71 protein-coding genes, 1 pseudogene and 1 riboswitch (1 of these 73 only partly in view) are annotated in these 56666 nt (G+C 37.2%); of the genes and pseudogenes, 10 read left to right on the forward strand and 62 right to left on the reverse strand.

Annotated elements, in window-relative coordinates; translation table 11 throughout:
• The 22 genes from RK01_RS05505 to RK01_RS05600 all read right to left on the reverse strand — a co-directional run.
• A protein-coding gene (locus RK01_RS05505) for a hypothetical protein (RefSeq protein ID WP_016172294.1) crosses the window boundary here: on the reverse strand, positions 1-190 show its 5' portion. It extends 131 nt beyond the left edge of the window; 190 of the gene's 321 nt are visible here — the first part of the coding sequence; the start codon lies at positions 188-190; the stop codon falls past the left edge of the window.
• A 17-nt stretch (positions 191-207) separates the two neighbouring features.
• Positions 208-2031, reverse strand: coding sequence for a BppU family phage baseplate upper protein (locus RK01_RS05510; protein ID WP_016172295.1), 1824 nt, complete (start codon positions 2029-2031; stop codon positions 208-210).
• 10 nt (positions 2032-2041) lie between these two features.
• On the reverse strand, positions 2042-3409 hold the full coding sequence (locus RK01_RS05515) for a terminase TerL endonuclease subunit (RefSeq protein WP_016172296.1): 1368 nt from the start codon (positions 3407-3409) through the stop codon (positions 2042-2044).
• Between the two features lie 112 nt (positions 3410-3521).
• Positions 3522-3755 carry a hypothetical protein gene (locus RK01_RS13910; protein WP_016172297.1) on the reverse strand — a complete coding sequence of 78 codons (234 nt, stop codon included), beginning with the start codon at positions 3753-3755 and terminating at the stop codon, positions 3522-3524.
• 61 nt (positions 3756-3816) lie between these two features.
• Positions 3817-4311: a hypothetical protein gene (locus RK01_RS05525; protein ID WP_016172298.1), complete on the reverse strand. Its 495-nt coding sequence runs from the start codon at positions 4309-4311 to the stop codon at positions 3817-3819.
• Positions 4312-4449: 138 nt separating this feature from the next.
• Positions 4450-4773: an HNH endonuclease gene (locus RK01_RS14045; RefSeq protein ID WP_034864481.1), complete on the reverse strand. Its 324-nt coding sequence runs from the start codon at positions 4771-4773 to the stop codon at positions 4450-4452.
• Positions 4766-5212, reverse strand: coding sequence for a hypothetical protein (locus RK01_RS05535; protein ID WP_016172299.1), 447 nt, complete (start codon positions 5210-5212; stop codon positions 4766-4768). Before RK01_RS05535 ends, RK01_RS14045 begins: the two co-directional genes overlap by 8 nt.
• A 257-nt stretch (positions 5213-5469) precedes the next feature.
• The gene (locus RK01_RS05540) at positions 5470-5979 is read right to left on the reverse strand and encodes a hypothetical protein (protein ID WP_016172300.1); all 510 of its coding nucleotides are present in this window, start codon (positions 5977-5979) and stop codon (positions 5470-5472) included.
• A 204-nt stretch (positions 5980-6183) separates the two neighbouring features.
• Positions 6184-6495 carry a hypothetical protein gene (locus tag RK01_RS05545; protein WP_016172302.1) on the reverse strand — a complete coding sequence of 104 codons (312 nt, stop codon included), beginning with the start codon at positions 6493-6495 and terminating at the stop codon, positions 6184-6186.
• Positions 6496-6665: 170 nt separating this feature from the next.
• Positions 6666-6869, reverse strand: a complete 204-nt coding sequence (locus RK01_RS05550; protein WP_016172304.1) for a DUF6980 family protein — start codon at positions 6867-6869, stop codon at positions 6666-6668.
• Positions 6866-7102 (reverse strand): hypothetical protein, encoded by a 237-nt coding sequence (locus tag RK01_RS05555; protein WP_016172305.1) that lies wholly within the window; start codon positions 7100-7102, stop codon positions 6866-6868. The genes RK01_RS05550 and RK01_RS05555 overlap by 4 nt, the downstream gene beginning before the upstream one ends.
• Entirely contained in the window at positions 7099-7662 is a 564-nt protein-coding gene (locus tag RK01_RS05560) for a hypothetical protein (RefSeq protein ID WP_016172306.1), read from the reverse strand. Before RK01_RS05560 ends, RK01_RS05555 begins: the two co-directional genes overlap by 4 nt.
• A complete protein-coding gene (locus RK01_RS13705) occupies positions 7659-7880 on the reverse strand; it encodes a hypothetical protein (protein WP_034864478.1) in 222 nt (73 codons plus the stop codon). Before RK01_RS13705 ends, RK01_RS05560 begins: the two co-directional genes overlap by 4 nt.
• 32 nt (positions 7881-7912) lie before the next feature.
• Complete coding sequence (locus tag RK01_RS05565; RefSeq protein ID WP_016172308.1) at positions 7913-8401, reverse strand: hypothetical protein; 489 nt, start codon at positions 8399-8401, stop codon at positions 7913-7915.
• Positions 8402-8412: 11 nt separating this feature from the next.
• Positions 8413-8898: a single-stranded DNA-binding protein gene (ssb, locus tag RK01_RS05570; RefSeq protein ID WP_016172309.1), complete on the reverse strand. Its 486-nt coding sequence runs from the start codon at positions 8896-8898 to the stop codon at positions 8413-8415.
• A complete protein-coding gene (locus RK01_RS05575; protein WP_034864476.1) occupies positions 8895-9716 on the reverse strand; it encodes a hypothetical protein in 822 nt (273 codons plus the stop codon). Before RK01_RS05575 ends, ssb begins: the two co-directional genes overlap by 4 nt.
• Position 9717: 1 nt before the next feature.
• On the reverse strand, positions 9718-9951 hold the full coding sequence (locus RK01_RS05580; RefSeq protein ID WP_016172311.1) for a hypothetical protein: 234 nt from the start codon (positions 9949-9951) through the stop codon (positions 9718-9720).
• Between the two features lie 11 nt (positions 9952-9962).
• Positions 9963-10631: a putative HNHc nuclease gene (locus RK01_RS05585; protein WP_016172312.1), complete on the reverse strand. Its 669-nt coding sequence runs from the start codon at positions 10629-10631 to the stop codon at positions 9963-9965.
• Between the two features lie 5 nt (positions 10632-10636).
• Complete coding sequence (locus tag RK01_RS05590) at positions 10637-11323, reverse strand: ERF family protein (RefSeq protein WP_016172313.1); 687 nt, start codon at positions 11321-11323, stop codon at positions 10637-10639.
• Positions 11320-11631: a hypothetical protein gene (locus RK01_RS05595; RefSeq protein ID WP_016172314.1), complete on the reverse strand. Its 312-nt coding sequence runs from the start codon at positions 11629-11631 to the stop codon at positions 11320-11322. The genes RK01_RS05590 and RK01_RS05595 overlap by 4 nt, the downstream gene beginning before the upstream one ends.
• Positions 11628-11798: a hypothetical protein gene (locus RK01_RS13710; protein ID WP_016172315.1), complete on the reverse strand. Its 171-nt coding sequence runs from the start codon at positions 11796-11798 to the stop codon at positions 11628-11630. Before RK01_RS13710 ends, RK01_RS05595 begins: the two co-directional genes overlap by 4 nt.
• Entirely contained in the window at positions 11791-12498 is a 708-nt protein-coding gene (locus RK01_RS05600; protein ID WP_016172316.1) for a Rha family transcriptional regulator, read from the reverse strand. Before RK01_RS05600 ends, RK01_RS13710 begins: the two co-directional genes overlap by 8 nt.
• A 53-nt stretch (positions 12499-12551) precedes the next feature.
• Between RK01_RS05600 and RK01_RS05605 the strand changes: the two genes are divergently transcribed.
• Positions 12552-12890 carry a hypothetical protein gene (locus tag RK01_RS05605; protein WP_016172317.1) on the forward strand — a complete coding sequence of 113 codons (339 nt, stop codon included), beginning with the start codon at positions 12552-12554 and terminating at the stop codon, positions 12888-12890.
• A 118-nt stretch (positions 12891-13008) separates the two neighbouring features.
• On the opposite strand, the gene RK01_RS05610 is transcribed toward RK01_RS05605, so the two are convergent.
• Complete coding sequence (locus RK01_RS05610) at positions 13009-13203, reverse strand: hypothetical protein (protein WP_016172318.1); 195 nt, start codon at positions 13201-13203, stop codon at positions 13009-13011.
• Positions 13204-13276: 73 nt separating this feature from the next.
• Here RK01_RS05610 and RK01_RS05615 point away from each other — a divergent pair, with 73 nt between their 5' ends.
• Entirely contained in the window at positions 13277-13459 is a 183-nt protein-coding gene (locus tag RK01_RS05615; protein WP_016172319.1) for a hypothetical protein, read from the forward strand.
• 21 nt (positions 13460-13480) lie between these two features.
• Here RK01_RS05615 and RK01_RS05620 read toward each other — a convergent pair whose 3' ends face one another.
• The 5 genes from RK01_RS05620 to RK01_RS05635 are packed head-to-tail and all read right to left on the reverse strand — an operon-like array spanning position 13481 to position 15058.
• Entirely contained in the window at positions 13481-13693 is a 213-nt protein-coding gene (locus RK01_RS05620; protein WP_016172320.1) for a hypothetical protein, read from the reverse strand.
• A complete protein-coding gene (locus RK01_RS14055) occupies positions 13690-13770 on the reverse strand; it encodes a hypothetical protein (RefSeq protein ID WP_420864521.1) in 81 nt (26 codons plus the stop codon). The genes RK01_RS05620 and RK01_RS14055 overlap by 4 nt, the downstream gene beginning before the upstream one ends.
• Complete coding sequence (locus tag RK01_RS13920; RefSeq protein ID WP_016172321.1) at positions 13758-14048, reverse strand: hypothetical protein; 291 nt, start codon at positions 14046-14048, stop codon at positions 13758-13760. Before RK01_RS13920 ends, RK01_RS14055 begins: the two co-directional genes overlap by 13 nt.
• Before the next feature lie 2 nt (positions 14049-14050).
• Positions 14051-14812, reverse strand: a complete 762-nt coding sequence (locus tag RK01_RS05630) for a BRO family protein (protein WP_016172322.1) — start codon at positions 14810-14812, stop codon at positions 14051-14053.
• Positions 14813-14824: 12 nt separating this feature from the next.
• Positions 14825-15058 (reverse strand): helix-turn-helix domain-containing protein, encoded by a 234-nt coding sequence (locus tag RK01_RS05635; RefSeq protein WP_016172323.1) that lies wholly within the window; start codon positions 15056-15058, stop codon positions 14825-14827.
• 158 nt (positions 15059-15216) lie between these two features.
• Between RK01_RS05635 and RK01_RS05640 the strand changes: the two genes are divergently transcribed.
• From RK01_RS05640 to RK01_RS05650, 4 genes and pseudogenes are all read left to right on the forward strand, one after another.
• Complete coding sequence (locus RK01_RS05640; protein WP_338041893.1) at positions 15217-15852, forward strand: LexA family protein; 636 nt, start codon at positions 15217-15219, stop codon at positions 15850-15852.
• Between the two features lie 93 nt (positions 15853-15945).
• Positions 15946-16119 (forward strand): annotated as a pseudogene (locus RK01_RS14070) (TM2 domain-containing protein); the annotation flags it as partial.
• A 93-nt stretch (positions 16120-16212) separates the two neighbouring features.
• Positions 16213-16422, forward strand: coding sequence for an NINE protein (locus RK01_RS14050; RefSeq protein WP_338041894.1), 210 nt, complete (start codon positions 16213-16215; stop codon positions 16420-16422).
• Between the two features lie 100 nt (positions 16423-16522).
• Positions 16523-17674 carry a tyrosine-type recombinase/integrase gene (locus RK01_RS05650; protein ID WP_016172326.1) on the forward strand — a complete coding sequence of 384 codons (1152 nt, stop codon included), beginning with the start codon at positions 16523-16525 and terminating at the stop codon, positions 17672-17674.
• A gap of 88 nt (positions 17675-17762) precedes the next feature.
• Here the strand turns inward: RK01_RS05650 and RK01_RS05655 are convergent, their stop codons facing one another.
• From RK01_RS05655 to RK01_RS05685, 7 genes are all read right to left on the reverse strand, one after another.
• The gene (locus RK01_RS05655) at positions 17763-18038 is read right to left on the reverse strand and encodes an HU family DNA-binding protein (RefSeq protein WP_016172327.1); all 276 of its coding nucleotides are present in this window, start codon (positions 18036-18038) and stop codon (positions 17763-17765) included.
• A 238-nt stretch (positions 18039-18276) separates the two neighbouring features.
• Positions 18277-19587, reverse strand: coding sequence for a ribosome biogenesis GTPase Der (der, locus tag RK01_RS05660; RefSeq protein WP_016172328.1), 1311 nt, complete (start codon positions 19585-19587; stop codon positions 18277-18279).
• A 291-nt stretch (positions 19588-19878) separates the two neighbouring features.
• Entirely contained in the window at positions 19879-21141 is a 1263-nt protein-coding gene (gene rpsA, locus RK01_RS05665) for a 30S ribosomal protein S1 (RefSeq protein ID WP_016172329.1), read from the reverse strand.
• Positions 21142-21431: 290 nt separating this feature from the next.
• On the reverse strand, positions 21432-22106 hold the full coding sequence (gene cmk / locus RK01_RS05670) for a (d)CMP kinase (protein WP_016172330.1): 675 nt from the start codon (positions 22104-22106) through the stop codon (positions 21432-21434).
• Between the two features lie 72 nt (positions 22107-22178).
• Positions 22179-22784, reverse strand: coding sequence for an SAG1386/EF1546 family surface-associated protein (locus RK01_RS05675; protein ID WP_016172331.1), 606 nt, complete (start codon positions 22782-22784; stop codon positions 22179-22181).
• 74 nt (positions 22785-22858) lie between these two features.
• Entirely contained in the window at positions 22859-24247 is a 1389-nt protein-coding gene (locus tag RK01_RS05680) for a RecQ family ATP-dependent DNA helicase (protein ID WP_016172332.1), read from the reverse strand.
• Positions 24231-25259: a helix-turn-helix domain-containing protein gene (locus RK01_RS05685; protein WP_016172333.1), complete on the reverse strand. Its 1029-nt coding sequence runs from the start codon at positions 25257-25259 to the stop codon at positions 24231-24233. The genes RK01_RS05680 and RK01_RS05685 overlap by 17 nt, the downstream gene beginning before the upstream one ends.
• Before the next feature lie 30 nt (positions 25260-25289).
• Here RK01_RS05685 and RK01_RS05690 point away from each other — a divergent pair, with 30 nt between their 5' ends.
• Positions 25290-25517, forward strand: coding sequence for a ferredoxin (locus tag RK01_RS05690; RefSeq protein ID WP_016172334.1), 228 nt, complete (start codon positions 25290-25292; stop codon positions 25515-25517).
• A 167-nt stretch (positions 25518-25684) separates the two neighbouring features.
• Here the strand turns inward: RK01_RS05690 and RK01_RS05695 are convergent, their stop codons facing one another.
• The 16 genes from RK01_RS05695 to RK01_RS05770 form a co-directional block, all read right to left on the reverse strand.
• Complete coding sequence (locus RK01_RS05695) at positions 25685-27025, reverse strand: M20 family metallopeptidase (protein WP_016172335.1); 1341 nt, start codon at positions 27023-27025, stop codon at positions 25685-25687.
• Between the two features lie 179 nt (positions 27026-27204).
• Positions 27205-28707, reverse strand: coding sequence for a YfcC family protein (locus tag RK01_RS05700; protein ID WP_016172336.1), 1503 nt, complete (start codon positions 28705-28707; stop codon positions 27205-27207).
• Positions 28708-29141: 434 nt separating this feature from the next.
• Complete coding sequence (locus RK01_RS05705; protein ID WP_016172337.1) at positions 29142-29735, reverse strand: ECF transporter S component; 594 nt, start codon at positions 29733-29735, stop codon at positions 29142-29144.
• A 130-nt stretch (positions 29736-29865) separates the two neighbouring features.
• Positions 29866-29988, reverse strand: a riboswitch (FMN riboswitch).
• Between the two features lie 52 nt (positions 29989-30040).
• Positions 30041-30760, reverse strand: coding sequence for a pseudouridine synthase (locus RK01_RS05710; RefSeq protein WP_016172338.1), 720 nt, complete (start codon positions 30758-30760; stop codon positions 30041-30043).
• Positions 30760-31344, reverse strand: a complete 585-nt coding sequence (gene scpB, locus RK01_RS05715) for an SMC-Scp complex subunit ScpB (RefSeq protein WP_016172339.1) — start codon at positions 31342-31344, stop codon at positions 30760-30762. Before scpB ends, RK01_RS05710 begins: the two co-directional genes overlap by 1 nt.
• The gene (locus RK01_RS05720) at positions 31334-32086 is read right to left on the reverse strand and encodes a segregation/condensation protein A (RefSeq protein WP_016172340.1); all 753 of its coding nucleotides are present in this window, start codon (positions 32084-32086) and stop codon (positions 31334-31336) included. The genes scpB and RK01_RS05720 overlap by 11 nt, the downstream gene beginning before the upstream one ends.
• A gap of 13 nt (positions 32087-32099) precedes the next feature.
• Positions 32100-32990, reverse strand: coding sequence for a site-specific tyrosine recombinase XerD (xerD, locus tag RK01_RS05725; protein ID WP_016172341.1), 891 nt, complete (start codon positions 32988-32990; stop codon positions 32100-32102).
• Positions 32991-33100: 110 nt separating this feature from the next.
• Positions 33101-33547, reverse strand: coding sequence for a ferric iron uptake transcriptional regulator (fur, locus tag RK01_RS05730; RefSeq protein ID WP_016172342.1), 447 nt, complete (start codon positions 33545-33547; stop codon positions 33101-33103).
• A gap of 89 nt (positions 33548-33636) precedes the next feature.
• Positions 33637-34506, reverse strand: coding sequence for a CvfB family protein (locus tag RK01_RS05735; RefSeq protein ID WP_016172343.1), 870 nt, complete (start codon positions 34504-34506; stop codon positions 33637-33639).
• Between the two features lie 32 nt (positions 34507-34538).
• The gene (locus tag RK01_RS05740; RefSeq protein ID WP_016172344.1) at positions 34539-34859 is read right to left on the reverse strand and encodes an AzlD domain-containing protein; all 321 of its coding nucleotides are present in this window, start codon (positions 34857-34859) and stop codon (positions 34539-34541) included.
• Positions 34852-35499, reverse strand: coding sequence for an AzlC family ABC transporter permease (locus RK01_RS05745; RefSeq protein WP_417033786.1), 648 nt, complete (start codon positions 35497-35499; stop codon positions 34852-34854). Before RK01_RS05745 ends, RK01_RS05740 begins: the two co-directional genes overlap by 8 nt.
• Before the next feature lie 153 nt (positions 35500-35652).
• Complete coding sequence (locus tag RK01_RS05750) at positions 35653-37542, reverse strand: cell division site-positioning protein MapZ family protein (protein WP_016172346.1); 1890 nt, start codon at positions 37540-37542, stop codon at positions 35653-35655.
• Between the two features lie 361 nt (positions 37543-37903).
• The gene (gene rpoD / locus RK01_RS05755) at positions 37904-39010 is read right to left on the reverse strand and encodes an RNA polymerase sigma factor RpoD (RefSeq protein ID WP_016172347.1); all 1107 of its coding nucleotides are present in this window, start codon (positions 39008-39010) and stop codon (positions 37904-37906) included.
• A gap of 24 nt (positions 39011-39034) precedes the next feature.
• A complete protein-coding gene (dnaG, locus tag RK01_RS05760) occupies positions 39035-40900 on the reverse strand; it encodes a DNA primase (protein ID WP_016172348.1) in 1866 nt (621 codons plus the stop codon).
• A 255-nt stretch (positions 40901-41155) separates the two neighbouring features.
• Positions 41156-41998 carry a DUF368 domain-containing protein gene (locus tag RK01_RS05765; RefSeq protein WP_016172349.1) on the reverse strand — a complete coding sequence of 281 codons (843 nt, stop codon included), beginning with the start codon at positions 41996-41998 and terminating at the stop codon, positions 41156-41158.
• 94 nt (positions 41999-42092) lie between these two features.
• Positions 42093-42713: a lysozyme family protein gene (locus tag RK01_RS05770; protein ID WP_016172350.1), complete on the reverse strand. Its 621-nt coding sequence runs from the start codon at positions 42711-42713 to the stop codon at positions 42093-42095.
• Positions 42714-42913: 200 nt separating this feature from the next.
• Here RK01_RS05770 and RK01_RS05775 point away from each other — a divergent pair, with 200 nt between their 5' ends.
• Both RK01_RS05775 and mprF read left to right on the forward strand, forming a co-directional pair.
• The gene (locus tag RK01_RS05775; RefSeq protein WP_016172351.1) at positions 42914-43627 is read left to right on the forward strand and encodes an alpha/beta fold hydrolase; all 714 of its coding nucleotides are present in this window, start codon (positions 42914-42916) and stop codon (positions 43625-43627) included.
• Between the two features lie 8 nt (positions 43628-43635).
• Positions 43636-46212 (forward strand): bifunctional lysylphosphatidylglycerol flippase/synthetase MprF, encoded by a 2577-nt coding sequence (gene mprF, locus RK01_RS05780; protein WP_016172352.1) that lies wholly within the window; start codon positions 43636-43638, stop codon positions 46210-46212.
• A gap of 61 nt (positions 46213-46273) precedes the next feature.
• On the opposite strand, the gene lepB is transcribed toward mprF, so the two are convergent.
• The 7 genes from lepB to RK01_RS05815 form a co-directional block, all read right to left on the reverse strand.
• Positions 46274-46813, reverse strand: a complete 540-nt coding sequence (gene lepB / locus RK01_RS05785) for a signal peptidase I (protein ID WP_016172353.1) — start codon at positions 46811-46813, stop codon at positions 46274-46276.
• Between the two features lie 15 nt (positions 46814-46828).
• Positions 46829-48259, reverse strand: coding sequence for a S41 family peptidase (locus RK01_RS05790; RefSeq protein ID WP_016172354.1), 1431 nt, complete (start codon positions 48257-48259; stop codon positions 46829-46831).
• Positions 48260-48274: 15 nt separating this feature from the next.
• A complete protein-coding gene (locus RK01_RS05795; protein WP_016172355.1) occupies positions 48275-48496 on the reverse strand; it encodes a YozE family protein in 222 nt (73 codons plus the stop codon).
• A complete protein-coding gene (gene msrA, locus RK01_RS05800; RefSeq protein ID WP_016172356.1) occupies positions 48489-49010 on the reverse strand; it encodes a peptide-methionine (S)-S-oxide reductase MsrA in 522 nt (173 codons plus the stop codon). The genes RK01_RS05795 and msrA overlap by 8 nt, the downstream gene beginning before the upstream one ends.
• 4 nt (positions 49011-49014) lie before the next feature.
• Positions 49015-49668, reverse strand: a complete 654-nt coding sequence (locus RK01_RS05805; RefSeq protein ID WP_016172357.1) for a YpmS family protein — start codon at positions 49666-49668, stop codon at positions 49015-49017.
• A 35-nt stretch (positions 49669-49703) separates the two neighbouring features.
• Positions 49704-50549, reverse strand: coding sequence for an SGNH/GDSL hydrolase family protein (locus tag RK01_RS05810; RefSeq protein WP_195515626.1), 846 nt, complete (start codon positions 50547-50549; stop codon positions 49704-49706).
• 340 nt (positions 50550-50889) lie between these two features.
• Positions 50890-51735, reverse strand: a complete 846-nt coding sequence (locus tag RK01_RS05815) for a DegV family protein (RefSeq protein ID WP_016172359.1) — start codon at positions 51733-51735, stop codon at positions 50890-50892.
• A gap of 137 nt (positions 51736-51872) precedes the next feature.
• Here RK01_RS05815 and trhA point away from each other — a divergent pair, with 137 nt between their 5' ends.
• Entirely contained in the window at positions 51873-52526 is a 654-nt protein-coding gene (trhA, locus tag RK01_RS05820) for a PAQR family membrane homeostasis protein TrhA (protein ID WP_016172360.1), read from the forward strand.
• A gap of 109 nt (positions 52527-52635) precedes the next feature.
• Here trhA and RK01_RS05825 read toward each other — a convergent pair whose 3' ends face one another.
• The 4 genes from RK01_RS05825 to RK01_RS05840 all read right to left on the reverse strand — a co-directional run bounded on the left by RK01_RS05825 (position 52636) and on the right by RK01_RS05840 (position 56658).
• Complete coding sequence (locus tag RK01_RS05825; RefSeq protein ID WP_016172361.1) at positions 52636-53136, reverse strand: dihydrofolate reductase; 501 nt, start codon at positions 53134-53136, stop codon at positions 52636-52638.
• Between the two features lie 46 nt (positions 53137-53182).
• Positions 53183-54130 (reverse strand): thymidylate synthase, encoded by a 948-nt coding sequence (locus RK01_RS05830; RefSeq protein ID WP_016172362.1) that lies wholly within the window; start codon positions 54128-54130, stop codon positions 53183-53185.
• Between the two features lie 33 nt (positions 54131-54163).
• Positions 54164-55981 carry an ABC-F family ATP-binding cassette domain-containing protein gene (locus RK01_RS05835; RefSeq protein ID WP_425592504.1) on the reverse strand — a complete coding sequence of 606 codons (1818 nt, stop codon included), beginning with the start codon at positions 55979-55981 and terminating at the stop codon, positions 54164-54166.
• Between the two features lie 329 nt (positions 55982-56310).
• Positions 56311-56658, reverse strand: a complete 348-nt coding sequence (locus RK01_RS05840; protein ID WP_244874980.1) for a hypothetical protein — start codon at positions 56656-56658, stop codon at positions 56311-56313.
• Positions 56659-56666 lie beyond the last annotated feature (8 nt).

Genomic DNA, 56666 nt, shown 5'->3' on the forward strand with positions numbered 1-56666 from the left:
TAAGCTGACCGTCAACGTTAGCGCCTGCATCATACCAACTACGGGTCTTGTTATCCCAAGCTAAAATAAGGTAATTAGCTGGTGGTTCGACTTCCGTTTCGTAAAGCGTGTTAATTTTGTAGTTTGCTGCTACGGTTTTCTTTTGACCCAGTGTAGCGGGGTCAATACTATAAACGTTTTTTTCTTCCATTTGAGTTCCCTCCGTTATTATGAGTGTGCTTGAATCCATTCTTTTATTTCTCCGAGATCTTTAGCGTATTGATCTTTACTAATATCAAAATCTGATTTTTTGAATGACAAAGTGTATTCCAGTGAAGCGTAGTCAATGTTAACTGTGCTCGCTGTGGTTCCATCTGATGGTTCAGCGTAGGCTAAGGCGTAGACAAAGCCATCATTTTGGATACGTATTCCGATATTGGTAGTTAACTCATTTGTTAATTGCTGAATATCACTAGCTGTGTGAGACTTAGCTGAATACCAACCATTATCGGACCATAATGCTAAAGTTAACTTATTGCCGCTCGGACTTACTCCATATCCCCATATATTAGATTTTAAACACGTAATATTAGCTTTCAAAAAAGCAATCTGCTTAACCAACGTATCAGCTCCAACAGATTCAAACAACCCAGGGCGATCACGGTTAATTTGTTCAACAAGATTAAAAGAGAATATGGCGTTAATTCTTTTTTGATCATCAGCTATTGCTATCCTCCATGCGTTACCGTCAAGAGTTGCTATATTGCTATAATTAGACTGGATTACTTCCCATCCGCTAGTATTACTTGGTGTCAAGGTAGTTGAATATTTAACTATATTACAGTTTTCTACTGTACTCCTTAACACCTTGCCTTTAAAATCAATCAAATGTCTTTTAGTAATCTGTTGACCCGTATGCCAAGAAAGCATCAAATCTTCACTATTAATCTGTGCTTTATAGCGTGTATACTCTGGTGACTCCACCCATACATAGTCTGCTGGGTCATTGCTGTCTGTCAGAGCTAGGCCGTGGTATTTTGAAAATTCATTTTCTAGTGTGCTGTCAGAAGGTGCAGAAGCCCAAGGGGTCGCTGTGCTACGTGGTTTAGTTCTACTAAAATCCACAGTCCCATCAGGGCTATTGCTCCACGCCTCGGACAGCTTCATGCCGTTTCTCAGTTCGGTGAGATTCTGATCTAGCGTCTGCATCTCCGTGTCCAACCGCTGATTCTTTTGCGATAACTCACTCGTTTTAGTGATCGCCGCGGCTGTGTCTGTTTCTAGTTTCGATACGCGACCTTCAACGTTCCCCGATCGAGTTTCTAAGCTAGTAACACTCTTTGCCAAAGATTCTGTTTTGGTTTCTAAGTTTCCTGTTTCCGTTTCGAGATCACTAGCGCGTTTATCTAGCCCGTCCAGACTCGTCTTTAAACCGCCAGTGCGCCCCTCTAAACCCGAAACATCGCTATCCAATGTTCCTACCCTGTTTTCGAGATCTGTGACATCTTGATCTAATGCCTGCATTTTCGCAGTCGAACCAGCTTCAAACGCATTCCATTCTCGCAAGAAATTTTCAGTAATCTCCGTCGCTTGTTCGGTAATTTCCCGTTTCGCCGTTTCCATGTCCTTGATGTAGACTAACTCGACTTGACCGGCAACTCTGTCGATTGCCGATACCCGTTGTTCGTATATAATGCGATTTGAGCTGTCAGCCGCGTCTTCGTTGACATAATAGATATAGACTTCAAACGCCATCAATCCGCTGTAATTTAACAGCTCATCTGGAAGAACGTATGAAAAAAGACCATTTTCTTCAATGGTCATATCATCGTTGAAAATAACCTTTCCAGTTGGCGTATAGGATATATCAACACTTTCAAAGAGAATCTCAACCCGTGAAATGGAATCTTTCGGAATAGATACTTTGTCTTTTTCGGCTTGAATTAGAAATTTCGCCGTTCGATGATCCTTGCTGAAAAATCTGACTGAACTATTGAATATCCGCTTTGTTTCAGCGGAAACATCGATGATAAATTTTGCTGATTTTTCCATAACGTCCTCCTTAATCAAAATAATATTGCAGATCATCTTTTTTCATTTCAAAAACGATATACGCATCTAATTGACTTGCAAATACGTCAATTTTATTCTTCGCTTTTTCTTTATTCGGGAAAATATTCCCGTTTCCATCGACCTTAACCACTACGTTCATGTGGTTCCATGTCGATACGGGATCATCGAAAATGATTTTTCCAACTTTTGCTTTCGATTTATAAACTTTCAAGTGATTGCTCAGATTTTTAACTGTCTGTTCTACAATCACGCAAATGTCGCCGTAGTAGTCATTAAACAGACGAACGATCTCACGCGCGTTCCATTTATCATAACCGACCGCCAAAGGCAGGATATTCCGTTCTGTCATAAATTGATGCAAATCATTAAAAATATACTCTTGATCGTTGTAGTCCAATTCATGGATTATCAAATGTCCTTGCTGTTCCCAAGCTAGGTATTTTTCACGCTGTTCGCGCGGCAAGTTTTCGATTCGATTCCGTGGCATGTATTTTCGGTTCATGAACATCCGTTTGTCGCCGTCCACAGTCATGAATGATGCGGAACAAATATCGTTCACGTCCGATAAATCAAGACCAAGGACGCAACGTGCATTTCGTTCTTCATTGCCGACAAATCGGTCTGCTTCAAATTCTTCGATATTCCCTTTACATTCCTCGTTCGTGAAGAACGACAGATAGTTATTGACGGGCAAATTAAACGTCTTAGCCATCAATTCCGCTTGTTTAGATGGATCGCCTTTCGCATCCTCAATTTCTGCCATGATCGTTTCTTTTTCAGTTGTGATCCCTAAAAGCGGCATGGCTTTCATCCACATATTGGGTTGCTGGACTTCATCGACACTATCCAATTTATAAAGCCACGGCATGATATGGTCATTCTCACGTTTACCTTCGAGGATCTCCACCCACTGAGAATAATATTTATCAAAGACACGCTCGCGCTTGGTTCCGTTAGTCGAGATATACCAAGTGATCCAATTTTTTCGTTTTTTTCTGGATCCATCATTAACTACTTTGATGAAATCTTCGTCATAGGTGTGGACCTCATCGAAAATGTTGTAATGCGAGTTCGTACCGTCCAGCGACTCATAGTCGGAAGTTTTGATACTCATCAGGGAATTTGTGGACTCATAAAGAATGCCTTGTTTAGTGGACCGCAGAATATCCGCCTCTCGCATCAAATGTAGCAAGCTATTCTCGTTGGCCAACATCGCACGACTAGCGTTGAACAGATAGCCTGCTTGTTCCCGACTATAGGCTAATAGTTGGATATCCGCACCGTATTCGCCATCAATAATTTGCCCAACCTCACCGATGGCAGAACCTAACGTTGTTTTTCCAGTCCCGCGAGGCACAATAATAGGCACCTCATTAATGAGACGCCTTTCTTCAGTCGTTTGGTATTCTTCTAATGTTTCTGGATTGGTTTTTGTTACTTCGGCATCATAGTAAAAGCCCCAGGCGACTTCAAAGCCACACCTTTTGCGGTAAGGCTAATTTCAGATTACCAGACTGCCCTTTTGTCTGGGAGCATTCACTTTCAATAAAATTGATACGTTTATCAGCTTCATTTTGCTTAAAGGTATATTCTTCCTTGAATCGTTGCACTCGGTTGATTGCTAGCCCTACTTCATAGCAAATGGGAACTTTCCCAGCTTCAATCAATTTCACGTAACGATCAAAATACTTCATTTTTTGCATAGGTGTTTTTCACCTGCCTTTTGGAGTCTCCAATTGTCAAATCCTTCAATACTTTTCCAGATCATTGGACACCTCCATATTGAGACAACTTCTCTTTGATTGCAGCTGCTAAACTATCACCGGCTGGGTTATTCAATTCGATAGTTTTTGCAAGCGACATATTGAGTTTTTGGTACTTCTCCATCATGTCGGTTTCGAGCTTAGTAGGCGTTTCGCCGCTTAAGATATCTTTGTTAATCGCTTTTGTTAAATGGTTGATTAACACTTGGTTGGAGTTATATTGGCTTTTCAGATTCTTTAGTTGAGCAGAATCGCCATCCAGAATATCGATGAAACCAGTAGAATCATTGATTTCACGCGCTTTCTTAATGACATCAGTTTTCTTTTTGCCACCATTATTCGACTTTACTTTCGCGGCTGCCATTTTTTTAAACTTTTCTACTAGCTTATCACTTACTTCTTCGCTAGTTTCTTCGAGTATACCAAGGCTTTTTCGATAGTTATAGATCGTGATTCGAGACAATCCAACGGCTTCCGGCACGTCTTTCAATTTCACCTGATTTCACCGTCCTTTCTGTAAAGTAGTTTTTAAAAATAGGAGAGAGTCGCGCGAAGGTGATGCCTCCGTTATTTCCGCACCCCTGAAAATCGTTAAATAGGGGGGAGTTAACAATCGTTTTGTGTTAATTTAACATCAAAACAGATTAACATTTCTTTCTTTGTTTGGTTCAAAGGTTTGTTCTTGATAAAACGTTTTGGTGTTATGGCATTCGATACACAGCAGTTGCAAGTTTCTTTTGTTCAATGTAATTGATTCATCCGTATAGTTATCTGGTGTGATCTCCTTGATGTGGTCACAGATACTCTTACCTTTGATTAGTCGATGACAGTGATCACACCTCATACCCTTCTCTGTTCTCACTTCTTCTCTTAGCTTCTTCCACTGCTTTGAGTTGTAAAACTTTATCTGCCACTGCCTAAACCATTCCGGATGTTTTGGATTATAGAACCTACTCATTCCTGATCACCTCGAACTGCGTGTACTTGTCTACACTATAGCTATTATCAGCCACCAGATCATTGACCTGCTTCTGTATCAGCTGCCGCTCATTGATCGATTGAGTAGTTGTCTTTAACATATCCGTTACATTCAACCGACAGTCAAACGGCACCAATGCTTCATAGACCACACCAAACTTAATCAGCGTTACGTTTGCGCTTTGCCTTGTTACACGCAAGGTATGATTGACATATTCGGCAATCAACACCACACAATCAACTATGATGTCGTCATACGTCAGCCCGCGTTTTAATCTGCCAACGATAGCACTAGCTTCAGTATAGTCACCGACTATCCCAACCAGCCGACCATTGATCCGATGTACTTTCTTTAATCCGTGATTGACAGCTACCATATTCGGATCTGTGCCTTGACTGTCTGACATCATAGTTGCCATGTTGTTATCCGCTATCAAGGATATAAAGCTCATAGTATACACGACCTTTCCAGACAAATTAAAAAGACCACTCACGATGAGCGATCTCAGTTAATATCTAATTCAAACCAGCAAGCCAGACACGCTTGTTTAATTTTCAGAAAGGAGAAATCTGTCATGTCATGGTTGGTTGTCTGCTTGCTGGTTTAATCTACTTTATCATTCTAACATGGCAACTGTTGCACGATGGTGCGCGTTTTGTGCAGGTTTTGTGCAAGCTACTTAATATCCAAAGCTCCGACACCATATAAGATCGGAGACAATTCGTTGATTGCTTCCTTCGTCTTTCGATTGACGGTAGTACGATCGATTCCGAATCTGCTAGCGATCAGCTCGTCACTCATACTACGCTTTGCCAAATACTTGAGATCAATAATACTATAATTGATACTTCCGTTGTCAGCACACTCCTGTTTATACTCAGCTAAAGCCTTATCAACGTTTCGCATGATCTTGACTGTTTTCGCTTTATTTTGCATGAGAGAGCTGAGAGTGAGATAGCGATGATCCCAGAATGTTTCTTTGTCTTCTTCGAGTTGTTCTTCCACATTCTTTACATGAGCGCTGAGCTTTCTATAATTGCTTAGTAATAAACGCGTATTGTGGAACGTATACTCTCGCATTTTCTTAAACTCGTTCCGCTGTATGCTTGCGAGTCTTGAACACACGCGATCTGCCAAACGATCTAGGTCTTCATCTGTTAGTTTCATATACTGTATTTCTTCCATACTCGTCCTCCCACTTCCTGCGAATACGACCCATTAATTCATTCATCGATTTATAGGCTATAATTAACTTCCGCTGTTTCCGATGGATATATTGCGCTTGTAGCCTGGCTATGCGTCTGTGTCGGTTGTTCATTTTCTTCCTCCTAAATAAACATCATTGCGATCGACCCAATTCCCCAAAATAGCTCTATCGTTTTCCATTCATCATTCAATAGTTTTGTTCCCCCATTCCGCAAACGCAGCGAGGACTTGGAATTGTTGCGCCATAGTTAGTCTCATTCGCACAAACATTTCGTGAATATTTATTGTGGAGTATACCGTTCCAAACGGACTTGACCATTTTGTCCGTTTATATTCTTCCTTCAACCACTCCAACACGACCTGCTGATCGTCGGTGAGCTTTGCTTCGTACGGATCAAATCCATTGAAATTAATATGTCCTGATCCAGCTTTTTGGACAAATTCATAAGTTCCGATTTTCCTGCCATTTAGGAATACGGTATTTTTTTTAATCATTCCGCTACCTCCTCAATAAATAAGTAATCTTACCGTTTTGCCAGAATTATTCCGCCACAGTGAATTAGAAACGCCATTCGTGTAGCACTCCATATATTTAACTAACTGCCAACCTCTTAGCCTAATATCTGATTCCCAATAGACTTTCTGACCTAAGAATGTTTTGGGTTTCATTCCGCTACCTCCAATTTTCGTCCGCACCACGGACAATTGCGGATGATGTACTCGCTAGTGTATTCGTGATACATTCCTCCACCGTACTCTTGATACCGTTGCTTTATTACCAAAATATTTTCTTTTACCAAAAGGCGATTTCCGGCAGTATCTTCTAAATAAAAGGTTCCATCTGTTTCACATAACGGACATTTATTCATTCCGCTACCTCCACTTCCTCTATTCGGTATTCTGCTCCATACGGGTTGAACCGAACAGAGTCTCCAGATACGAGTTGTTTCAGCAGTTCCTGTTTGTCATACCCCTCATCTACGTATTCGCACCACCAAGCGTTTAATTGACGAATTGTAGGTTTCTCCTTGTATAACCTAACCAGATTATTTTCGGGTTGGTTATATTCATTTTCGATTGAGAAAATCGCCCAAACTTTCATACTTCCTCCACACTCCCCTCAACCAAGATGGCTACTGCTTCTGCTTTGGATTTTTCGGTGAATACCAGACAACAACTTTTAGATGATGAAACCCATTCAAATCCTTCCTCATTACATCCTTCTTCAAAATCCATAAAGTAGCCAGTAGCCATTTTAACCACCCACCGCTTCGGCTTGGCGGTGTAGCCGTCTAAAATAGCACGGCTGGCTAGTTCTCGATTGCTGTTAATCCAACCTGTGTAGATGACGGAGTTCTTCGCTGTTCCACCAAAAATTCCGCCATCAAAATTTTCAAGAACATGACCATCACCGCACTGATTAATCAGCACCAGCGCTTTTGATTCGTGATATGAACAATCTACGATCAGTTTCTTGTACCATTGGTCAAACCAATCAGGCACTTCCACCTTCTCGGCTTGCGGTTCGGTGAGGGAGATTTCTTCATCCCCATCTAAATATATGGACGTCTTGGTGTTCTCCGAATTAATCGCAGTAACTTTTGACTTTACCCACACTGTATCTCCGACTTCTAATTGGTCGATTGCTTCGCTTACTTTCATTGTTGTTCCTCCTCGCTGATTATCCGACCTTTTTCTTCTTCTAAATTTTTAAGAGTTGCTTTCAAATCATCAATCCGCCGGTCTAACGATTCAATTTGCCGTTCTTTTGCTGGCATAGCACCTTTTTTAACAAGGTACATTGGATATCTTCTGCCACCAGAATCACAGGCTTCACAAAAACGATCACTGTCTGCATAAATTTCGTATCTGGTTCCCACGCTCTATATTTCGGTATCATCACTCAATCTCCCTAATCCTTCCATCGATCAATTTCAACCACAGATATATTTTTAGTAGGTTGCGAATTTAAAGCTCGAATGTACACTTCTCCGACTTCTAAACGTCTGGCAATCTCAGGTATAGAGCCTTCAATTCTGCGGTTGCCTTTTTGATAGCGATATTTCTTGTTTCTACGCTCATATTTATAGCCTTGTATTATTCCATTATTTTTTCGTACTTCTTTATTAAAAACACTGGCACTTTTATTCAAAAACATAGCTGCCGCAATCATTGATTCAAAGAATTGTTCTTCTCCTGTATCGATATCTGTTAGACGTACAGACATATCTTTTGTCTTTTTAGTTTTAGGCTTATTCTGTTTCATTTCTAACTGTTTCAAACGGCTAAATTCTTTAAATAACGCAGATAGCTTGTTTTTCTTGTCATTTTCTGGCAAGTCACTATCAAGCGTCATGCACTGTTGAATTATTATTTGGCGCTTCTGTTCTTTAATCGTCATATTTATTCACCTCAAAACGGCAAATCGTCATCATTAATATCGATTGTCGTAGCTTCAAAGTCATTTATCGGGTTCACGCCTAAATTCGTCTGTGTGGCGTTTTGCTTGTTTGGAGTGTAATTGTTCGTTTGAGTGTTCGAAACGTTTGTAGCACTCGTATTTTGGCTAGAATTATTATTTTTGCTTTCTAGCAGTTGGAAATTTTCAACTACTACTTCTGTCACGTACACTCGCTGTCCTTGTTGATTTTCATAATTTCGTGTTTGGATACGGCCAGTAACACCTAGCAGAGTGCCTTTACGGGCATAATTTGCTAAGGTTTCAGCTGGTTTACGCCAGATTACGCAATTGATAAAATCTGCTTCACGCTCACCATTAGCATTTTTAAAACTGCGATTCACCGCTAAAGTAAAGCTTGCTGCTGCCGTTCCATTGCTTGTATATCTCAAATCCGGCTCTTTCGTGAGTCTTCCAACTAGCGTGACATTGTTTATCATTTTTCTTCCTCCTCGTTATCTGTGAAGAATTCATTCATCATTTTTTCTATTTCCGCTTTTCGAGATGGACTACTTGCGGTCGTTTGCGCGTCCCAATTCGGCATTTCCTCACGTTTGACTGGTTGTCCATAGGCTTGCTGCGGCTTAGGCTGCGCCTTATCTTTTCTCGCCCAATTTCTAATTGTTGCAAGATGATTTTTATAGGTCTTGCCAGTTGATGCGATATAACTCGACAGTCGTTCAATACGGTCTTGCCAGTCGCTTGGGAACTCAGTTTGCAGTTTCTCCATGTCTTGATCTGTTAAAAGGACATTTTTATATTCGCCATATTTGTGACGAACAGGTTTAGCTTTCGGAGGTTCCTCCGAAGGCGTAATATCTTTTCTATCTCTATCCTTACCTAACCTATCCTTACCTAACCTAACCTGTGTATCCATTTGGTATGTCAGTTGGTTGTCGTTTGGTATACCAACACCATCTAGAGAGTATGATTTGTTATCTTTTTCGCTTAACAGCGCCTTTTCGTCTTGATACATCGTAGGTTTAAATCTGTCATTGCGAATATAGTTATGAATTTTCCAGTGCTTTATTACAATCACGCCACTCTCAAAAGCTAAAATAAAATTTTTTGCCATCAAAATTCTTAAATCGTCATCTGACGAACCAATCATGCGCTGTATTTTTCTGGGATTGTTAATAAACCCTTCATCATCCGCTCTCATGGAAAGATGAAAGTATAAAGCCTGCGAAGATAGCGGCATATCCAGAAAAGCATCACTGTCTATTATTGTTTTCGCGAACATTCTACGCTCCGCCACACTATCCCTCCTCTCCTTCGACGGTCATGGTATAGGTGATATCCGTCTTAACAGATTCATCGTTTTTTAAAGTTTGTTTCGTTGATTTCTCGATCTCAATATGGCTGTTTTCGGAGTTTAATGCCATGAAAGCAAACGTTATAATCTCTAAAAATAGTTGTTGATTTTTGGGTAGTTTTCTTCGCATTTCTAACCACTTGATAGACACATCAACTGCTTTTTTTCTGGGCTCCAAACTATTCCCTCCTAAATTCCTAATCGCTTAATTGTTTCTTTATTCAATTTTGTAGGAATGATTTGATATTTGTTCAAAAAATTTTGCGTTCCTATTCGATGTTCTTCTTGGTGATGCTCCCGACAACCTGCATAAAAATAGTGTTTGGTATGGTCTATCTTTTTTCTGCTACGTCCCATTCCAACCGTATCTATATGACATATATCAGCGCGTTTACCGCAAATGCAGCATTTTCGACTAACTAAACATTTGTAAAAGTAATATTCGGCATTTGCAGGCAAAATCTCATATCCTTTTTTAAACGGAATATCCCACTCGAAAATAAAATCTAAAATGATATCAGCCAAAAGCGTTGCATTTGTAACTGTATTAAGCGACGCATCAGACAAGCTTATTTTCGATCCCGTTAGTGCTTCGTAGACGTGATAAAAGTAATCTTTAAGGCTTTCTATTGGTTCTCCTGTGAAAGCGTAAATATCGCCTAATAATGCGTAAATAAATCGTCGTTGTTCTGCGGTAAATCTACGCGGGTCTGTGAATCGAAATTCAATCTCACGATCACCGTCATAATCAAAGTACATCGTCTTCAAACGCTCTAGATTTAGCTCTTCGTTTATATCAACAATCAAACGCTGATGATCTAATTTTTTGACGATAGCTGAATAGTTATCGTTAAACATCTACATCACTTCTTACTTTTTTTCTTCTTTTCATATCCGTTAACCCAACCGGTCAATGTATTCATCACTAGACCAAAGTCATACCCGCTAAATTCTTCGGGATTTTTTTTGGGATTAATGTTATTTGTCATTTTTGCCTGTTCTAAGAAAGCATCTTTCGGCTGTTCAGTCATTTCTGTTAGTTTTTGAAGTTGAATATATATAGCTTCGACTTGTTCTGGTGCTACTGGGATACGTTTTAATATTTCTTTTTGAAAAACATCTGGATCAACGTCATCTGCTGGAATATTAAATTCCTTCATGAAGAACGTTTTTTCAGCGTAGGTTAATGCCTGACCGTAGGCATAAGAAGAATTTTCATCATCAGCAATTGCCGAAAACGTTACTTCTTCTCTTTCTTTTGGATTATCACCATTAATCCATGTGTATTTCATATCTAATGTGACCAAGTAACTAAAAACATCTTTTTTTGTTTTTTCATTTACTCCAATCTTTTGACGTTCAATTTCTTTGTTCAACACTTCAGTTTTTAGGTAGATATTTAAACTATTCATGTGTGTATTGAATTCCGTTAAAACTGTTTCTGAGCTGATAACGGAAAATTTCATATATTGTTTCTGCTCTTTTTTGATATATGGAACTTTTTTTCTTAGCTCTATTAATTTACTAATTAGAGTACGCATCTCGCTCATGCTTCCTTTACCTCCAAATCAAATACTGTTAAAACACCTTGTGCTTCAATCTCATCAAGTAAGACCTCTGTTAGTATTTCTTCTGTCTGTCCGTTTTTCAAAAGTTCATTTAGGAAAATCCATTTTTCTGCTAAAGTTAGCTCTTTGACATAATCCGTAGCGTATCTCATTTCATTTGTCGTTTTTAAAGGAAGTCCGTTATCAGATAGATACTCCTCTTCTGCAAATATGTCTTCACCGTATATATCAGTGAGGACTACTTTTTCTTCTTCCGGTTCTGTAGGTATTCCAAATTCGTTGTATTTCATGTTATAATCTCCTTGAAAGAACCTTTAATTTGCGACTCATTGCTTCCCGGCGGAGTCGCTTTTTTCATGCGCTCGATATTTTGACGCGTTTTAATCGTTAAGTAGTTTGCTCGCCACCATCGATCTGCGATAATTTTTCCGATTTTTAAAGCTTCGGCTCTATTCATTATCTTCACCTAGTTCTAAACTCATTTGACGTACAACGGTTTTAGTGGCTGTTGATGGTTCCCAGTCGGTGATATAGTCTAATACTGTTTGAAAATGTTTTTGTCTTAGTTGTGTTCGAGTGCTAACCCCAGTAATCTTTTTGACGCCACTATTAATGTCTCTATGAAGCTCCCCACGTTGTTTGTTAGTTAATTTTCCGAAACTACGTCCAACTTCTGCGACACGTTGATTAATCCGACGGGTAACATATCCGTAGTCTCCAGCACTCAAAACGATATTTTCTTCTAAATCTGTTACTCGTTCTTCGACTTTTTCTACTTTTTCACTGGTGTTTTCTTGATATTGAAACATTAAGCGCAATGCTTCTTGCGGCGATTGTGGAATTTTCAACGATTGCTCTTTGATAGCCGTTTCCATTTCGTTAAATCGCTCGATATATGCTAAAGCAAATTGCGTACCTTTTGCGCCGGTCATTCGCGTTGAATATAACTCGCAACCTTTTTTAGTTAGCGAATAACATAATCGTTCTTCATTTTTAGCATCCTGATACGTTGATTCAATAAAGTAATTAACCACCACATTTTTGTGGTCGTCTAAATGTTCAATTATTTTTTGGATATCTCGCAAAACTTGGTCGTGCCGTCGCTCAACCATTTCTGCTACTTCTAAACTTGTAATTGTTTTTTCTAGTACTTTCATTTTTCGTCCTCCTTGTTTGGTATAATGTGATTAAAAAATGGCGGTGATGAAATTTGAACAATTCTCTATCTAAAGTTCAACTCAAAATTTTAAAATCTTTTAGGCAATTTCCTACTGATAAAATTAACTATTCAGCAGATTTGATTGCTAGAGATACTAAACTCTCTATCTATTTGGTCAAAGAAGAATTATCAGTTCTCCTTGACAGCGGGCTAATTGATATAGATCCTTTTGAAAATGATTCAACATATTATCGAATAACTAACCAAGGAAAAATTATTTTAATTAATGAAAAGGAAAGTTTTAAAGATAAACTCGTATGGTCAATTATCGTTCCACTAGGAACCGCAGTAATTGGTACTGTCATAACGAATCTGCTATTTTCTAATTAATAGCGTTGCAACTACTGAGATTAACAAAGGAATTATTATAGAAAAGAAAATTCTCTCAAAAACATTTTTTTCTTTCACCTAGTCAGCCTCCTTGCTGGCTTTTTTTGTATTCTCATGATTAATAAATCCCTTTCTCAACATCATCAATATGCATACGATAGCCAAGCAGAGCCGAAACGATTAAAGCTGCGATAACTGCAATTACTATGAGCGTCACTGTTAAACTAATACTTGCAAACCATGCAAACATCGCCATAACTGTTGAAACAACAACAGTGAATAGCATTAGCGTTGAACATTTATGTTTTGTCATGTTTTCACCTTATTTCTGGTTTTTTTATCTAACCTTTCTTTGATATACTCGCTTTAGAAAGCGAGGTGAAAATATGAATTCCGAACGCATTGAAGAAATTCTGTCTAAAAATGGGATAGAACAATCAAAAGAACTTTCACTTGCACTGGAAGAAATTTTGAAAGCCTATTCTAAAGATCGCCAACATGTCGATAATTTTCGACAAGAAATCCAGCGCCAAGACCGCCAAGACTTGCGTAGACAAGGCATCCGTTAGACAGTAAGTTGATTGTGCAAGCTATTTTTTTATGGCTTGTGCAATCATTTTTTTGTGAATTTCGGAATACACATAGTCATCTAGCTTAAAATTACTGTGATAATAATCATTCAATGTCTCGACGGCTTCGTCGTAAGTTTGACATTCTGCTAATAATTGGCTTGCGATACTCTTAATTTCGGAATCAACCAATTCATTAAGCTCTTCAAATTGCGCTAAAATCTTTCGTTTCATTCGTTCTCCCTCCTCTCCACAATCATTGCTGCCACTGCTATCAACGCGACTACTAGGCCGCCGATTAGCCAGTACATCTCAGCACCTCGCTTGGTGAGGGTTTCTTGGACCGGTACCGGCTTGCTTCCTTCCACCGCAGATACCAGATAAACGTGCCGATGTGGATGAATGTCACGCCTGGTCGCATGATGCCTTGCTTAAATTCTGGAATGCTATCCATCTCTTTTAAATAGTCGTAGAGTGTGGACTTTTTCAGTCCATTAAACCTTTTCATTAATTCTTCTGGACGATCCCACTCCGCAGCGACTTGTTTCGACTCAACGCTATGGATGAGTTCTTTTAGTGTTGGTTGCATGGTTAGACCTCCTTTTCAAAAAGAGTTTCAATCGTCGGATAAATGTCATGCTTTTTCAAAAATTGATAAATGAAAATGTGCCCTTTTTGCGTCCACTTAGTGTTTGGCTTCATCTGACTACTGCCTTTCCACAATTTCATTTCCGTGTGCGTATAGCCTTCGTTTTGGTAATCGGCATAAAGTAACCAAACATCGCCTTGTTTGTATTGGACTTTCAAATCATGAAGCAATTGGTTCATTTTGTTCGCGCTCATCCCGTAATTCTTGGCGATTACGCTGATAGGCAATAAACTAGGATTGGCTAAGATTGTGTCGTAATAATCAGCTTTTGGTTTCAACTCTTTTACTTGTTGTTCTGCGATTAAACGTTTTGTCCGTTCTTCTTTTAGTCTGGAAGCCACTTCGATTAGTAAGTCCGGGTTATCAAGTAGTTCTTCTTTTGCGTACATTCCGTGTTTTCGGATTGTTGGCAATACGTCTGACGTTACCCAGCGCTTGAACTTCTTTGCTGATGGAAGTTTGGATTTTAGGATTAAGCTGTATAAGCCGGATTCGTTGATGATTGTCATATTACGGTTTTGACCTGATGCACTAATTTGGTGCGTCAGCTTATCTTCATCATCTACATGATTGCGAATCGCATTATCAGCTCTTTCGTAACCTAAAATTTCTGCAACGTCTTTCCCTACAAAATATGGTTCGTCATTTACTAAGATTGTTCGAACTTCGTTTTGTTCGAAATTAAAAATTTGTGGTTTGTTCATTGTTTAGCCTCCTTAATTTTGTTCACTTTCGGGAACGTTAACTTTAAAAAAAATTCCGATTTTGTCTGTGCTATAGCCCAAAATAGTAGCCATTTTAATCAGTTCGTCCGCTCCGATTGATACAATACCGTTTTCTCGCTTGGCGTATGGCGTTCTTGTATTCCATCCCATCAACTCCGCCATGTCATCTTGCGTTAAGCCCTTTGCAATCCGTTCAGCTTTTAACCTTTGCAAATCCACTGTCATGTTTTCACCTCCGTTCTCTTTCGGGTACGATACTAATTTATCACCGTTGTTCTCTTTTGTCAACAATAAAGTTAAAAAAATAAGCAAAAAAAGTTTTTTTGTGTATCTGTTGTATACTTTCGGGAACGGTGGTAAAATGTATCTATAGTTAATTGGAGGTGATAAATTTGAGAACAAACGAAGAAATAATGAATCTATTAGATGAATTAAAAGATGAAAAAGATTTATCTATTAGTGAAATAGCGCGTCGCGTTGGTATGGCGAAATCTGGTGTATCTAGGTATTTCAATAGATCGAGAGAATTCCCTCTTAATAAAGTTGATGATTTTGCAAAAGCGTTTAATGTTCCTCCAGAATATATCTTGGGAATAGATTTCGATAAGCCATCAAATCTAGTGTTTATGGAAGAGATAATTGAAATTCCTGTTTTAGGACAAATTGCGGCCGGCGCGCCGATTTTAGCAGAACAAAACATTGAAGAATATATACCGATGGTCAAATCTTGCTTGCCTTCTGGAAATAATATAGCGTTAAATATTAACGGAAATAGCATGGCCCCCGGCATCCCAAATGGTTCACAAGTTGTTATACGGCTACAATCAGATGTGGAAGATGGAGAGATTGCGGCAGTGCAAGTCAATGGCGACACAGAAGCCACTTTAAAACGTGTGAAACGTCAAAATGGATTACTTATTCTTATTCCGGATAATCCAGAATACGAACCAATCGTAGTAACAAAAGATATGCCGGCTAGAATCATCGGCAAGGCCGTTAAAGTTATCTATGACCTATAAAAAAATACCCCAGTCGGAGTTGGCGCTCCGGCTAGGGCTCCTCATTTCTGAGAATGACAAATATATTATATCATGAAATGAGTGTGATGATTAATGAAAATGGGAATTAGAAAGCCGAGTGTCAAAAAGTCTTTGAAGGCTCGCACTACTGGCAAAGCCAAGCGAGCTGTTAAAAAGGCTGTTGTTCCTGGCTATGGTAAGAAGGGCACAGGTTGGGTTAAAGACCCCAAGAAAGCAGCGTATAACAAGTTATATAGCAAGACGACTGTCGGTGTTAATCCGCTACCTGGTTCCTCAAAAAGTAATTCATTTAGCAATTCATCAGCAAGTTATTCAGATTCTGCTATCGCTACCCATTACGTGCCGATATTGGTAAACAAATTCGTTTTTGCATTCTTGGCTATCTTTTTAGGAGTATTTGGAGCTCAATGGGTTTACGCTAAACAGTACCGTAGAGCACTTTTATACTTTTTATTTTGTTGGACAATTATCCCGATTTTTATGAGTATCTATCAAGGATTTAGAGCTTTAATTGCTAGAACAGACAATTCATATAAAATTTATGTATAAACAAAAACACGCCCCTCCTCCACAGACAGGCGTGTCTACCAAATAAACGGCTAGGCTTATTTAGCTATGCCCATTATATCAATGATAGGAGTTGATTACAATGTGGATGGAGACATTGCCAGACGGCAGATTTAAATATATTGAACGCTACAAAGACCCCTACACTGAAAAGTACAAACGCAAGTCGGTGATACTGACCAGCGACAGTAAGCAGGCGCAGAAAAAAGCGCAGAAATTATTGGATGAGAAAATTGGCAAAGCCGAAGAGACGGCCACCTTGTCCGATATCAACCTCCACGATCTTGCAGAAGAATGGTTTACCCACCATCAAAAAGTACACCGGATACGGCCTTCCACAATCCGCTCATATGAGGCGCAACAGAAAGTTATTTTTGATAAAATCGATAAGAATACACTGGCTAAAAATGCAGACACGAAGCTCTTCCAAACATTTTTTGATGGCTTAGACTACTCAAACGACTATACAGCAAGTATTAAATCCCAACTAAACAATATCTTTAAGTACGCCTACCGCATGGGCTACATCTCGGAAAATCCAATGGACACGGTACAGATATCCTATGCTAAAAAAGATGACGCTGCACGGGAAAAAATTGAAAATAAATATCTCGAAAAAGATGAAGCTGAGAAACTAATAAAGGAACTCTACCGCAGGCCCTCCACCTACCGTGCGGGCAGACTGGCAGAATTTATGTATTTGACCGGGTGTCGAATTGGCGAGGCGGTCATATTGAAACCACAGGATTTTGATGAGGATTATACCACGGTAGCAATCACTGGTACAATCGATTATGGCAACGGATTTCGGACAGCTAAGAAAGGCCCTCCTAAGACGCCAACGAGTAATCGGACAATAGATTTAACGGAGCGGTGTACTAAGCTGATAGAGCACACAATTGACGAGACCAAGCTAGATGCTTTAACAATCAGCGGATATCTAGAGGGTGGTTATCTCTTTGTGTCTAAAAACGGCACACCAATGCCATACAACTCCTTTAACGTGGCTTTACGTGGAGCTGGCAAGCGTATTGGTCTAGAACATAAAACACTAACGTCACATATCTTCCGTCACACGCATGTATCGCTATTAGCAGAAAACAGCATACAACTGACGGCTATCATGGAGCGTGTAGGCCATGAGGATTCCGACATCACAACTAAAATCTATACCCACGTTACTAAAAAAATGAAGGCAGACATTACATCCAAACTGACAGAGATAGGTCTTTGATAAATTGCCCCTTTTTTGCCCCTTTTAGATGGTGTATTGATGATAAATAAAGAAGGAAGCCCGATACAACAGGCTTCCTATTGCTGTATTATTTCACAGCATCTTTCAATGCTTTACCTGGTTTGAATGCAGGTACTTTGCTTGCAGGGATTTCAATTTCATCACCAGTTTGTGGGTTACGTCCTTTACGAGCCGCACGAGAGCGAACTTCGAAGTTACCAAAACCGATTAATTGAACTTTTTCACCTTTAGCTAAAGCATCTTGGATTGTTGAGAAAACAGCGTCTACAGCTGCAGTAGCGTCTTTCTTAGTTAAGTCAGTAGCTTGTGCAACTTTTTCGATCAATTCAGCTTTATTTGCCATGGATGATTTCACCTCCTAAAAAGAGTCTTGATGTAAACATCAATTCACAAAAATTTGAGTGGTCCAAATTTCTGTAAAAAATATTGATCAGTATCAATATTCTGATACTACGTTATCATAAGAACCTTGTAATATCAAGGATTTTGGGCGTTTTAAGCAGTATTTTTCACTTCATTAATTCTTTTTATCAAAAGGGAGCGTTATCTTTTGATAAAGCGATAAAAATATGATAAAATCGCTATTTTCGCCGTCTTGGGATCACACGAATCGGCGTACCTTCAAAAGTGAAGGCTTTGCGAATTTGATTTTCTAAAAAGCGAGCATAAGAAAAATGCATCAACTCTTCTTCATTCACAAATATAATGAAGGTAGGCGGTTTAACTGCTACTTGGGTAGCATAGAAAATTTTCAGCCGCTTACCTTTATCTGTTGGAGTCGGATTAATGGCAACAGCATCCATAATAATATCATTTAAGACAGCAGATGGTACTCGTAAATTTTGATTCATGCTGACTTCTTCAATTAATTCTGGCAATTTATTTAAGCGCTGTTTGGTTACAGCAGAGACAAAAATAATTGGCGCATAGTCCAAATACTGAAATTCGTCTCGAATTTCTGCTTCAAAATCCCGCATTGTATTTGTTTCTTTTTCAACCAGATCCCACTTATTGACTACAATAATGATACCTTTTCCAGCTTCATGGGCATAACCCGCTACCCGTTTGTCTTGTTCACGAATACCTTCTTGACCATTTAGCACCATTAAAACCACATCGGAACGTTCAATGGCTCGCATTGCCCGCATAACAGAATATTTTTCTGTACTTTCGTAAACCTTGCCACGCTTACGCATACCTGCTGTATCAATCATTAAAAATTCTTGGCCATCTTCTGAAGCAAAATGCGTATCAATAGCATCACGCGTCGTTCCTTCAATATCTGAAACAATCACGCGATCTTCGCCTAAAATGGCATTAATTAAAGAAGATTTTCCAACATTTGGGCGTCCTATCAGGCTAAATTTGATGACACCTTCATCGTCTTCTTCCATTTCATCACTAAAATGTTTGACTGCCTCATCCAATACATCTCCAAGTCCTAAACCATGACTACCAGAAATAGGATACGGTTCGCCTAAACCTAAAGAATAAAATTCATAAATTTCAGCCCGCATTTCCGGGTTATCGACTTTATTCACAGCTAAAATCACAGGCTTATTACTACGATATAAAATTCGTGCCACCATTTCATCCGCATCGGTTACACCTTCTTTAGCACTAGTTACAAAAATAATAACATCTGCTTCATCAATCGCGATTTCCGCTTGATGTTTAATTTGATCCATAAACGGTTCGTCACCTAAGTCAATTCCGCCGGTATCGATAATACTGAAATCGCGGCCTAACCATTCACCATTTGCATAAATACGGTCCCGCGTAACGCCAGGAGTATCTTCTACAATTGAAATACGTTCACCGGCTATACGGTTAAAAATTGTCGATTTTCCCACATTGGGACGGCCGACAATCGCAAGAGTTGGATTTGCCATCACTCTACCTCCTCATTTCTTTAAACCAGTTTCTTCTAATTAGAAACTTTATCTTTATCATAACAATTTTTATCTGATAATACAGTCCACTTGCACAATCTTTCTTAGTTTACCTAAAGGATTGACAACATGCAAGTAAAATTGCTAAGGGCATGGAAAACTCCATGATACTTAAAAAATGGGGTCCTTTGCTTTTAATAAATAAGAAATTTTCAAACGAAAGAAAAGAGACACTGCATCTCTTTAGAGAAATTAGGCAGTATCTCTTTATTTTTGGTAACTTATAAGAAATTATTCTTCGTCTTCTTTAACGATGTCGTTTGCATCTTCAGAAGCCGTTGCTTCTTCGTTCGTTTCATCACTATCTGCTAAAGCTTGACCTAAAATATCTCCCATTGTAAAGCCAGTACTTTCTTCTGGTAAATCATAGCTATCTTCTTCAACAACTTTTTCTTCTGCCGGTTTTTCTTCCAATGCTTTGATTGAAAGAGCGATACGATGTTCTTCAGGATTTACTTCTAGCACTTTTACTTTTACTTCATCACCTTCATGCAACACTTCATGTGGTGTCGCAATATGTTTGTGAGAAATTTGTGAAATATGCACTAAACCTTCCACACCCGGGAATACTTCGACAAAAGCACCAAAGCTAGTTAGGCGTTTTACTGTTCCATCTAGAACCGTACCGACTGCTGCTTTGTCTTCAATGTCTGACCAAGGTCCAGGTAAAGTATCTTTGATTGATAGTGAAATACGTTCTTTTTCAGGATCAACAGATAATACTTTTACTTGTACTTTATCGCCAACTTTTAAAGCATCACTTGGTTTAGCCACATGACTATGTGAAATTTCAGATACATGAACTAAGCCGTCAATTCCACCAAGGTCAACAAAAGCACCAAAGTCAGTTAGACGTGCGACTGTCCCTTCAATCACATCACCATCGTGGATAGAATTTAATAATTCTTCTTTACGAACCGCTTTTTCAGATTCTACCACTGCTTTATGGGATAAAATCAAACGATTCTCAGAAGGTTCAATTTCAATAATTTTGAATGCTAATGTTTTCCCTTTGTATTCTTCAAAGTCTGCAACAAAATGATCTTCCACCATAGATGCTGGTACAAATCCTCGTACGCCAACATCTACAACTAATCCACCTTTCACCACATTGGTAACAGGTGCTTCAATAATTTTACCGTCTTTAAAGTCTTGTTCAATTTCTTCCCAGACTTTTTTAGCATCTAAACGGCGTTTCGATAGTAAATAACTACCGTTTTCTTTATCTTTACCAATCGAAGAGATAACGACTAGTTCCAAGACATCCCCTACTTTTACTGCTTCATTGATGTCTTCAATTGGAAGAGTAGATAATTCTTTTACTGGTACTACCCCTTCCACACCGGCGCCTTCGATTCCAACAACGGCTTGTTTGTCTTCAACGGCTAAAACTTCACCTTTGACAATATCCCCCACGTTGACTTCTTGGAAGCTTTCCAAAGCATCCGCCATAGATTCGCCGTTTTCTACTTGATTGTTTTCAAATTCTGTCATGACATATGTCCTCCTAACCAACAATTAATCGATCGCTGTGCACTACACACTACAATTTTAAGTTTAAATTATTCTACCTCAAAAATAAAGCGATTTCCATTATTTCTTGAAAATTGCCCCAAATTAGCGTTTTTTTCTAAAAATACACCAGTATTTAGGAATATTTAAAAAATAATTTACGCTAAAATCATTTACGCTAAAATCATTTAGCAGCTAGCTCTATTATACCGACACTAAAAATTTTTTACCAAACAAAAAGACTTGCATATCTGCTATGCAAGTCAAAACTATTATAGATAACCTTTTTCAGTGACAACTTCTTTAATTAAGTCCACAACTTCAGCAATTGTTTTGCCAGTCGTATCAATTAAAACCGCATCATCAGCTTGCTTCAAAGGGGAAACTTCTCGATGTGAATCAATGTAATCACGCTTTTCAATTTCAGCTTTTAATGTTTCAAAATCTGTTTTAATCCCCTTGGCTTGATTTTCTTTATAACGACGTTCTGCTCTTTCTAAAACACTGGCAACTAAGAAAATCTTTACTTCAGCCTTTGGTAAGACTGCTGTACCGATATCGCGTCCATCCATTACTACACCGCCATCTTTGGCGATGATTTGCTGTTGGTTCACTAATTCTTTGCGAACAAGTTCGTGGGCAGAAACCTCGGAAACATTATTGGTAACATTTGTTTCTCGGATTGCTAAAGTTACATCTTCTCCGTCAATAAAAACCAATTGTCCTGTTTCACTTTGCTTAAAAGTAATGGGATAACGATGGATTAGATTAACTAAACTCGCCGCATCAGAAAAAGCAACGTGATGTTTAATCGCTAAATACGTTACACTGCGATACATTGCACCAGTATCAGTATAAATAAAGCCATAATCTTTTGCCAAAATTTTTGCGACTGTACTTTTGCCAGAAGAAGCAGGTCCATCGATTGCAATATTAATTTTTTCCATTTGTTTGCCACCTATCTTTAGACATTAAAAAAGCCGAACCAAAAATGCCGTGATTTTTGGACCGGCTATTTTTTACTTAATTCGTAATTGTTGACCAGGATATAATAAGAAATTATTCGGATCAATACCATTTAATTGATACAATTGATCAACAGAAATTCCTGCGCGAGCAGCTACTTGATTTGGTCCTTCACCATTTTGAACTGTAATATATTGTTCTCCTGTTTGAGCATTTTGGTCTTGTTGATTTTGGTTTTGTTGATTTTGATCTTGTTGCTCATTTTGTTGCGCTTGATTTTGTTCTTGATTGTTTTCACTAGAACTTGGCTCTGATTCTTCACTAGAACTTGATTCACTTTCAGACGATTCAGTTGTTGAACTTTCGGCAGTGGATGATTCTTCAGTTGATGATTCTTTAGTAGATGACACTAAAGATGAAGAAGCAGTTGCTGGTGTTGAATCGGCATTTTTCTTATCATGCGTTAGCCACATTACAAAACCAGCTGGCACTAAAATACATAGCGACAATAAGATAACCAAAATAACTAAAAATTTTGAAGTACCGCGTTTTTGGCGTCTTTGTTGGGTCCGTGATGAAGTTTCTTCGTCTGTATCATAAATTGGTTGTTCCCACGGTTCTTGTGTTTCGTTGTCAAAATCATTTTTCTTTTTACTCAATTTTCTTACCTCCTGAAAAGCTTTCGCAGTGTATTATACCATAGCCTTTTTATTGTTGTCGCAAAAATATAACTTCAATCGTTTTCTTTAAATAATTTTAGGAAAATCTCCTGCCAACTCACCAATTGATGATTTTGTTTGTCTGGTACTTGACTAGTTTTTAACACCAGGCCATCATTGTCACAGCAATCGCTGGGCTTTGTTTGCATTTTTTCGGCAAAATTTTCTAAAATAAATTCTCGACGACACGTCGCAAGGTTGATATAAGCCAACATTTGCGTTAATTTTTCACCTTTAATCTGCTCATTAACCGCCAAAGCGGCTAACACTTCTTTTTCGCCAATACTTTGACTTAAATCTATCCATTTACTTTGTAGCTCACTGGATTCATACGCCATTTTTCGTCCTAATAATTGCTGAAAACCACTACGTTCATCTTGCCGCATTTGTTTGAAGTAATGATGAATTTTCTCATCATTTTTTTGATAAAGTAAAACTGCTTGGCTCGCTGCGCCATCACGTCCGGCACGACCAATCTCTTGTACATAGTTTTCGATACTGTCAGGTAAATCATAGTGAATGATAAAACGAATATCACTTTTATCAATTCCCATGCCAAACGCATTTGTAGCTACCAAAATATCCAAGTGATTGCTTTGAAATTGCAATTGGAGACGACTTCTTTCACTACTGTTTAGTCCCCCATGATAATAGCCAATATTATAATGTACTTTTAACTTGCGATATAAAGTTTCCACAGTTTTTTTTGTTGCACAATAAATAATACCAGGACCGCTCAATTTTTTTAATAAATCAGTTAATTGGGCGAACTTGTTATCTGTTTGTTGAACAAAAAGGGCAATATTTTTGCGATCAACTGATCGTTGGACCAGTTCATAGTCTTCTTTTAATAATAGTTTAGCAATATCACTCTGTACAAAAGGAGTAGCTGTAGCAGTTAAGGCTAATGTTACCGGATTTTCTAAAAATGCTTTTATCTTCCCTAATTGGCGATATTCCGGCCTAAAATCAATCCCCCACAAAGAAACACAGTGGGCTTCATCAATTACAAAAAAAGCAATTTTTTGCCGTTTTAACAGGTGTAAAATTTTCTTTTGCCAGAGCATCTCTGGACTGATAAATAAAAATTTATAATCAGATAAGTGCCATAAAACGAATTCTTTTTCCGCAGCAGTCAACTGGCTATTTAAAGCTACTGCTTGAATCTTTTTACTGTTGAGCTGGCTGACTTGGTCTTCCATTAATGAAATTAGTGGCGAAACAACAATTGTTATTCCTGACGTTAAATAACTCGGTAATTGATAGCACAAGCTTTTACCAGTCGCAGTAGGCAAAATCCCTAAGACATCTTGGCCAGAAAGTAAACTTTCAATGACTTCTTTTTGTCCGCTCCGAAAACTGTCAAAACCAAAATATTGTTTTAAACTATCTTCTAATGCCATTGACAGCCTCTCTTTTCTTTTTTATTTGATATAACCGAAATTCTACAAACTCTAATGGAAACTGTTCATAAATATCGCGATAACGTAAAGTATAAATATTTGTTGTGTCAAGACTTGCCAAATATGCCATCGTATTGCTTGAAATAAATTTTTCAAATGGGAAAGTTTGATCAAAAAGCGCCCACTCAATAATATGATCTGAAATAGTTCCTAACTTCAAACGACGACTTGCAACTACCATTGAAACACTTTGCCCTTCTAATAAAAGTTTGCGGGTAAACAGCATACTGTTATTGTAATTTTGCCTTAAAAGACCTTTTAAAATTTGATAACACAATGTATTTACTCCCGCTTTTTTTATTTCATTTAATAATGGATGGAGACAACTAGCCTGATAGAAGAAGTTCCAAGGTTGTTTTTGAAATTTTTCCGGTAGCAATTGATAAGCAATTTGAGGGGAAATATTCGGTCCACTTAACTGTTGGGCCAAAAAATCTCCATCTTTTTGATCTAATTTTTGAAACAGCACAGTTAATTCCTGGTAAACTATTGTTTTGTCGACTATTCTTTGTTTGAAAAGCTGTTCTACTGGGCGGGTATATAACGGACTTGTTTCCAGAGGCCGCAATGGTTTTATTTGACTTTGCGCAACTTGCTGAATGAAATAAGATAAAAGACGAAAACAATTGGAATCACTACGGCCAAAGTTAAAATAGTCTACTTGCTGCAAGCGACGGATCTGTTCAACATCAATTTTTGCTTGACCTTGGGATGTAATGGCATATTCTCCCTTAGTGACAAAAGCGATTAGCTGCTCTTTTTCAAGCTGAGCAATTATTTGATCAAATTGTGATTGAGAAAGTTCCGGTTGACTGCCGAGATAAGGTAACAAATCATTAAAATACGCATAGCTCATAATCGCTGCAGTTCGTTTTCCTTTTAATAAATGAAAGAGCGTGCTGGTCTTTAACTTGTCAGTCATGGAAAATAACGCTAAAATAAATTGATTCATAAAATACGCCTCCTGAAAGTTGGTGGAACGATGACGACAATTTGCCGTCTTGTACCAGAACGCTGTATTGCTTGCGGACTTTGTGCCATTTATGCACCTGATATTTTTGATTATGACGAAGACGGTATCGTTTTATTTAAAGAAGAACCGGAAGCCAGTCAACAGTTTGTGCGCACCGAGGAACGAAAAGCTGTTATAAAAGCCGCTGCCAAATGTCCTGTCAGAGCAATTTTACTTGAAAAAGAAAACGGACGCTAGCACTAATTCTATTAAAAGAAATGCTTTTATTACTATACGCAAAAAGTTTAATAAAAACTAAAAATAGCAAAATACCCAAACGTTAAGTTGCGCCTGACTTCTAGTAAGAAACTAGTCGCCCACAACTTGCTACGTTTGGGTATTTGGTTTAATCTATTGGCTAATAATTATTTTCCACATAAACGATAAATTGATTCCGCATAAATGTCCATTGCTTTGTATAGTTGGGCTAATTCCCATTGTTCATTAGCTTGGTGCATAAAGTCTGGAGTATCTTCAAACATTGCGCCATAAGCTACACAGTTTTTCATAGTGCGGGCAAAAGTTGCGCCACCAGAAATTTCAGGTTCTGACATATCGCCAGTCATTTCACGATAAGTCGCTAATAGAGTTTTGACTAAAGTAGAATCTTGAGGAACATATAAAGAGTCTAACCAGTCAAATTCTTGATAAGTTAAATCATATTCTTTTACTTTTTCAGCAATTTTGGCTTCTAAATCTTCTTTTTTCACGGTTACTGGCAAACGCATATCCACACCAATTTTGGTTTCTTCTGGTGAAATCACCAAACTAGCAAAGTTCATCGTTAATTCTCCAGATTGTTCATCTTCTGTTTTCCCGACAACATTTTCACCAGTTGCGTTTTCTTTAACTAATTTGCCCAAGAAATTCAAAGGAGAAAAATCAACTGATTCACTTAAAGCCATTGCCAAACGCGTAATTGCATTAATTCCATCTGATGCATCTTTTGCATGGACGCTCTTACCTTGAACTACTACGGCGTCCCCTTCCATTTCATACGGGAAACCTAATTTATCCAGGCTTGCTTTGACGGCTTCGACGTATTCTCCTTTATATGGTGCAGTATCTGGAACTACATTTAATGCTCCTCCAGCATGAACAGCAACTTTATCTGTGCCAGGACCGACAAGATAAGCTTGTAACAAACCTTTTTCTGCAAAAGTTAGTGGGAAACTATGGTCTGGGGCAATACCAGCTGTTGCACTTTCTTCTTTTTCATTGTATTTTTCCATACAACGCCATAAATTTTCTTCATCAGAACCAAAGATGAAGCGAATGCGTTGATTAAATTCAACACCACTATCCATTAAAGCTTTCACAGCATATAAAGCAGCCATTGAAGGACCTTTGTCATCTTGAGAACCACGACCATAGATAATGCCATCTTTAATTACTGGATCAAAAGGATCGGTATTCCAACCTTTTTGATCAGCGGCTGGAACAACATCCATATGACATAAAATGGCAAATAAATCATCACCTTCGCCAACTTCAGCATAAGCATAATAGCCTTCTGGATCTTTAAAAGTGCGTAAGCCAATGCTATCACAAATTTCTAAAACTTGATCTAAAGCTTTTACGACATTTTTCCCAAAAGGATGCCCTTCTCCACTGTCAGATTCATCTAAAACTGAAGGGACTTGAATAAGTTTTTTTAAAGCTTCCACCGCTTCTTCGTGGTGTTTTTCGGTAACAAATTGTTTCATGATACAACCTCCTAAATTTTAAAGTAAAATAGCGAATATCTTTCGCTTTTTACCATAATACCAATAATAAGAAAAAGAGAGCTTCATGAATAACTGAAACTCTCTTTTTAAAACTGAGAAACTCAGTTATAGATATAAAATTAATTCTATCTTAGCCAACTTTTTAACAATTGTCTATTTTATAGAATTGTTCCAATTGCAAGTAAGATACAAATAGCGACAAATAAAATCGCGATTAATTTGGTAATGTATTTCCACCATTTACCAATATCAATCCGTGCAATCGCAACGGCACCCATAACGATAGCTGAAGTTGGTGTAATCAAGTTTACTAACCCTGAGGCAGATTGGTAAGCCGTAATAACTAAATCTTTACCTACACCAGCAAATTCGCCCATTGGTCCAATAATACCCATTGTTGCAGCAGCAAGACCAGATGTTGATGGGATTAAGAATGACATTGGGATGTAGAAAATAAATGCCAAGATAATAAAGATAACAGAAGAAAGACCAGAAAGTCCTTTTTCACCCCAGTTTAAGATTGTATCGGTAATCATACCATTGTTCATGACAACTTGAATACCACGAGCAACAGCTACGACGATAGCAACTCCGATTAAATCAGAAGCCCCTGCTAAAAATTCAGAAATAAAGTCTGATTCTTTAAAGCCGTAAACGATTGCAACGACAATTGACATTAATAAGAACAACATTGTGATTTCTGGGAAGTACCATTGACCAAATGGCAACATATCTTTACCAAGTACCATTCCTAAACCAGGAATGCCAGCTAACCATTTTGTAAAGTTAGCAAAGATATTAATACCGAATTCTTCCCATGGAATTAAACTTAAAATCATTAAGAAGAATGTCAAGATGAACAAGATGTTCACGTTACGTTGTTTTTTCGTTACGCCTTCTTGGCGATTGATTGCATCGATATCAAAGTGTTTTGCATCTTCTTCTCTTTGAGAATATACAATTGATTGGGTTGGATCTTTTTCAATTTTAGCCGCATAGCGGTAAACATAGGCAATTGAAATCCCAACTAAAACCACCCACATGATAATACGTAACAACATACCATCGGCCATTGAAATACCGACAGCATCAGAAGCAACACCGGTAGCAAATGGGTTAACCGTAGAAGCTAAACACCCTACTTGGGAACCAATCAAAACGATTGAAACGGCAACAATAGAGTCAAAACCTACCGCCATCATAACTGGAATCAGTAATGAATAAAACGGAATAGTTTCTTCGGCCATACCGTAAGTTGAACCACCCAAGGCAAAAATTGGTAATAAGATAAAGATTAAGTTCTTTTCACGGCCTTTAAAGCGTTTTACGATTGAGCCGATTCCTGCATCTAATGCGCCAGTTTTATTAACGATTCCAAGGAATCCACCAACGATTAAGATGAAAAATGAAATAGAGATAGCTGGATCTGTGGTTTCAGAACCTAACATCCCTAAAACTGGTGCCATCATAACATCATAAAAACCTTGTGGATTTTGCGCCACACGCTCATATGTTCCTGCTAAAATGTTACCAGCATCGTCCACTTTATAATGACCGGCTGGAATGAACCAAGTCAAAATGGCGATGAATGCAATGATAATAAATAATACCGTGTACGCAGAAGGCATCTGGAATTTTTTCTTCGTTTGCGTATTTTCCATTTTTTCTCTTCCTCTCTTTTCTATATTTGTAACTATAAAATAGATTACATAGTTATTTTATCAGAGATAAGACGATCTGGGAAATAATTACATAAGTTTTTTTATCGTCTTTTCTACTGTTTTATTATGTATATTCATTTTATAGTTAACAAGTTTGTAAGTAGAACTTGTTAGCACGGCTTTTGTTCTACTCCCACAATAATTGTACCGCTAGTTTCTTTTCATAATATGAAAAATACCAACTTGAAAACGTGAAGAATTTCTCTTTATACACTATCTTTTTGATTATTATACAAATCAATGCATATACAAAGGCCTTATGATGAAAACGCTTTATCATTTTACTGCTTTTTGTATTTTATTTCATCGAAAAAATCACTTGTTTTTTTGAACAAAAAAACACCGCTAGTTTCCTAGCGGTGGCAAATTGGTCTTTAACCAATATGTTGTTGTTTACGTCGTTTTTGTTCTAAAAATGGTAATAGTTTCGTATAAATTACTAAAAAGGCTGCACTAACAATCGCACCTTTTAGTAGGTTGAATGGCACAACGCCAATTGCAATGTATTGCGCTAATGAAACACCCAGCATTTTATCAGCTGTGAGACCTAAAACACTTAGGTAAACAGGCGTAATTACAAAATAATTTGCAATACTCATAAAGATTGTCATCGCCAAAATACCACTGCTAACCCCTAAAACTTTATTGCCAATTTTATTTTTTCCTTTAAAGAAATAATACATTGGTAAGGTAAAAAGTGAGCTGGCAAAGAAACTAGCAATATCGCCAACTAAATTACTTAATTCTAACCCGGTGGTTAACAGATGTAATAAAGAGCGGATAAAAGCTGTTGCAATCCCTGCCATCGGACCAAATAAAAACATACTTAGCATTACCGGTATATCACTAAAATCAACTTTCATAAATGCGAAAGCGGGTATAACCGGAAACGCCACATACTGCAAAATAACTCCCATTGCCGCAAACAATGCGACAGCCACCATTTTTTGTACCTTTGTGTTCTTCATTGAAATCCTCCTAATTAAGGACCCATCTTCAATCGAACCTTTTTGAACCAACTTTTTCAATAAAAAAACTCTATTTTCCATGCAGGGAAAATAGAGTTAGAGTTATCTGAAATAAGTTACTTCAAATAAGCCCTATCTTCTTTATCCAGACTATACTGTCGGTATCGGATTTACACCGATTCAACCGCAACTTAATGCAGTTCGTGGACTATTACCACCGGTCGGGAATTGCACCCTGCCCCTGAAGACGAACCTTGTATTTAATTACACTTACATTATATAAGAAAAGAAAAAAATTACAAGTATTAATTCTTGGCTAAATTTAAAAGCTGACTCACTTCTTTTTTGTGTAGCGGACGATATTCTCCGGGCCGCAAGTTTTCCAATGTTAAATTGCCATATTTTTCTCGTTTTAATTTTTGGACGGGTAACCCGACTGCTTGTAACATTTTTTTCACTTGATGATTTCTTCCTTCGTGAATGGTTAATTGAATAATTGTTGTTTGTGCTTTGGTATCGGTTGATAAAATATCATAGCGAGCTGGTCCATATTTTACACCTTCAAAACGCAAACCTCGACTTAAAGGTCGTAGCTGCTGTTTTTCAGGTATTCCTTTAACCTTTGCAACGTAGACTTTATCAACTTCATGTTTTGGATGCGTTAATTTTTGAGCAAATGCGCCATCATTGGTTAACAATAACAAGCCAGATGTATCATAGTCCAACCGCCCTACCGGATAAATCCGTTCTGTAATTCCAACAAAATAATCCGTAACAACTTTTCGGCCTTTATCATCACTAACGGCCGAAATCACACCGCGTGGTTTATAAAACATAAAATAAACTGGTTCTTCTTGATTAATGGGAACATTGTCCACTTCAATTTGATCTTTTCCACTAACTTTAATCCCTAATTCTGTGACAATCGTGCCATTAACTTTGACCCGACCTTCACTGATTAATTCTTCTGCTTTGCGGCGAGAAGCAATTCCCGCATGGGCGATAACTTTTTGCAATCTTTCCATTATTCTTGTCCTCCATTTTCTGTCTCACTGAAACGGTCAAAAAATAAATCCATTGGAACATCTTCAGTTAGCTCATTTTCCATTGCTTCAATATCAGGTAACTCAGCTAAGGATTTTAGCCCAAAGTAATCCATAAAGTAAGCAGTCGTTCCATATAAAATTGCACGGCCTGGTCCATCAACACGGCCCTTTTCTTCAATTAATTGTCGCGCCACTAATTTTTGGACCGACCCACTAGATTGGACACCGCGAATCTCATCGACTTCCATTCTGGTTAGAGGTTGTTTGTATGCAATAATTGCTAAAGTCTCTAATGCCGCCTGAGAGAGGCTGTTTGACATGGGAGACTGTGCATATTTTTTTAATAAAGGAGCAAATTCTTTTTTTGTCGTGAGCACAAAATGATTGCCTACCTCTAAGATATGCAAAGCGGAATTCTCATCCTCATCATAACGACTTTGCAGGGTTTGAATCATTTCATAGGTTTGCGCTGTTTTGCTATTTAATAAATAGCTCAATTCTTCCAAGCCAATTCCTTCGTCGCCTACTACGAATAAAATAGCTTCTAATTCACTAATTTTCATCTTTTTCTCCTGTTGCAAATAGCGTAATTTCGCCATAGTTTTCCGTCTGAGTGATAGCTACACTGCCAGTTTTCATCAATTCCAATAAAGCCAAAAAAGTAGCCACTACTTCACTTTTGGTATAACTTTGTAAAAATTCAGCCAGATTTCTTCCTTCATTTGGTTTTAGCCCAGCTAAACCAAGCTTAATAGCATTCATTTTATCTTCAATTGTTGCTTCATCTGAAGTAATTGTTGTTTCAACCACTTGACGCTTTTTCTTTTTTTCTAACATGTTGTGAAATGCTAAGAATAAGTCAATCGTATTTAATTGATTTGCTACTAACAATGGACTCTCTTCTTTGTACTCATCAACATCCATCGGCTCTTTAGTAAAGTAATCACTACGCTCTTTTGCCTTATCTGATAGTATTTCTGCGGCATATTTAAATTTGCGGTATTCTAATAATTGGGTTACCAAAACTTCTCGCGGATCTTCTTCATAAACATCCTCTGGAGCAACAAACTCTTGCTTTGGCAAAAGCATTTTTGATTTAATTGCCATCAGTGTGGCGGCCATCACTAAGTAATCTCCTGCCACTTCCAATTCCAAGGTCTGCATTGCATGAATGTATTGCATATATTGTTCCGTAATTGCGGCAATAGGGATATCGTAAACGTTGATTTCTAATTTTTGAATTAAATGAAGCAACAAATCCAACGGCCCTTCAAAAACAGCCAATTTAACATTAATTTCGCTCATAGTTCACCAACTTCTATGCACGAGGAAAATACTGTTTGTAAACATCCGTCATGCGTTTTTTCGTAATATGGGTATAAATTTGGGTAGTTGAAATATCAGCATGCCCTAATAGTTCTTGCACTGTTCTTAAATCTGCACCATTTTCCAGTAAATGAGTAGCAAAACTGTGACGTAATGTATGAGGAGTTACAGTTTTATAAATACCAGCCTTTTGCACAATTGTCTTTAAGTTTTTCCAAATCCCCTGCCGACTAAGACGGCTACCGTGATTATTTACAAACAAATATGCTTCATCAGGATTTTTACGCGTTAAGTGAGGTCTGGCTTCTGAGAGATAGCGCTGTACCCACTTTATGGCAATATCTCCTAAAGGAACAATACGTTCTTTATCGCCTTTACCTAATGTTTGCAATAATCCCATTTCTAAATGCACATCATTTAACTTCAAATTAATTAACTCACTAACACGTAGTCCTGTTGCGTACATCACTTCCAAAATAGCACGGTCTCGCAGTCCCAGTGTTTCTTTTGTATTCGGCGTAGCCAATAATTGCTCGACTTCACTTAAGCTCAATGTATCGGGAAGCTTCTGTTGCTTTTTAGGAGAATCAATATGTTGCATTGAATCGTGATCTGTATAACGTTCTTGGCGCAAAAATTGATGAAAACGACGTAAGCTCGTAATCATACGGGCAATCGTTGCATTGGAACGCCCACTTTCTTTTAAGACTTGTAAAAAACTCACAACAGTGAAACGATCGATTTCTTGCCAATCGGTAATTTGTTGCTGTTGTAAAAATGCTAAGTATTGCAAAAGGTCTCGTTGATAACTTTTTTTTGTATTTTCAGCTAGTCCCCGCTCAATCGTTAAATAATGTAAATAATCGGTAATTTGTTCTTGCATCTTTCACCATATCCTCTTTTGTAACATCTTTATCATCATACCAAATCAACACCATTTGTAACAGAAAAAAATAAGCTACACCAAAGCCAACATGTGACTCTGGCATAACTTCATTTTTTTTGACAATTCTGGCAGATACCATGAAATGTTAGCCGATGATCTTTAACCAGAAAATGATATTTATTTTCAACGATTTCTTCTACATCACCTAATAAATCTTCTTCAATTTCTTCAATATTTCCACACTCAATACACAATAGATGATGGTGAAAATGTTGCGCACCTTCTTTTCTTAAATCATAACGCGAAACGCCATCGTTAAAACTAACTTTATCGACAACATGCAATTCTGTTAAAATTTCCAATGTTCGGTACACCGTAGCTAACCCGATTTCAGGGCTTTTTCGTTTAACAAAAAAGAAAACTTCTTCAGCAGAAAGATGATCTTTTTCATTTTCCAATAAAACTAATAACGTAGCTTCCCGCTGCGGAGTTAATTTGAATCCGGCTTCGTGAAGTTGTTGTTTCACTTTTTTCATTGTCGTTATTGTATCCATGTGTCCTCCGCAACCTTCTTTATAATAATTATAAACTAGCATCATTTTACAAACCCTAGATTATACTCATTATAAGGAAAAAGCAAGAATTATACAAGGTCTGTTTTCTCAATTAGATAAGTAAATCCTTCTTTTTGTTCAACTAATTTCGCTTTTAGTAAATGTCCCATTGCTCGCTTAAATTGACCTTTACTAATACCAAACATTTCTTTGATTGCTTCTGGTTCCGATTTATCGGTATAAGGCATTTTATTTTCTTTAGCACGTCGTAAATACGCTAAGATCATTTCAGCATCATCCCCAATCGCTTCATATGCCCGAGGTTTAAGGGATACATTTAAAACACCATCTGGACGTACACCAATTACACGCCCTGAAACCACTTCACCTAAACGAGGTTCCTGGTAACGTTCACTGGGATGAATAAAACCAAGATAAAAATCTTCTGTTAAAATATAAGTTCCAGCAATCTTTAAGCGAAAAACTGTCCCTGTAATATTTTGATTTTTTTGTTCTTCCCGTCCTTTTTTGCTCATGGAACGAAAAACTTTTTCTTCTGCTAAAGTCCCCCAAATACGTCCTTTTTGATCGACGCGCAATGCAACCAATAGCCGATCGCCTTTTTTGGGCCATAATTCCGTTAATGTCGGAAGTTCATCTAGGGAAACAGCGATTTCTTTATCCGGTAAGCCAATGTCCACAAAGACACCTAGGTCACGCCTTGAAGCAATAACCGTTGCAAAAGCGTAATGTCCTTGGCGACTTTTCGGAATTTCGGTGGTTAATGCATTTTCATGCCGCTGATTTTGGTAGGCAAAACCTGTTACGCTTTCTCCTAATTGATGTTCGCCTTCACTTTTTGGTAGACGAAAAGTAACACCATTCTTTTGAACAAAATAGGCAACTTCATTTTCATCTGTTACCATTCCTGTAATAATAGTAGCTAATAATTCATTCATAATTTTTCTCCTTGTTGCGCTTATGCGCCGAACTACATGATAAGACGGATTAAAGCAATCGCTAGAATTCCGACCATCACAATTTTCATTAAGTCCTTCGTATAGTAACCTACCATTAAAGCAGGGATGCTGGCAAGTACTTCCGGCCCTTTAATCGTTGGCCAATTTCCAGTTTCAAAATTCAACAGACTTTGAATTAACAGTGCAAATAAAATACAAAGGGGTAAATAAGATAAAAATATTTCTGCGGTTGGTGGAAATTTTATTTTTTTGGCAAAAGCAAAAGGTAGAATTCGAGGAATCCAAGTGACCACACTACAACCTAAAATTAATATCAGTATATTGCTAGCCATCGTGAGTCACCGTCCCAACCAAACAGCCAATAAGAGTCGCCATAATTACTGCAATTTCAGCAGATGTAAAACGCATAAATACAACTAAAGCAATTAAAACACTCGCTAAAACTTGCAGTGTTTGTTTCGTTCGTTTTTTTAACGGCATCTCAATTTGAAACAGACATAACCCTAGAAACATCGCCGTTAATGCAAAATCTAAACCAAAGCGATTAGGATCAGGAATAAATTGTCCTAATAGACCGCCTCCTATATTGGCTAAAATCCAAGTAACGTAAGCTGCTATATTTAGTCCATGCATCCACTGTGCTGTCAAAGGCTGTCTTTCTTGAAGTGCCGTCGTTAAAACACCATATGATTCATCGGTTAAAAGTGTGCCAATACCAATATTATTTAGAAGAGAATCTGATTTAAAATAGCTCGTGACGGATAAACTCATCAAAAAATGCCGAGAATTCACAAGAAAAACCGTTAAAATAATAGTCGAAACCGGTGCATGAAGCGCTAATAAACCACAAATAATAAATTGTCCACTACCAGCATAAACCAATAACGACAATAAAAAAATTTCAAAAATAGAAAGTCCGACCCCTTTTTCTACGACCCCGGCGGCAAAACCAATCCCTACATAACCAAGCATTGTGGGTACACAAGCTTTAATTCCATCGGAAAAACTTTCATACTGCTGTGTTTCTGCCACAAAGATACCCCCTTCTTTTCGTTTGCTTTTAATCATAACGAAAAAAAGAGGGCAAGACAAGAAATTGTCAGAAAATAAATAAAATTCGTTCTTCTATCTAATTGTATGGTCGTTACCATTGCCACGGAAATAACCCGTCTTACAATTAATCGTAACGATATAATAAGGTAAAGCTTTTTCAGAAATTCCTTTTAATAAAGAAGATCGGGTATTCGTAGCAAATAAATTATAGTAACCTTCTCCATTTTCAATGGTCACGGGCTCTAAATAATAGCCACCGGCTACGATATATCCTCGGTCAATACAAGTTTGAATCACTTTTTCTTGAATACCAGCATTCCATACCCAAGCTGTATTATTAGTATCTGCTACTGCGCTAGGATTTATTGCCATAATCGGTGCATTATTATTATTTGGCTGCATATTAGGTGATGCTTCTGCCGGCAAGTTGTTACTTTGTTCACTTTCACTTTGCGCATTATCATTAGCCGCTTTTTTTGCAGCAGCTGCTTGTGCTTCTTGTTGCTTTTTGGTTTCAGCAGCTTCTTTTTTGCTTAATACGTCATCTACTTTTTCTAAATTTGCCTTTAAAGTTTTCTTTTGATTTCCTTCAACCAATTTTGCGACGGCTTTTTGAGCTGTTTGATATTGTTGACGTGTCGCATTATCTTTGACTTTTTCATCGGTATAAACCACAGCTACTGCTTTTTTTGCAGTATTTAAATCGTTTAATTGTGACTTGGCATCACTAATAACGTTATTGATTGTCTTAGAAAATTCATCGTCAGTAGTCAAAGGCTCAATATCGATGGTACTTCCTTTAATCGCAGTAGCTGGTTTTATTTCTGAACCCCTTACCACAGGGGTTTCAAATAGATTGTTTACTTGCGTAATAATATCCATTTTTTCTTGAATACTTTTTATTTCGTTTGTTAGTTCTTCCGTGTTATCTTTTGTTCCAGCGGACTTGGCTGCTTCTTTTAGATTATTTACTTGCGTCGTTAAATCAGCAAGTTGATTTGCTGTTTTATCAGACTTAATAAACTGATGTGTGTTATCTGTATAAAAGTCAGCAAGTTGAGTTTGAATCGCTGTCTCTTGTTTTTCTATTTTTTGCTGCTCTTGCTGGGCTTGTGCTTTTACATTTTGATCGTGAACATAATAACCATACCCACTGCCCCCTAAGATAATCGCCGCAGCTAAAAGTACAAACGGCCATTTTTTTCGTGGAGATTTTGACACTTGTTCTGTTGAAGACAGATTATCGATTTTCTCTTCTTGATCAGGGCGTACTGCTTCTCCTTGATCCCCTATAGGAGAGGCACTGTTATCAAGAGCCTCGTCTTTTTCAGTGATGGGTTCTATTTGGTTTACAGTAGAGGAATCGTCATTTTCGGGGAGATTTTCAAGTTGTTCCTTCTCCGAACTTTCAGCTGCGGTTTCAGCCATATTTTCTGTTTCCTGGTCATTCTTTATTGCTGTTCCTTCATTTGAAAGTTTTTCGCCATCCACAATCGGCTCACTTACTTCTGATTCTGCAGTCTTAATTTCAGCTATTGGTTCTAAATTGTCGTGAACACTATTCTTTGTTTCTTCCAGATCCGTATGACTTTTTTGGGATTCAATCTGGTCATTTTCAGGAACAGGAAAAGATGCTTCTTTCTCCTGGTCTTTATCATCTTCAGCCGTCGGCAGCGTCTCTTCATAATCATCTTTATGCTTTTTGATGTAATCGGCTAAAATTGGATTCACATCAGCTAAATCATCTTCTTTTGTGGCTTCATTTAAGGATTCTTCCATCACTGAGCCAATTGAAACATCTTTAAAATCCGACCATTTGACCGAATCATTATTTTCGCGATTATTCTCTTTAATCGTTGCAAGTTTTCCGGCAATATTTTCTTTTATTTCTTCACCACATCGCGGACAAACCATTTGACCGTTAAGCGGTTCAAACCCGCAGTGGGGACATTTATTAATCACTGTTTTTCTTGCTTCCTTTCTGCATAAAACTTTGATTCTCTCCTAGTCGACTAAAAAACTGCCAAACTATCTAGTCTATTATAAACGTTTACGCTTAGGATAGGAAGTTAGGATTTTATTAAGAAAGTGACAGTTATAAATCACTTGTTAAAGTCCTTTAATCTATTGAAACAATTAAAACTTTCCATAACTATTTCTGTTATAAATTCTTAGAAAAATTTTTATTTTCATCATCGTGGACATTTTTTCATTTTGTTCATCACTTCAATATACTTTTTATACCCATTTTGCAATTGTTAGGTAGAATAAAAATTGACGTAAAAAAACTGTTACCTTGCTTGCACAAAGTAACAGTTAAACTTTATTCTAAGAAATCTTTTAGTTGTTTTGAACGAGAGGGATGACGTAATTTCCGCAAAGCTTTTGCTTCAATTTGACGAATTCGTTCTCTAGTAACGCCAAAGACTTTTCCGACTTCTTCTAGCGTCCGTGTACGACCATCATCAAGACCAAAACGAAGACGCAACACATTTTCTTCACGGTCTGTCAAGGTATCTAGAACATCTTCTAGCTGCTCTTTTAAGAGTTCGTATGCAGCATGTTCAGCTGGACTAGTTGCTTCTTGGTCTTCAATGAAGTCTCCTAAATGCGAGTCATCTTCTTCACCAATTGGCGTTTCCAATGAAACCGGTTCTTGCGCAATTTTTAAAATTTCGCGCACTTTTTCAGTTGGTAAATCCATTTCTGCACCAATTTCTTCAGGTGTTGGTTCCCGTCCTAAGTCTTGTAGCAATTGGCGTTGAATTCGAATTAATTTGTTAATGGTCTCAACCATATGAACGGGAATCCGAATTGTCCGGGCTTGGTCGGCAATCGCACGGGTAATCGCTTGACGAATCCACCAAGTAGCATAAGTAGAAAATTTGAACCCTTTACGATAATCGAATTTTTCTACAGCTTTCATTAGCCCCATGTTACCTTCTTGGATTAAATCCAAAAATTGCATACCACGCCCAACATAACGTTTGGCAATGGAAACAACTAAACGCAAGTTTGCTTCAGCTAAACGTTGTTTTGCTTCTTGATCGCCTTCTTCAATTTTTAAGGCTAATTCAACTTCTTCTTCAGCCGTTAAAAGTGGAACGCGACCGATTTCTTTTAAATACATACGCACAGGATCATTAATTTTAACTCCTGTTGGTGCGGACAAGTCTTCTTGTTTGGCTGCTTCTGCTTTCTTTTCATTGCTCTTTAAGCTGTGAACAGACGGTTCGCCATTCTCGTCGACAACGCTAATACCAGCATCCTCAACTTTTTGGATTAATTTGTCCATTGCGTCAGCATCTAATGAAAAAGGTGTGGCCAATTTATTGGACAACTCGTCATAAACGACTTGGCCATTGGGTTTATTTTCTTTGATAAAGGCACTTACCGCTTTATCATACTCTGTTTTTTGTTCTTTTGCCATGAAAAGAAGGCCCCCTTTGTGTAATTAAGCTTGCTGCAATTGCTTGGTTAAATCTATTATTTCAACTGCCAACTCTAATGCCTGCTGCATATTGCCCAATTGACTTGCTTCTTGCTGCAGAAATTTCTTTTGATTAATTTTTTCAGCAATGCGCGCCTTTTGGAATAATCGCAAAATGCTTTTTATTTCTTCTTCAGAAGAATCTTGCGGTACATTAAGGTAGGCAATTTCAATCACTTTATTTTTTATTGTCGTTTCCGTCAAATAATCGAGAAAATCTGGTAATGAAAAACTACCAAAACTTTCAATAAAGTTCTCATACATAAAATAAATCGTTTGGTACTCATCATGTATAAAAACCAATTCCACTTGCTGCAGACGATTCAGTAGCGAATTATCATTAAAGAGCCGATACAAAATTAACTGCTCCCCCCGCTCTACCTGAGTCAAGGGACGTTTAACTGTCTGAGTTGCAGGCGTCGTTTTTACTTCATGGGCGCCAAATTGTGGTGCATCCTCATAAGCAGTATTTTGCTGTGGCGGTTTTGCCGCCTCTTGTCGACGTTTTTGTTTAAACGCACTTAGTTGTTGTTGCAACGTTTCCCGACTTAAATGAAACTCTGTTGCGATTTGGGTCAGGTAGCGATCTTGGGCTAATAAGGAATCAACTTTTGCCAATTCATGCAATAAATCCGTAACATAGTCTAGCTGTTCTTTTTCGTTGCCAAGATTACGATTTTGCCGTAAATACGCCATCTTAAAACCAAAAACAGTTTCCCGGCCATGATAAGCTAGTTCATAAAAAGCGGCACTGCCGTACTTTCGAACATATTCATCTGGATCAAGTTTTTCTGGTAACTGTAAAATTGCTAAATCCAAACTACTGTGTTCGTCTAACATACCAATAGCGCGATCTGTCGCTGCTAAACCTGCCTTATCACCATCGTAACTAATGACAATTTCGCCAGCAACGCGTTCAATTGCTGCAATTTGTTGGCTCGTTAAACTTGTTCCCATACTCGCAATACCATTTTTAACCCCCGATTGCCAAGCTGCGATAACGTCCATAAACCCTTCAAATAGAAAAACGGTATTTTCTTTACGAATAATCGGTCGCGCTTTATCAAAGTTAAAAAGAACTTGCCGTTTGTTAAACAATTCGGTTTCCGGGGAATTTAAATACTTCGGTTGATTTTCTCCTGGAAAATCCGGTGTTGTTAAAATTCGCCCAGAAAAACCAATTGTCTTTCCCTTTGCATCATGAATGGGGAACATAATCCGTTGATAAAAGCGATCTGCTAATTCACCATTTTCCCGTTCAACAAAAAGTCCTGACTGCGCTAAGAGTGCTGCCTCTACTTTTTCGTTTGCAAAAACTTGCCGCAAAAATTGACGTTCATTTGGTGCAAAGCCGATTTCAAACTCTTTAATCAACTCTTCTGTTAAGCCGCGACTTACTAAATAATCTAAGGCTACTTGTCCAGCAGCGGTGTTTACCAACATATGGTGATAAACTTCCTTTGCTTTTTCATGAAGCTTAATTAATGCGTGTTGGGGTGAATTGCCAACTTGTGTGGTCGGCTCCATCTTGTATGCGGCAGCAAAAGGAATTTGTTCAATTTCAGCTACTTTCGCCACAGCTTCAGGAAAAGTTAGCCCTTCTAATTCTTCGACAAAACCAAAGACGTTTCCTCCCCGTCCGCAACCAAAGCAGTGAAAAATCTGCTTGTCTTCTGCTACAGAAAATGAAGGTGTTTTTTCTTCATGAAACGGACACAAGCCAACATAATTTTTGCCGGCTTTTTTGAGCTGGACGTACTGACCAATGACTTCGACAATATTACTCTTTTCACGAATTTCATCAATTACATTCTGAGGTATTCTAGCCACTTCAACTCACCTCCAGCCTGCAAATTATTAAATAATTGTTATCGGTAAAAAATCGCACTAATTAAAAATCAGCGCGACTTCAAAAAAGACCCAATAATACAAACTATATTCTAACATATTCCCATTGTTTTTCAAGTCTTACGCCTAAAAGAGCGCGATTTGAAAAACAGCGATAAAAAAGAGGGAAATAGAAATAATTTATATTCGTCTTTGACTATTTCGGAGTTAGAAACAATTGTATTTTATCATTACCCCTTATTTATATTGATCTTCTAATTTACTCATCCATGCGCCTAATAACGCGCCAAGAATACACAATACCAAGCAACCCGCATAGCCGGCAAAACTAAAACCATTATAATTGGTTGGAATAATCATCACTGTTGAAGCAAATACAATCCCTAAAATAAAATGGAACAGTTGTGGATATGCTTTACTAAAAATATAATCCATGACTTTAGACAAACCCAACACGGTGATAATGCCGCCAATACCAATGGGAATGATAACGCTGAAATTTAAATCTTTAATGCCATCTGACATTGCTTTATACATACCCATATAAACCAAAAAGTTAGATGGGCTAAGACCAGGTACGATCATCCCTAAACCAATTAACCCCCCTGCAATAATCCAGGTGAAAAAATTCTGCTCTACATGGGAAAATAAGCCAGACCCTTTCCACAAAAATAAAAACCCTAACGTAAAGCTAATAATTAAAATAATAATTTCTCTGGTGCTACGTCCTTTTTTACCAGCTTCTTTCCATAAAGCTGGGACTGTTCCAATAATACACCCCACAAAGAACCATAAAATAATTGTTTCGTAAGTTCCTAGTAAGAAACTTACCACAAAAGATAATAAGAAGACCCCAGTAATACCACCTAAACCAATTGGAATAAAAAATAAAATATTTTCTTTAAAGTTACGGGTAATATGCGCTAAAAAGGAAATAATACGCTCATAAATACCAAAAATTGCAGCTAACGCCCCCCCAGAAACGCCAGGTAAGATAAAACCCGAACCAATGAACATTCCTTTAACAAAGCGTAATAGCCAATCTTTTGTTTTCGCCTCTTTTGACACTGATTTCTCCATTGTCCCAAAACACTCCTCATGATTACATTCAAGTTAAGTAACCCAATTAATAAAATCCCTTTTAAAGTTTAGCATACTGATTTCTTCTTGCAAGCTAAAATAAGAAGTTGGTCCAATGGATTTTCTTTTCATTTAATTTCACGACATCCGCATAAAACATATTCCCGCCATTATGGTATAAAAATCCGCCATTATAAAAAAAGGACTGAATTCCCCAATAACGATATTTTGTTTTATCTTGATTTCCTAAAATTGGCGATAAAACATCTTTTGAATATTTTTCTGCCAATTCGACTGTATTTTTACCCCCATTTTTTGCTACAAAATCAATATAATCCAATCCAAAATTATAAGCTTGTACAGCAGTCCAAATATCACAATTGGCAGCTTGCGCTTTTTTTACCGCGGTTGCCAAAAATTTAACGCCGGCATCGATACTTTCATCAGAGGTGGCAATTTTATTTTGTTCGCCATAACTACTCTCTGAACTCTGCATAATATCTGCCCCTTGTCCTTTTGATTCGGTAAAAATAATTGCTTGTGCAAGTTTTTCTTGGGCAGGAATTTGATATTTTTTTACTGTCTTTGTTACAGTTGCATCATATTGATGTACTTGTTTTAGTATTTGATAATTTCGGTAGCCAACAACGAGAATCCCGATGAAGGCAATCACAATTAAACTTTTCAATACAATTTTGCCAATTTTTTTCAACATAGAAACCATCCAAACGTTTTAAGTATTTTTCTATACTACTATTTCTCTTTTCTGATGGCTATTACAAAACAATTTCTTTGCAATAATTTTAGAAAAACAAAATATTTCACAGCAGCTTACAATATTGTTTGGCTAAAATTACCCATATCATTGTTCATAACTTTAGCCAATCGTTATAATAAAAGAAAAGGAGGGTGCCTATGACGACTGGATTTATTACCTTAAGTGATCAAACCAAACTATACTATGAACGTTATGGTGCCGGTAAACCCTTAATTTTTTTACATGGCAATAACAGTAGCGGCCGCTATTTCCAAAAGCAAGTGCCTTTTTTTGCCCAATATTTTGACTGTCTTATTGTCGACACTCGCGGACATGGCCGTTCTAATAATTATGCTAAAGAGCTCAATTTTCGTCTTTTAGCCGGGGATTTAGCAGAAGTAATGGAACAATTAAATCTTTCCAAAGCATCTATTTTAGGTTTTAGCGATGGGGCAAATTTGGCCATGGTTTTTGCTCATATTTTCCCCGAAAAAGTGGATCGTCTTATTTTAAATTCTGGCAATTATCGGTTAAATGGTGAAAAATGGGCAACAAAAATTGTCACGCAATTGGGTTATTTTGTATTTGCATTTTTAGGCCTTTTTAGCCCCGCTTTTTATCGGCAAAAAAATATGTTGGGATTAATGATTGATGATTTACCAATAAGTACGACGGATTTGAGTCACATTACGGCCAAAACATTAGTCATTGCAGGCACACATGATCTCATTAAAACCCGTCATACAAAAAAAATTGCAGCACTGTTACCCAATAGTAAGTTAGTTTTTATTGACAACGCTGGCCATACTGCTGCCTCTAGTCACTCGAAATTTTTTAATCATGTTGTTTACAAATTTTTACAAGAAAAGTAGGTGTTGATATGCAAAAAATTATTGCCAAAGTAAAAAGCTACGAAAGTATTTTAAAAACAATTTTTCTTTTAGCTGTTATTGTCATCGTGGTCGGCGAACTTATTTCAATTAGTAAAACCATCAATGTCACCCAGTTAAAAGCGACATTAGGTGATGTGCCAATTTATAAAGTCTTTTTAATGTTTATCATCGGTCTTGTCGCGGTCTTGCCAATGGTGGGTTATGATTTCACATTAAACAAGATGTTAAATTTGAATCACAAGAAGAGTTATATTTTTGAAATGAGCTGGTTAATAAATACGATTAACAATATTGCCGGCTTTGGTGGTTTTATTAGTATTGGGTTACGTTCAGAGTTTTTTGGTAAAGGTAAAAATGGTAAAGATGTAGCCAGTGCACTATCTAAAATATTAATCTTCTTAATGTCTGGTCTTTCCATTTATAGTTTGATTTCTTTTTTCCTCGTTACTTTTACCGATATTAATCCTTATTTAAAACAGTATTGGATTTGGTTAATTGGCGGAGGCTTGTATTTTCCAGTTGTTTTGTTAATTACGCATTTTAAAAAGACTGGTTTACTCGGCGGGTTAAAACAACAGTATCGTCTTGAACTCATTGTTTCTTCTTTTCTTGAGTGGACAGGCGTAGCGGGTTCGTTTTTAGCAATTGGGTATTTGATGGAAGTTCCTTTTCCTTTATGGCAAGTTTTACCTTTATATATTGCAGCCTCTGTCATCGGGATTGTCTCTATGATTCCCGGCGCATTGGGTAGTTTTGATATTATGATGATTCTAGGGTTGTCAAATCTGGGCATCAATCGTGAAACTGTTATCGCTTGGCTTTTGCTCTATCGAATTTTTTATTACTTGATTCCTTTTGCCATCGGTTTGGTGCTTTTTTTCAAAAACTTATGGACACAAGTGGATGGGCGTTATTCTGGTATTCCAAAGCAACTTACGTTAGAAGTCTTTCACAAAATTGAAGTTGTCATGCTTTATTTTTCTGGCATCATGATGGTCCTAATGGCAACGATTCCGCAAGCATTTTCAGAATTTAAATGGTTGCAGCACGTCAATCCATTTCGCTTTCATATTATAGTACAATTTCCAAGTATCATTTTAGGATTCAGTCTGTTGATTATGGGGCGCGGTATTGCTTCACGAGTTAAACGTGCCTATTTCCCGACGATTATGTTAATCGTGGCCGCTATTATTTATACGTTTTTAATTGACTTTAGTCTAGCGGCAGTCATTTTCCTAAGCCTGATTTTACTGATTACAATTTTATCCAAAACTGAATTATTTCGTGAACAACTCGTCTATTCTTGGGAACAATTAACTTTTGATGGAGTTATTATCGGAGGTTTAACCCTGCTTTATTTGATCATTGGAATTTACAATCTCCCAACATTTCCTCATCATCACCGAAAAACCATCAGCTTTTTCTTATTCCCTTCTGAAAAACTATGGTTTTCAGGCTTTGTAGCTATTTTAGTCATTGCATTGTTTATTTTGCTTTTTGTTCGTTATTTACAAGGAAAAAAGAAACAACCTGGAGAAACTTTTGATGAAACAAAAGTCAGTCATATTTTGACAACATATGGCGGGAACTCAGATTCACAATTAGTCTACCTAAAGGATAAAAGTATTTATGTCTACAATGATGGTAGTGATGATACTGTCTTTTTACAATTTGCCACTTACAATAATAAAAATGTGGTGATGGGCAGTCCCAATGGTAAAAAAGCAGACTTTGAAGCTGCCGTTGCCCAATTTATTCACGATGCCGACTTGTTGGGATATTTACCTGTCTTTTATGAAACAGATGAAGATACGGTCATGATTTTACATGAATTAGGCTATGACTTCATCAAAATGGGAGAAGAAGCACTAGTTGAATTGGATACATTTACTACCTCAGGTAAAAAAATGAAAGGTACTCGTGCCGTTTTAAATAAGATTGAAAAAAATGGTTTTACTTTTGAAGTTTTACAACCGCCTTATTCAGCTGACCAGATGGCAACATTCAAAGAAATTTCGGATAGTTGGCTTGATGGACGTAAAGAAAAAGGATTCTCACTAGGATTTTTTAACGAGGAATACTTGCAACGTGGTCCAATGGCAGTTGTCAAAAACAGCGAGGGTCAAATCGTTTCTTTCGCCAATATTATCCCTACTTATACCAATGAGATTGGTACTATTGATTTAATGCGACATCATGCTGACAAAGCGCCTTCTGGCAGTATGGATTTCTTGTTTGTTAATTTATTTGCCTATATGCAAGACCAAGGTATTCAATATTTTGATTTGGGAATGGCACCTCTGTCCAATGTCGGACAATCCCGGAAAAGTTTTATTCAAGAACGTATCGCTTATCTGGTTTATGAATTTGGTTCACGATTCTACTCTTTCCAAGGTCTGCGAGATTATAAAGAAAAATATGCCAGTCAGTGGCGTTCTCGTTATACCTTATACTCTCGTGATAGTTGGATTGCCTATGTTATGTTAGCTATTTTATTTATTGACAACCGTGGGATTGATAAAAAAATACCATTGCATGGTGTCAAACGCTTCTTGAAACGTTAAAAGATTTACTTTTCTACAAACTAAAAAAGCTGCCACGAAAATATATTTCGTGACAGCTTTTTTATATCATACGCCAATGTTTAAAAGGATAATAAACAAAGCGTGCTTTTCCTAGAATATCTTCTGATTTAATGGCGCCAAAAGAACGACTGTCTTTTGAAATACGTCGATTATCCCCCATTACAAAGTAACTATCGGGACCCAATTTTTTTGTGCCCGTGAGTTCTTCTAAAGAAAAATCATTGGTAAAGGAACCAGCGTCTGTGACATGTTTTTTATTGGCAGACAAAAATGGCTCGGAAACGACTTTGCCATTAACGTAAAGTTTATCATTGTCATAATGTAACTCATCACCTGGAAGAGCTACTACCCGCTTAATATAAGTAGTACCACTGGCAAGTTGAAAAACAACGACATCAAACCGTTTGATTTTAGAAATTTTTTCCATGATAACCATGTCCCCTTGCTTTAAGGTGGTTTCCATCGAATTTCCTTCTACTGGTACTGGAATAAGTAAAAATCCACGTACTAAAAAGGCAATAGCAAAAGCAATAATGGCATATTTTATTGTCATCCAAAAATAGTCTTTAAACTTTCTCATACCATTTCTCCTGCATCATTTCTGTGAAGCCATTTCTTTTTGCAATTCGTCAATACCTTTATGATAAGCCTCATCATGGGTAGTGATTTGGGTAGTTAATTGCTTTTCAATCGCATCGACAGTCTCTTTATTTAAACTTGGTGAGATAGACAATTTGTGCTTCCTTTGAAAATCTTTGAGAGCAGTAGTCGTTTTTTCGTCAAACGTATCTCCTTTAGTGTCATAGCCCAACGCACTTAAAAAGCGATTCAGGCGTTTGACATTCTCTGAGGTCTGCCCTTGTTTCAAATTTTTGTCCCGTGGTAACGGTGCTAAATAAGCATAATCAGGAAAATCCGCCTTAATAGTGGGTTCCAAGCCTTTTTCGTGGATCCAATTACCTTTTGGTGTAAGCCATTTGCTGACAGTCAGTTTCAAACTGCTTTTAGCATCTATTGGACTAACAGTTTGTACAGTTCCTTTACCAAATGTTGTAGTCCCAATAATTGGCACATGGGCAGACTCTTTTAAAGCAGCCGCAAAAATTTCTGAAGCCGAAGCAGAGCCACCATCCACTAAAACGACAGTTGGTTCATTTACTTTAAACCCTTGGTCAAACTTTTCACCAGCAATTGCTTTTGAAACGGTGCTGTGGTTGTCTTTAAATTCAACAATGGTTTGGCCATCTTTTAAAAACATGCTAGCCATTTGTTCCACTTGATCTAATAACCCACCAGGATTTTGCCTTACATCTAATATAAAAGATTTAGCACCTTGCTTGCGCAGTGAAGTAATCGCATCTTTTAATTCTTTGGCCGTATTCTCGCCAAAACTAGTAATTTGCAAAATTCCAATTTGCTTATCTTCTTTACTAATCTTCTGTGTTACTGTGTGCAGCGGAATCTTATCTCGTTTTAAAGTGACTGCAAAAGTTTCGCTTCCACGTTTGATTTGCAAAACAACTTCAGTTCCTTTTTTCCCCCGAATTTTAGTGACAACTTCTGCTAACTTTTTGTCTTTTGTGGTCATATCATCTACTTTTAAAATGATGTCTTGGGCTCTCAAACCACCTTTAGCGGCAGGGGTATCTTTTATAGGTGCCTGAACAATTTCAGGATAATCATTTTTAATTTGTAAAGTAGCGCCAATCCCTTCAAAACTATCCGATAATGACTGATTTAATTGATTAGAACCATCTTCATCTAAAAAGGTTGTATAAGGATCCCCTAAAGCTTCCGTCATTCCTTTTAGCGCGCCATTTACTAACGTTTTGGAATCAACATCGCGATAGTAGCTACCTTTTATCTCATCGTATAACTGATGAACTTGTGCTAAATCATCATTTTTTTGTGCAACTGTTTCTTTTTGCAATTCGTGGATTGTCCCATATAAATAACCGCCACCGCCAAAAAGAAGAGCCGTTACCGCTAGTGAAACGACATACAATTTAATGGATATTTTCTTCATCTTTGGCCTTCTTTCTTAACGATTGTTTTCCACATATTGCTCATAAATTCGGTCGAAAATATCCATACTCGATAGATAATCAACATTCATTTCCAAATAACTAGACAACTCATCATAATCACCAGTATGTTTGGGAAATTGAATATCATGACTTACATGATTAGCAAAAACCTGTTCTTCACTTAAATGGTTGGGTCCTTTCAAAGTTAAAACATAGTGATAAAAACTTCTACGCATCAAAATCCTCCCAGTGCTCTTTGATAAACTCTGCGCGTCTTTGATGATTTAAAGCAAAATTGCTTGGATTTTTTTTATAATAGTCTTGATGATACCCTTCAGCTTCATAAAAAGGTTGTGCTGGTTCGATTTTTGTCACAATAGGGTCAGCAAAAACACCACTATCCGCCAATGCTTGACGGCTTTTTTCAGCTGCAATTTTTTGTTCTTCATTTAAATAGAAAATTACTGGTCGGTAGTTGTCCCCACGGTCTTGAAATTGGCCAAAGGCATCAGTAGGATCTGTTTGTTGCCAATAAATTTGCAATAATTCTTCATAGCTAATAATTTTGGGATCAAAAATAATCTCCACAGCTTCTGTATGTCCTGTGGTGTGGGTCAAAACTTGTTCGTAAGTTGGGTTTTCAACATGACCGCCTGTATAACCAGAAGTCACTGTATAAATTCCGGGTTGTTCATCAAAAGGTTGCACCATGCACCAAAAGCAACCGCCGGCAAAAATTGCACGTTCCATCAAATCATTCCTTTCTTTCAGGTAAATATAAGCCCACTTGAATCTCATCGTCAATTAAATTGATTTTTTTAGCTTTGACAAAAAGACCAGTTGGTAGTTGAAATTGGTCCAAACGCAAGGTAATCGATTTATCTTTAGGCGTCACATCAATCCAATCAGGAAAATCATAACCACGCTTCACTAATTTCATTACCTCTTCAATTGGTAACCCTAGAGTACCAATGGACATACTTTTAGCTCGTAATTGAATATTACCATTTTCCATTACATAAGGATCAAAATACAAGTAAAATTGCACGGGAAAATTTAATACTTTGGTTTCACCAGAAAGCATCGCTTCATTTTCCAAAGCAAATTGATATTTTACACTACTGTCTTTTTGAAAATCTGTTAAATAATAATCAATTAGGGTATTTAACTGACTTTTATTCATAGATATCGTGGTAACTTCTTGTCCTTGTTTATCTGAGACCTTAGCGGATTTACTGTAATTTGGTTCTCTATTTGAAAAAATTCTGGTACCTAAAAATATACCTGAGCCAATAATAAAAGCAGTTAAGACCAAAAAGGCGATCTTCCACCCATTCATTTTTTTTATAGTAAATTTTTTTTGATTTTGTTTTTGTTCGCGCGTTTGTACTGGCTTATTTTCAGTCATATGCGACTACTCCTCGTCTTGATTCACTTCTCTATTTACTTTTTCACTAGCCACTCAGCTTGCGTTTTAATCAATTCATCTCGCAATGCATTGGCCATTAATTGATACCCCAAATTATTGGGGTGAAATTTGTCTTGATCGTACAATGCATTGTTATCCACAATATTTAAATCACTACTGTCAGAGCTTTTTAAATTTGCTTCTGAAGAAGAGTCTAGCGTACTATCAATCCCCACTTCATTATCCAAACCACGATATAATAAATCATTAATTGGAATAAAATGAACATTTTGAAACTTCTTGGTGGTTGTTTCTGTAGCCAAATTCCAATTATCCACAATTTTTTGCATATCGGTAATTTCAGGAAAGTTCAAATAAAAGGGATTATAAATACCAAAAACATAAATCGGTGCATTTTGATTTTCACTTTGCATTACTTCAATTATTTGCGCTACTCTTTTTTGATATTTTGCTTGTGGCTTTTGAAATGTGCTAATCGAAAGACCGAAAAAATTATCCTGAATAACTTTCATTAAATCATTGCCACCAACAGTTAAGGTTAAAATATCCGCTGTTGCTATATTTTTTAGAATTTTTTTCTCTTTTTTGATCCGTTTTAAAATCTGATCACTTCGTTCACCCGCAACACCATAATTTTCTAATTCGACGCTCGTTAAGCGATAACGTTCTTCAATATCATTTGCAACAATCGGGACAAAACCACCTCGTTTGGTCTCATCACCAATTCCTTCGGTTAAAGAGTCCCCCACGGCTACAAAATGAACTTTTTCTTTTTGATTTTTCACCACTTCGGTAGTCGTTTGTTCCAATATTGGCTTTGCAGCTGGAATCGCTTGATTTAAAACAATATAAATAAGCATGGCGCCAATTCCCACGATTAAAATGGTAATCAGGGGTTTAAAAAATTTCAAATGCTAAACCTCCTCTTTTTAAAACTAAGCTAAAAAAGCTGTAGTACCGCTTATTTTAGCAAAAAAAAACGTAAAAAGGTAGTTTCTTACTTCGATACTAACAAAGCTTTACATTTTCCTATTGCGGTTTAGGTAATCATCAAATTTTGCAAATGAAAAAGAAGCTAAAACAAAAAGCGTTCTTTCAGACTATAATCTCAATTATTTAGATAAATTTTCCTAATTCACTTTCCTATTTATCTAATGGCAATTGATTATTTAGCTTGCTTTTTGTTTTAACTTCCAATTATTAATCTTCTGTATAATAGGTAATGGCAAAAGCTCCCTTGCCTGTATGGGTCGCAATAATTGGCGTTGTATGCAACAAAGGAATATGCATATCTGGAAATAATTCTTGCAATTCTTTTTTGAATTCTTCACATAATGACAAACCATCTGCATGAGAAATGCCAATACTTTTTACGTTTGTTTTTTGTTGCAATTCTCTTTTCAAACCTTCAAACCACTTCGTAAAAGTTTTTGTTCCGCGTCCTTTTACAACGGGAATTAGTTCAGAATGATCAAAGTCCATTACAACCCGCATATTCAATAAATTAGATAAAATTCCGGTAGCACGACTGATTCGTCCTCCTTTGACCAAATTATCCAAAGTTGAAACGCCAATGTAAAGTTTCGTATTTTCACGTACTTTTTCAACTGCTGCTAAAACGTCAGGTAATGAATTGCCAGCTTGAGCCATTTCTGCAGCCTTAATTACTTGAAAAGACAAGCCTTGATCCGTTGTATCGCTGTCAATCACTGTAACGTCACTTTTTGATAAGTGACTAGCTTGGCGGGCAGCTTCTACTGTGCCACTTAATCCCTTCGTCATATGAATAGATAACACTTGACTGCCATCTTCCCCTAGCGCATCAAAAAGTTCAACAAATTCACCAATCGGCGGTTGACTGGTTTTGGGTAACTCTTTGGCACTCGCCATCATACTCATAAACTTTTCACCTGGTAGCGTTTCATCATCTTTATATAAGACGCCATCAATCATCACCGATAAGGGAACGATTTCAATGTTTAATTTCTCTTGTAATGCTTTTTCCATCGTACACGATGAATCCGTAACTATTTTAAGTTTTGCCATGGTTCCTTCACTCTTCCTTTAACATTGATCATCTTCATGTTAAAATACAGCTAAACATGCTCTGTCATTAAGTATAACAGAGACATTTTGTTTTTTCATTAATTTTGAAACATTCCCTAAAAGGAGGCTGTCATTACATGGATAAACCGCAATTTTCCCGCAAGTATTTAATCGTAAATGAAGTCTTAAACGCCGTCACCCATGGCATTGGTTGTGGCTTGGCAATAGCTGGCCTAGTTATCTTATTGATTAAAGGTGCACGCTTGGGCTCGCCGCTGCATATCGTTTCTTATGCAATTTATGGCGCCATGATGATTCTGCTTTTTTTATCCTCTACTTTATTTCATAGCTTAATTTTTACCAAGGCAAAAAAAGTCTTTCAAGTATTTGATCATGATTCCATTTTTCTTTTGATAGCGGGTAGTTATACCCCCTTTTGCCTGCTCAGCGTTAAAGGTTGGTTGGGTTGGGCATTATTTACATTAATTTGGTTATTGGCAATTAGCGGTGTTGTTTATAAATCGTTAACATTGCATAAAAAAGACACAGTTTCTAAAGTTTCTACTTTAATCTATTTATTTATGGGTTGGCTTTGTTTGGTTGCCGCCAAGGATTTGTGGTTATCCTTAGGAAGCGTTGGCACTGCACTTTTAGTTTCTGGAGGAGTAGCGTATTCAGTGGGGGCGCTTTTTTATAGTCTTAAAAATGTGCGCTTCATGCACGTTGTCTGGCATTTATTTGTGATGTTAGGGGCGGCCCTGATGTATTTTTCCATTTTACTTTATACGTAAAAAAAGATACCCATAAAAACGGGACACGTTCCAAAATTTGCAAAAATTTATGTATGTTCCTTTACTATAAAAAACGCCCTAAAACTCACTTTAGGGCGTTTTTTTCAGCTTAATCTACATGAATGCGTTCATATTCTTCAAAGGTATGGGGAAATTTATTTTTTTCATCTACTTTTCCCGCTGCTTTTTTTATTAGACGCCAGTTTTCCCATTCAATTGCGGGAAAGTACGTATCCCCTTCAAAAGAATCTTCAATTACCGTGCGAAAAATGTAATCACATTGAGGCAATAAAGCAGTATAAATTGCTGCACCTCCTGCAATAAAGACGGTTTGATCTTCATTCTTGGCAAAGTCAATAATTTCGTTGACATCATGCATCACATACACGCCTGCAGGAGCTTGATAATTTTCATTGCGCGTTAAAATAATAGTGGTCCGTCCCGGTAGCGGTCGTCCGCCCATGCCTTCGAAAGTTCGACGTCCCATTACTAATGTTTTGCCAATTGTCATTTCTTTAAAAAATTTCAAATCATCAGGTAAATACCAAGGCAATACTTCATTTTTACCGATTAAACCATTTTGATCTTGGGCCCAGATTGCTGCTAACATAATGGTCTCCTTTCAAATTTACTACTCACTTATTATTACTAAAGATTTAAACTGCAATTGGCGCTTTAATTGTTGGATGTGGGGTATAATTTTCCACTTTAATATCTTCCATTTCAAAGTCAAAGACAGAATCTTTTTCCTGATTTAAAATCAAGGTTGGGGCTGGTCGAACATCTCTAGATAGCTGTTCTTTCATCTGCTCAATATGGTTTTGATATAAATGGGCATCCCCTAAAGTGTGTACAAATTCTCCCACCCCAAGACCTGTTTCATGGGCAATTAGGTGCGTTAGTAATGCATAACTGGCAATATTAAACGGTACCCCTAAAAAAACATCGGCACTTCGTTGATATAATTGACAACTTAACTTGCCGTCAGAGACATAAAATTGAAACATTGTATGACAAGGGGGTAACGCCATTGAGGGGATGTCTTCTGGATTCCAAGCCGTTACAATTAGACGACGAGAATCAGGATTTGTTTTAATCATCTCAATAACATCTTTAATTTGATCAATGAAAGTACCATCTTGCTTTTCCCAATGCCGCCACTGATAGCCATAGATATGACCAAGATCTCCATGTTTTTTGGCAAATTCTTCATCTGCGACAATCTTTTCACAAAAGTCGGTCATTTGTTTTTGATATTCTTCATTAAATTTTTCATCCACCAATGAACGATGACCAAAATCCGTCATGTCAGGTCCGTTATAGTCATCACTTTTGATATAGCGTTCAAACGCCCACTCATCCCAAATATGATTATTATGTTGTAACAAATAACGGATATTGGTATCTCCTTTTAAAAACCACAGCAATTCGCTTTTAATTAGACCAAAAGGAACACGTTTTGTAGTTAGCAAAGGAAAACCCTCATTTAAATCAAAACGCATCTGATAACCAAATAAACTTTTGGTTCCCGTCCCAGTTCGATCGCCTTTATCATGACCTTCTGCTATAAGTTTTTTACCTAAGTCTAAATATGCTTGTTCCATGAATATCCTCCTCAAATTACACTCATAAATTCATTACTCAGTTGCAAATTCACTTAAATATTCCCAACGCTGCATTTTATCTTCTAAGATTTTTTCTGACTCACTAATCTGCTTTTGTAATTCTTGTAGTTTCGTAAAGTCCGCCCCTTGATGATTCATTTCTTCAGTTAGTGTAGCAATTTTTTCTTCTAATAACGTAATATCTTCTTCAATTGTTTGCCATTCTTTTTGTTCCATATACGTGAGCTTTTTCTTTGTTGTTGCTTCTTTTGTTAAACTTTCTGCTACTTTTTTAGTGGTAGTTGCTACGGAAATGTCTGCTGTATTTTCAGCTAAATAATCCGTGATACTACCAAAATAAGAATTAATAACCCCGTTTCCCTTAAAGACCAATAATTTTTCTGCTACTTTATCTAAAAAATAGCGATCGTGAGAAACCGTTAAGACAGCGCCAGGAAAGGTATCTAAATAATCTTCTAAAACTGTTAATGTCGCAATATCTAAGTCATTTGTTGGTTCGTCCAATAATAAAACGTTGGGTTGACCCATTAATAATTTCAATAAAAACAGACGACGCTTTTCGCCACCAGATAACTTGCCAATTGGCGTGCCATGTGTCTGACGAGGAAACAAAAAGCGTTCCAACATTTCAGTTACGCTGACTTGAGTTCCGTCATTTTTTTTGACCATTTCAGCTACTTCTTGCAAATAATTAATCATCCGCTGATTCGGATCCATTACATCATTTTGTTGAGTATAATAAGCCATTCTAACGGTCTCACCAATCGTTAAAATACCGCTTTGCAAGGGAATTTTACCACTAATAATATTGAGCAATGTCGACTTACCGGCACCATTTTCACCTGTAATACCAATTCGTTCACGTGCTTGAACTAATAAATCAAAATTAGTTAAAATTACTTTATTATCGTAAGCATAATTTGCTTGTTTAAATTCAATTACTTTTTTGCCAAGACGCTTGGTTGCCATTTCAATGGCAACTTGCTCCTCATTTTTGGTTTGTCCCATACTTTCTTTTAAATCTTCAAAACGATTAATTCGTGCTTGTTGTTTGGTTGTTCTAGCCTTGGCACCTGCTCGCATCCAGGCGAGCTCTTGTTTGTAAAGCTGTTTTTTCTTTTGCTCTACTTCAGCATTTACTCGTTCTCTTTCAGCTTTTGCGGCTAGATAATGTTCATAATTCCCACTAAATTCTTGCAATTCTCCATTGGAAAGTTCAAAAATCCGATTGGTCACGCGATCTAAGAAATAGCGATCATGAGTGACCATTAAAAGAGCACCGCGATAATTTTTCAAATAATTTTCCAACCATGTAATGGCATCGTAATCCAAATGGTTAGTAGGTTCATCTAACAAAAGTAAATCAGGTTCATCAATTAAAACTTGAGCTAAGCCTACACGTTTTTGCTGGCCCCCTGACAAATTCTTGATTGGTTCATGTAACTGATGAATGCCTAATTTTTGCAAAATAATTTTAGCATTCGTATCGGTTTGCCAAGCATCTTGTTCATTCATCGCAGCTTCTGCTTTTGCAAAACGCTTTTGGGCCTGATTATTGTTACCATCTTCTGCTAGTTGCTGTAAAGCCTGCTCATATTCTCTCACTACTTGAACTTTTATACTGTCGCTTTCAAAGACTGCTTGCAAAACAGTTTGATTATTATCAAAGTCACTTTCTTGCGCTAAATAAGCAATACGATAATCTTTTGCATAGTCTAGAGGATTCAAATCGCCGTCACCACTTTCAATTCCGGCAATAATTTTTAACAAACTACTTTTACCCGTCCCATTAATCCCGATTAAACCAATTCGATCTTTTTCATGAATCATAAAGTTTAAATCGTAAAACAATGTTTTTTCACCGTAAGTTTTGTGTAGTCCCGTTACCTTTAATTCTTTCATCTGTCACCCTCCAATGTCTCAAACATTGTACCATTATTTGCTAAAAAAAACAGGTAGGCATTTTTGTTAATCAGCTAATTTTTAGACATTGAATTTTAGCTTATAAAGCATAAGAAATGCATTTAATTATCTTTTTTTAACTTATCACTATGTATTGAAATATAAATGCGCACTTACGGTCTCTGTAGATTCTAGCCCTAGCATTAAAAATCAAATAAAAAACACTACTGTGGGTAAGTAGTGTCGAAAAACAGGTCTTAGATTTTTCTAAAAAAAGGAATTTTTGGTAAATTACCGGTTTGTCCCATTGCGTAAGACTCCAGAAGATTGACTTTACGACGGTATTCATTGGCAGCAAAAGTTGTAATCGTCCCTGCTGTTTCAAATAAATCAATTACTTTTCGTTCTAAATAATATCCGCGTAACATTTCTTTAATATAAGCTGGATCTTGCCGAATCATAACAGCAGCCATAAAATCGTTTAGTTCTAATCGCCCCATCATATTTTGACGCTGTTCTAAGAAATGGGCGATAATTTTTTCATCATAAACCCCATCTAAACTAGATAAACTTTGTTTAATTAACTTTGTATTACGCAAATACACTTTCTTAA

This window comes from Enterococcus dispar ATCC 51266 (genome assembly GCF_000406945.1).
Taxonomy (GTDB): domain Bacteria; phylum Bacillota; class Bacilli; order Lactobacillales; family Enterococcaceae; genus Enterococcus_C; species Enterococcus_C dispar.

Coding starts and splice junctions, on each gene's coding strand:
- rpoD (WP_016172347.1), bottom strand. CDS start 39,010: ATGGCAAAAGAACAAAAAACAGAGTATGATAAAGCGGTAAGTGCCTTT.
- trhA (WP_016172360.1), top strand. CDS start 51,873: ATGGATAAACCGCAATTTTCCCGCAAGTATTTAATCGTAAATGAAGTC.
- RK01_RS13710 (WP_016172315.1), bottom strand. CDS start 11,798: ATGAATAGAGCCGAAGCTTTAAAAATCGGAAAAATTATCGCAGATCGA.
- RK01_RS05830 (WP_016172362.1), bottom strand. CDS start 54,130: ATGGAACAAGCATATTTAGACTTAGGTAAAAAACTTATAGCAGAAGGT.
- RK01_RS05630 (WP_016172322.1), bottom strand. CDS start 14,812: ATGAACAAACCACAAATTTTTAATTTCGAACAAAACGAAGTTCGAACA.
- RK01_RS05720 (WP_016172340.1), bottom strand. CDS start 32,086: ATGAGCGAAATTAATGTTAAATTGGCTGTTTTTGAAGGGCCGTTGGAT.
- RK01_RS05560 (WP_016172306.1), bottom strand. CDS start 7,662: ATGAAAGTAAGCGAAGCAATCGACCAATTAGAAGTCGGAGATACAGTG.
- RK01_RS05795 (WP_016172355.1), bottom strand. CDS start 48,496: ATGCGTAGAAGTTTTTATCACTATGTTTTAACTTTGAAAGGACCCAAC.
- RK01_RS05540 (WP_016172300.1), bottom strand. CDS start 5,979: ATGGAAGAAATACAGTATATGAAACTAACAGATGAAGACCTAGATCGT.
- RK01_RS14055 (WP_420864521.1), bottom strand. CDS start 13,770: ATGTACTGGCTAATCGGCGGCCTAGTAGTCGCGTTGATAGCAGTGGCA.
- RK01_RS05555 (WP_016172305.1), bottom strand. CDS start 7,102: ATGAAAGTTTGGGCGATTTTCTCAATCGAAAATGAATATAACCAACCC.
- RK01_RS05610 (WP_016172318.1), bottom strand. CDS start 13,203: ATGACAAAACATAAATGTTCAACGCTAATGCTATTCACTGTTGTTGTT.
- RK01_RS05735 (WP_016172343.1), bottom strand. CDS start 34,506: ATGAATGAATTATTAGCTACTATTATTACAGGAATGGTAACAGATGAA.
- RK01_RS05565 (WP_016172308.1), bottom strand. CDS start 8,401: ATGACGATTAAAGAACAGAAGCGCCAAATAATAATTCAACAGTGCATG.
- RK01_RS05695 (WP_016172335.1), bottom strand. CDS start 27,025: ATGAAACAATTTGTTACCGAAAAACACCACGAAGAAGCGGTGGAAGCT.
- lepB (WP_016172353.1), bottom strand. CDS start 46,813: ATGAGAAAGTTTAAAGACTATTTTTGGATGACAATAAAATATGCCATT.
- RK01_RS05620 (WP_016172320.1), bottom strand. CDS start 13,693: ATGAAACGAAAGATTTTAGCGCAATTTGAAGAGCTTAATGAATTGGTT.
- RK01_RS05775 (WP_016172351.1), top strand. CDS start 42,914: ATGACGACTGGATTTATTACCTTAAGTGATCAAACCAAACTATACTAT.
- RK01_RS05635 (WP_016172323.1), bottom strand. CDS start 15,058: ATGACAGTGGATTTGCAAAGGTTAAAAGCTGAACGGATTGCAAAGGGC.
- RK01_RS05835 (WP_425592504.1), bottom strand. CDS start 55,981: ATGATTCATGAAAAAGATCGAATTGGTTTAATCGGGATTAATGGGACG.
- scpB (WP_016172339.1), bottom strand. CDS start 31,344: ATGAAAATTAGTGAATTAGAAGCTATTTTATTCGTAGTAGGCGACGAA.
- RK01_RS05705 (WP_016172337.1), bottom strand. CDS start 29,735: ATGAAGAACACAAAGGTACAAAAAATGGTGGCTGTCGCATTGTTTGCG.
- rpsA (WP_016172329.1), bottom strand. CDS start 21,141: ATGACAGAATTTGAAAACAATCAAGTAGAAAACGGCGAATCTATGGCG.
- RK01_RS05740 (WP_016172344.1), bottom strand. CDS start 34,859: ATGGCTAGCAATATACTGATATTAATTTTAGGTTGTAGTGTGGTCACT.
- RK01_RS05685 (WP_016172333.1), bottom strand. CDS start 25,259: ATGAATCAATTTATTTTAGCGTTATTTTCCATGACTGACAAGTTAAAG.
- RK01_RS05810 (WP_195515626.1), bottom strand. CDS start 50,549: ATGCTTATTTATATTGTTTTAAATCAAGCGATTCCAGCTGCAAAGCCA.
- cmk (WP_016172330.1), bottom strand. CDS start 22,106: ATGGAAAAAATTAATATTGCAATCGATGGACCTGCTTCTTCTGGCAAA.
- RK01_RS05710 (WP_016172338.1), bottom strand. CDS start 30,760: ATGGAAAGATTGCAAAAAGTTATCGCCCATGCGGGAATTGCTTCTCGC.
- RK01_RS13910 (WP_016172297.1), bottom strand. CDS start 3,755: ATGCAAAAAATGAAGTATTTTGATCGTTACGTGAAATTGATTGAAGCT.
- RK01_RS13920 (WP_016172321.1), bottom strand. CDS start 14,048: ATGCAACCAACACTAAAAGAACTCATCCATAGCGTTGAGTCGAAACAA.
- RK01_RS05650 (WP_016172326.1), top strand. CDS start 16,523: ATGTGGATGGAGACATTGCCAGACGGCAGATTTAAATATATTGAACGC.
- ssb (WP_016172309.1), bottom strand. CDS start 8,898: ATGATAAACAATGTCACGCTAGTTGGAAGACTCACGAAAGAGCCGGAT.
- RK01_RS05600 (WP_016172316.1), bottom strand. CDS start 12,498: ATGAAAGTACTAGAAAAAACAATTACAAGTTTAGAAGTAGCAGAAATG.
- RK01_RS05790 (WP_016172354.1), bottom strand. CDS start 48,259: ATGAAGAAAATATCCATTAAATTGTATGTCGTTTCACTAGCGGTAACG.
- RK01_RS05535 (WP_016172299.1), bottom strand. CDS start 5,212: ATGGCAACTATGATGTCAGACAGTCAAGGCACAGATCCGAATATGGTA.
- der (WP_016172328.1), bottom strand. CDS start 19,587: ATGGCAAATCCAACTCTTGCGATTGTCGGCCGTCCCAATGTGGGAAAA.
- mprF (WP_016172352.1), top strand. CDS start 43,636: ATGCAAAAAATTATTGCCAAAGTAAAAAGCTACGAAAGTATTTTAAAA.
- fur (WP_016172342.1), bottom strand. CDS start 33,547: ATGGATACAATAACGACAATGAAAAAAGTGAAACAACAACTTCACGAA.
- msrA (WP_016172356.1), bottom strand. CDS start 49,010: ATGGAACGTGCAATTTTTGCCGGCGGTTGCTTTTGGTGCATGGTGCAA.
- RK01_RS05815 (WP_016172359.1), bottom strand. CDS start 51,735: ATGGCAAAACTTAAAATAGTTACGGATTCATCGTGTACGATGGAAAAA.
- RK01_RS05700 (WP_016172336.1), bottom strand. CDS start 28,707: ATGGAAAATACGCAAACGAAGAAAAAATTCCAGATGCCTTCTGCGTAC.
- RK01_RS05680 (WP_016172332.1), bottom strand. CDS start 24,247: ATGGCATTAGAAGATAGTTTAAAACAATATTTTGGTTTTGACAGTTTT.
- RK01_RS05690 (WP_016172334.1), top strand. CDS start 25,290: ATGACGACAATTTGCCGTCTTGTACCAGAACGCTGTATTGCTTGCGGA.
- RK01_RS14045 (WP_034864481.1), bottom strand. CDS start 4,773: ATGAGTAGGTTCTATAATCCAAAACATCCGGAATGGTTTAGGCAGTGG.
- RK01_RS05550 (WP_016172304.1), bottom strand. CDS start 6,869: ATGAATAAATGTCCGTTATGTGAAACAGATGGAACCTTTTATTTAGAA.
- xerD (WP_016172341.1), bottom strand. CDS start 32,990: ATGCAAGAACAAATTACCGATTATTTACATTATTTAACGATTGAGCGG.
- RK01_RS05770 (WP_016172350.1), bottom strand. CDS start 42,713: ATGTTGAAAAAAATTGGCAAAATTGTATTGAAAAGTTTAATTGTGATT.
- RK01_RS05545 (WP_016172302.1), bottom strand. CDS start 6,495: ATGATTAAAAAAAATACCGTATTCCTAAATGGCAGGAAAATCGGAACT.
- RK01_RS05825 (WP_016172361.1), bottom strand. CDS start 53,136: ATGTTAGCAGCAATCTGGGCCCAAGATCAAAATGGTTTAATCGGTAAA.
- RK01_RS05655 (WP_016172327.1), bottom strand. CDS start 18,038: ATGGCAAATAAAGCTGAATTGATCGAAAAAGTTGCACAAGCTACTGAC.
- RK01_RS05595 (WP_016172314.1), bottom strand. CDS start 11,631: ATGAAATACAACGAATTTGGAATACCTACAGAACCGGAAGAAGAAAAA.
- RK01_RS05805 (WP_016172357.1), bottom strand. CDS start 49,668: ATGACTGAAAATAAGCCAGTACAAACGCGCGAACAAAAACAAAATCAA.
- RK01_RS05510 (WP_016172295.1), bottom strand. CDS start 2,031: ATGGAAAAATCAGCAAAATTTATCATCGATGTTTCCGCTGAAACAAAG.
- RK01_RS05615 (WP_016172319.1), top strand. CDS start 13,277: ATGAATTCCGAACGCATTGAAGAAATTCTGTCTAAAAATGGGATAGAA.
- RK01_RS05745 (WP_417033786.1), bottom strand. CDS start 35,499: ATGCTTGGTTATGTAGGGATTGGTTTTGCCGCCGGGGTCGTAGAAAAA.
- RK01_RS05585 (WP_016172312.1), bottom strand. CDS start 10,631: ATGTTTAACGATAACTATTCAGCTATCGTCAAAAAATTAGATCATCAG.
- RK01_RS05765 (WP_016172349.1), bottom strand. CDS start 41,998: ATGGAGAAATCAGTGTCAAAAGAGGCGAAAACAAAAGATTGGCTATTA.
- RK01_RS05590 (WP_016172313.1), bottom strand. CDS start 11,323: ATGAGCGAGATGCGTACTCTAATTAGTAAATTAATAGAGCTAAGAAAA.